Below are 57,671 nucleotides of genomic sequence, written 5' to 3'. Positions count from 1 at the left end.
GCCCCCGACGGGATCCACCCCGAGCTGGCCACCCTCGAAATGCTCGTGCACCCGACCACCGCCCAGCTGCGCGAAGCGAGCCGGCTCGCCAAGAAGGGGACCATCGAGATCAGCCCGATCGAGATGCCGCTCACCCTCTTCACCTGGGGAAGCAAGCGCGTCATGCCCGTGCGGCTCACCGAACTGTCCATCAACGAGTCGGCGTTCGACGTGAACCTGAATCCGATCCGGGCGAGCCTCAGCATCGGCATGAAGGTGCTCAGCGTCAGCGACCTGCCCGCCGGGCACCGCGGGGCCGATCTGTACATGGCGCATCTCGCGCAGAAGGAGCAGCTCGCCAGGGCCGCGCGCGGCGGCGGGCTCGGTTCGCTGGGGCTGGCCGGGGGCAACACCGTCATGGGGAGGGGCTGAAGGACATGGCCGAGATCGAACCGTACGAGAACGCGCTGGACGCCATACCCGGCGCCCACCCCTACCCCCGCTCCAGCCGGTACCACGACGCCGAGATCGGCGTGCACCGGATGGCCGACGGCACCGAAGTGCGGTACGCGAAACGGCGCTTGCTGCCGCCGCTGAACGAAACGGCACAGGAGAGCGCCCCGCACACCGTCAGCAGCGGCGACCGGCCGGACCTGCTCGCGCAGCGGTACTTCGGTGACCCCGGGCAGTGGTGGCAGATCGCCGACGCCAATCCGGTGCTGGACCCGCACGAGCTGACCGAGGAGGCGGGCCGCACCATCGCCGTCCCGCATGCCGGGGGCTTCCCGGGGACGGGAGCTCGGTATGTCTGACCAGCCCGTGGGGAGCGGGCCCATCCACATCACCCTGCAGACGGGACCCCGGCTGACCCGGCCGGTACCGCCCGAGGTCACCGAGGCGCTGCTGTCCGCCCAGATCACCGCCACCGCAGGTGAACGCAGCGGGTTCCAGATGGCGTTCGACCTCACCAAGCAGGGGGCGCTGTCCCGGCGGCTGCTGCCCGAAGGGTTCTTCGACCCGAAGACCCGGGTGATCCTCTCCGTGAGCGTGAAGGGCACGGCATGGGTGCTGCTCGACGGGCTGATCGTGCGCCAGGAGGTGGGCGCGAGCAACCAGCCGGGCCACTCCACCCTCACGGTGACCGGGGAGGACCTGACGCTCCTCATGGACCTGGAGGAGCGCACCGACCGGTACCCGAACCTGCGGCCCTCCGGACGCGTCGCCCGCATCCTCGCCAAGTACGCCGACTACGGCATCGAGGCCCGCGTCTTCCAGGAACAGATCGAGCAGCCGCCGCGCGAACAGCTCAGGGTCGACTACCAGTCGGGCACCGACCTGAGCTACGTGAACGACCTGGCCCGCGCCAACGGCTACACGTTCTACCTCGAACCCGGACCCCGACCCGGTCATTCCACCGCCGTCTGGGGCCCGGAGGCCCGCATCGGGCAGCGGCAGCACGCGCTCAACGTGAACATGGACGTCAACTCGACCGTGGACCAGCTGACGTTCGCGTACGACGGGACGGCCAGGGAGGAGCCGCAGGCCCGGGTGCAGGACCCGGCCACCCGGGACAGCCGGCTCCTGCCGCAGCCCGACATCGGGCCGCTGCGCCCCCCGCTCGGCCGCCGCGCCACCCCCGCGCTCAAGCGGCGCACGCTGTCCGGCACGGCGAAGAAGGAGTCGGCGCAGGCGCAGGCGGAGCTGCTGGCACGGGCCGCGCTGTCCGCCGACGCCATCTCGGGGTCCGGGTCGCTGGACGTGAACCGGCACGGGTACATCCTGCGGCCGCGCGAGCTGGTCGGGGTCCGTGGCGCCGGGGTGACGTACGACGGCGACTACTTCGTCAAGTCCGTCACCCACACCCTCAGGCCCGGCTCGTACCAGCAGAACTTCACGCTCTCGCGCGAGGGCCTCATCGCCCGGAGCGGCACCGTACGACCGTGACGGCCGCGGAAGCGGAAGCGGAAGCGGAAAAGCAAGAGGACCAGGAGAACTTCGCATGGCTGCAGGACCGAACAACCGGTTTCTCGGCAAGTTCCGGGGGCGGGTGGTGGGCAACGACGACCCGCTGAAGATCGGGCGGGTCACGGTCAAGGTGCCGGACGTCCTGGGCGACGAGACGTCCACCTGGGCCATGCCCTGCCTGCCGTTCACGGGGCCGCAGTCGGGGCAGTACGTGGTACCCGCCGAAGGGGCCGGCGTGTGGGTGGAGTTCGAGCAGGGGGACGTCAGCTTCCCCATCTGGACGGGCTGTTGGTACGGCGACGCCTCCGAGCTCCCGCCCGACGCCCTGACCGGAACACACGCGCACCAGAACGTGGTGATCCAGACCTCCGACCGGCACAAGTTCGTCATGGGCGACGTGCCGGACGGCGGCAGCGGCATCCGCCTCCAGGCCGCGACCGGGGCGTACATCCAGGTCGACGAGAAGGGCGTGACGATCGCCAACGGCCAAGGCGCCTCGATCGTGCTGACCGGGGGCGAGGTCGACATCAACGACGGCCGGCTGATCGTGGCCAAGAAGCAGTAACAGACAACGGGGAGAGAACTCTTGTCCACCAGCTCAGGGACCATCGTCAACGCCGCCGCGACACTCACCTGCCCGCACGGCGGCCGGGCCTCCGCCGCCTCCGCGCACGCGGCCGTGCGCCTGGACGGGCTGCCCGTGCACACCGCCTCCGACGCCTTCGTGGTGACCGGGTGCCCGCACACCGTCGACGGGGTGCCGCATCCGTGCACCACCGTCCGGTGGAGCCCGCAGAGAGGCGGCGTGCTCGTCGACGGCGTACCCGTCCTGCTGCACACGAGTGCGGCGCAGTGCTTCAGCGCGGCGCTCGTGCCGCAGGGGCCACCGGTCGTCGACGCGGCCCGGCGGGGGGCGACGTGCCGATGAGGACCCCACGCAGCGACCTCGCGTTCCCGTTCCGCAGCGACCGGCGCGGCAGGACGGCGCACGCCCGGTACGACGAGCACGTGCGGGACCTGGTGGAGCAGCTGTTGTTCACCAGCCCCGGCGAACGGCTGATGCGCCCCGACTTCGGCTGCGGACTGCTGGATCTGGTGTTCACGCCGAACAGCCCCGAGCTGGCCTCGGCGATGGAACTGTCCGTGCAGGCCTCGCTGCAGCGCTGGCTGGGCGAGCTGATCGATGTGGAATCCCTGGACGTGGTGAGCGAGGAGAACGTCGTCCGGGTGTATCTGCGCTACGTGGTGCGCTCCACCGGGAGCCGGCGCGACGAGGTCTTCGAAGGGAGCGGGCCCGCATGAGCGGCAGGGGCAGGGAGGTGGCCTGCCGGACCGACGGCAGGCGTGGCAAGGTACGCGCGGCGCGGCTCCACGGCGTGGACGCGGTGGAGGCCGGTGACGACGGGCTGACCCTCACGGTCACGTTCCTCGGCAAGGCCCCGCACGGGCTGTGCCCGGAGAACATCCGCATCGACGGCGGCCGCCGCGTCACGGGTGTCGAGGCGGTCGGGGTGACCGTGGAGCGGGAGGAGGACCCGGAGCTCGACGACCGGCTGCTGGTGACCGTCGACCGTACCGGGGACACCTCGCGCTACCGGCTGTCGGTGGTGGAGGCCGACCCGTACGGGAGGCCGGGCACCGAGCCGTTCCCCGGTTTCGACCAGCGGTACTTCCGGGCGGATTTCGAGTTCCGCACGGACTGCCCCACCCCCTTCGACTGCGCGGACGACCCGGCGGGCAGCGATCCCGGCCCCCGGGCCGAGGCACCCGTCATCGACTACACGGCGCGCGACTACGACTCCGTACGCCGCCTCGTCCTCGACCGGCTCGCGCTGACCACACCCGACTGGGTCGAGCGCAACCCCGCCGACCTCGGCGTGACACTCGTCGAGCTGCTGGCCCACACGGCCGACCGGATCAGCTACCACCAGGACGCGGTCGCGACGGAGGCCTACCTCGACACCGCCCGCAGGCGGGTGTCGGTGCGCCGGCACGTCCGGCTGATCGACTATCCGATGCACGACGGCTGCAACGCCCGGGCCCTGGTCACCGTCGAGGTGACGAAGCGGCTGACACTGCTGCCGGGTACGTTCCGCTTCGCCGCCGTCGACGTCCGCACGCCGGGACTCCGCGACCGGCCCGAGACCGGCACCGTGGTCGAGGACCGCGAGCTGGCGGTGCTGGCCGAGCGCGGTGCGGTGGAGGTGTTCGAGCCGGTGGTGGACGCCGAGCCGGCCCAACTGCGCCCGGCGCACAACACCATCCGCTTCTGGACCTGGGGTGACGAGGTGTGCGCCCTGCCGAAGGGCGCGGTGTCCGCGACACTGCGGGACGGGTGGACCGACAAGAAGCGCACGGGGCGCTCACTGGCCCTGGCCCCCGGCGATCTGCTGGTGTTCGAGGAAGTACGCGGGTCACGTTCGGGTACGCCGGGCGACGCGGATCCCGCGCACCGGCAGGCGGTACGGCTGACCTCGGTCACCCCGGGCGTGGACGAGCTGGCCGGCCAGCCGGTGCTGGAGGTCACCTGGGCCCGCCAGGACGCGCTGGCCTTCCCCGTGTGCCTGTCGACGCGCGGCGGGCCACCGGACTGCGCGCCGGTGGCGGACGTGAGCGTCGCCCGCGGCAATGTGGTCCTCGTCGATCACGGCAGGTCACTGACGTTCGGCGGAGCCCCGCCGGAGACGGTGCGCGTGCCCCCGGAGCCCGCGGTGCCCGGCTCCTGCGAGCCGTCCGCCTTCGGCTGCGGGGACGCCGACGGCGGCAACGCGACGGCCCGGCTCCTCGGCGAACGACTGGAACAGACACGGTGCGGCCGGCTCCTCACCGCCGCACAGGTGAGGGAACTGTCCGAACAGGTCGGCGACGATCAGGTGACGCGCGCCGGAATCGGCCTGGAGCTCGCGGGGCGGCGGCGCGAGAAGGTCGTACCGGGTACGGCGTACGAACAGGCCGAGGCACTGGAGACGCTCCTCGCGCAGGTGGTCTATCCGGGCATCAGGCCCCGGTTCCGCCCCGTACTCCCACGCTCACCCGTGGTCCAGGCGGCGCCGTTCCCGCTGCCCGAGCACGTCTCGGCCGGGCAGGCCGACCGCCTGGCCGCCGTGCCCGGACGGGTCCGGGAACGGCTGGTGGAGCTGTGGCGCAGCGCCCGGGACCGCGACGGGCTGACCGAGGCGGAGATCGACGAGCTGACCGTGCTCTTCGGACTGCGGGCGCTGGAACACCTGGAGCTGCACCTCCACCCGGTGCGCGCGCTGCGCGAACTGCTGCACCGCGGCGATCGGCTGCTGGCACCGAAGCTGCGCAGGCTCCAGGTGCTGACGGCCAGGGCCCGGGCGGGTGCGGTGCTCGACGCGGGCATCGCCTGGGAGATCGCGCAGACCTGGGGCCCCGGCCACGCCGCCGGGCTGCATCCGGACGAGCCGGTGCTCCGAGGTCCGGCCGCGGCCCTGATCCAGGATCCCCGGGCCGCGCTGCCCGCGGTGACGGTCCTGGACGGTGACGAGGAGTGGACCGCGCGGCGGGACCTGCTCACCGCCGGTCACCGGGACCGGGACTTCGTCGGTGAGCTGGAGGACGACGGGCGGATCGCCCTGCGCTTCGGCGACGGACGGCACGGGGCGCGGCCCCGGCCGGGCGCCAGGCTGGAGCTGCACTACCGGCTCGGCGGCGGCACGGCGGGCAACGTCGGTGCGGAGGCCGTCAACCATCTGGTGCTGCACCGCGATCCGGAGAGCGAGGACGCCGGGGAGCCGCTGCCCGTCGCAGGAGTACGCAACCCGCTCCCGGCGGTCGGCGGCACGGAACCCGAACCGCTCGAACAGGTGCGGCAGTTGGCTCCGCTCGACCTGAAGCGCACCATCGAACGCGCGGTGACCGCCGAGGACTACGCGGCACTGGCCTCCGCGCTTCCCGGGGTGCAGCGGGCGGCGGCGGAGATCCGCTGGACGGGCAGCGTGCAGGAGGCCCATGTCGCCGTCGACGCGCTGGGGGCCGGGGACCCGGAGCCCGAGCTGCTCGACTCGGTGGCGTACGCACTGGAACGCTACCGGCGGATAGGACACGACCTGGTGGTCGGCCCCGCGAGCCACGTACCGCTGGACATCGCGCTGTCCGTGTGTGCGGCCCCCGGACATCAGCACGGGCAGATCCTGGCCGAGCTGTACCGGCTGCTGGGCCGCGGGCGGCTGTACGACGGGCGGCTCGGCTTCTTCCACCCCGACGCCCTGGTGTTCGGCGAACCGGTGCGGCTCAGCCGGCTGGTGGCCGCAGCGGCCGCCGTGCAGGGGGTGGAGAGAGTGACGGTGACCCGGCTGCGCCGGTTCTTCGGCGACGCCGACGGGGACGGCACAGCTCTGGAGACCGGAGTGCTGCGGCTCGGCGCCCTGGAGATCGCGCGCTGCGACAACGACCCGGACCGCCCCGACAACGGGCGGCTGACCATCGAACTCGCCGGAGGTACCCGATGAGCGGCGCGGGCAACTGCGGCTGCGGCTGCGGTGGACACGACGAACGCCGGGCCCCCGAGGCCCTGTACAACCCGCCGGGGCGCACCGCCCTCGACTACCGGGTCGGGGACTACGGATCCTTCCTGGCGGCCATGGTGGACCGGCTCGCCTCCCCGGCCTATCCGGCGCTGCGGGGACTGACGGTCCGCACCCCGGACGATCCGGCGATCGGTCTGCTGGACTCCTGGGCCGTCGTCGGCGACCTGCTGACGTTCCACTCCGAGCGGATCATGGACGAGGCGTACGTCCGCACCGCGAACGAGCACCGCTCGCTGGCGCTGCTCGGACGCCTGGTGGGGCACCGCCCGAGGCCGGGCATCGCCGCCGACACCCATCTCGCGTACACCCTGGACAGGGATCCGCGGGGCGTGGACGTGGAGGTGATCGTCCCGCGTGGGGCGCGCAGCAACAGCGTTCCGCTCACCTCCGAGGAGGAGTCGCAGGTCTTCGAGACGGAGGCCGATCTCGTGGCGCGCGCCTCGTGGAACGAACTGGCGGTGCGCCGGCGCAGGCCCGCGCTGCTCACCGAGGAGGATCTGGCCCGGCGCTCCGAGATCCTGGTGTCGGGCACCACGACCGCTCTGCAGACCGGGGACCGGCTGCTGTTCGTCCTCAAGGGACAGGACGGTGGCGGCACTCCGGGACAGCGGCTGCTCCGCACCGTGGCCCGGCTCCGTGTCGACCGTGAGGACGACGTGACGGGGATCGGGCTCCAGCAGTCCGCCCCGCAGTCGCTGGGCGAACTGGTGGAGCTGCTCCGCGAGTGGATCACCGAGGACGAGCGGGCGGTCGAGGACGGCGAACCCACGCCCGACAACCCCAATCCACGGCCGGTCAGCCGCTTCATCGCCGATTTCGACGCCCAGGTGCTCGCCCCGCTACGGGCCGACCTGGACTCCGTCACCTCACCGGCCGCCCTCGCGGCACGGCTTGCGGAGCCCCACGAGCGGCTGGCCGAGGCGCAGGCCGTCTCACGGGCGCACGCCGATGTCGCCGCCTGGTTCGAACAGCTGGAGGCGATGGTCGGCGAAGTGATCGCGCAGGCGGCGGACCTGGAGCCCTCCCGGCCGGCGCCCGACGCGCTGCGCGCCGCCGCACCGGCGTCCGCGGCGCTGAAGGCACTCGGCGCGGTGCTCCCCGCCCTGCGCAGCGAGGTCGTCCGGCACTCCCGCAGCGGGGCGGGCCCGCTGTCCGCGGGTGGGCCGGCTCCGGGGTCCGATCTGGGCGCCCGGCTGCTGGCTGCGCTGGACCCGCGGATCGCCGACGGGATGTACCCGGCGTGGCGGCGGTCCGCGCCCACCGCGGCGCCACTCCTGCACGAGGTGCAGGCGATGCGGGTGACAACTGCACCGTTCGGGGCGATGGCCCCGCTGAGGCCGGTGCAGGACGAACGGGGGCGGGTGATCAGGCAGGCGGACTGGCCGCTGACCGGGTCGTCCCTCACGACGGTGCGGGTGGTGTTCGACACGGCGGGCAAGGTCCCGGTGCGCGCCGAGTTCCAGCACACCGAGACGGGATCGTCCGTCCAGCACTCGGAGAACCTGCCGTCGGAGGCGACGTTCGACCTCGGGCCCGGCCGGGTCGTCGTCATGACCAGGACCGCGCAGGACCACGACCTGAGCTGGCTGAGCAGGCGCCCCGCCGACTCGCAGGAGCCCGGTGTCACCGCCCAGTTGCTCGAAGGGCTGCCCGAGCGGACGCTGTTCGTGTCCCGGCCCGCGGACGACGGCCGTGTCCACGTCGCCGTGCACAACGGTGAGCCGCTGAGCTGGCGTCTGGCGCCCGGCGACCACCAGCAGATCAGGCACGAGGGCTACGAGCTGACCGTGCGCTACACGGTCGGCAGCGAACCGGCGAACGTGGTCATCGGCATCGCCACGGTGCCGGAGCCGGCCAACCGGCACGTGATCGCCCTGGACTCGGTCCAGGACTCGATCACGGCCGGCAGCTGGGTCGTCGTCGAGCGCCCCCGCAAGGGCGCCGGAGGACCGGACGGCATCCCTGGCGACCCGGCGCTCAGCTTCGTCACCACCAGGGTCACCTCCCTGCGCACCGCCGTGTACACCGACTTCGGCATCACCGGCCGCGGTACGGAACTGACGCTGGCCGACCCCTGGCTCGACGAGCACGACGTACTGCTCTCCACCATCCGCGACGCCACCGTGCACGCGGGCGGACAGGCGCTGAGGCTCGCCGACGAGCCGCTCGGCGAGGACGTCCACGGCAACGAGCTGGAACTGGCCGAGCTGCACGACGGGCTGCGCCCGGGACGGCGGCTGATCGTGTCCGGGGAGCGCACCGACGTCGCCGCCGCGCCCGCCACCGAGCTGGTGACGATCGCCGGCGTCGAGCAGGTGCTCGACCCGCTGCTGCCCGGCGACCACGTGCACACGCGGCTGACCCTGACGACGGACCTCGTCCACCGCTACCGGCGCGCCACCGTGCGCGTACGGGGCAACGTCGTGGCAGCCGGTCACGGCGAGAGCCGGGACGAACCGATCGGCAACGGCGACGCGGACCTCGCCAACCAGACGTTCGCGCTCTGGCAGGCGCCGCTGACCTGGCTGCCCGCCGACAACCCGCTGGGCGCGACCCCGGCCCTCGAGGTACGCGTCGACGGACTGCTCTGGCACAGGGTGGACAGCCTCGCCGGGCGCGGCCCGCGCGAGCGGGTCTACGTCTGCGGTGACGCGGGCGGCCGGACCACGGTCACCTTCGGCGACGGCGTGCACGGCGCCCGGCTGCCCACCGGGCACGAGAACGTCCGGGCGCGCTACCGCTTCGGCACCGGCCGGGCCGCCAACGTCCGGGCCGACCGCGTCACCCAGGCGGTCACCCGGCCGCTGGGTGTCACCGGGGTCACCAATCCCCAGCCCGCGACGGGCGGCGCGGACGCGGACGGCCCCGGCCGGACCCGCACCGCGATCCCGCTCGCCGTGTCCGCCCTCGACCGGCTGGTGTCGGTCGCCGACTACGAGGACTTCGCCCGCTCCCGGGCCGGGATCGGCCGGGCGGCGGCGCGCGAACTCTTCGACGGCAGGCGGCGGATGCTGCACGTCACCGTCACCGGGGTCCAGGACATCCCGATCGCCGAGGACTCCGATGTGCTCACCGCACTGCGCTCCTCACTCGCCCGGTACGGCGACTCCCGGCTGCCCGTACGGGTACAGGTACGCGAACTGCTGCTGCTCCTCCTCGCGGCGAAGGTGAAGGTGGCCCGCGACCACAGCTGGCAGAGCGTCGAACCGAGACTGCGCCAGGCCCTGCTGACCCGGTTCGGCAGCTCCCGGCGCGAGCTGGGCAGCCCCGCACACCTGTCGGACGTGCTGGCGACGGCCCACTCCGTGCCCGGGGTCGACCACGTGGACGTGGACGTCTTCGGCGGAGTGCCGGCATCCCTCACCCCCGACGGTCTGCCCGCCTTCGCGGACACGCTCGCCGAGCCGCGGACCACGGTCCCGGCACGGCTCGCCACGTACGACGAGGACACGCACCGGGTGACCGCGCCGGAGGGCGAGACACTCACCTCGGTCGCCGCCCGGTACGGCATCGCACTCGCCGAACTGCTGCGGCTCAACCCGGACATCACCGACACCCGGCGCCTGGGCGAGGGCCGCGCGGTGTGCGTCTTCCGCGGGATCCGGCCCGCACAGCTCGTCCTGCTGTCACCGGACGTCCCGGACACGCTGATTCTCACGGAGGTCACCGCATGAGCACCCAGGAACGGAGCGTCGCATGAGCAGGGAACCGGACGGGCTCACGGAACTGCTCCCGCAGTGGCACCGGCTACGGGACGCGGAGGGCGGGGAGCCGCTGCGGGCCCTGCTCGCGGTGATCGCCGAGCAGGTCGACCGGGTACGTGACGGCGTCGACCAGAGCTACGAGGACCTCTTCGTGGAGACGGCCGCGCCCTGGGTGCTGCCGTACCTCGGCGACCTGGTCGGCTACCGGCCGCTGCCCGGGTACGAGCGGGTCCGGACGGCCGGACTGGGCGACACCGCCGACGGGGAGGCCCGCTCCCGGCTGGCCGAGGCACTCGCCCCGCGCCGCGACGTCGCGGCCACGGTGGCCAACCGCCGCCGCAAGGGCACCCTCGCCCTGCTGGAGGAACTGGCCCAGGAGGTCGCCGGATGGCCGGCCAGAGCCGTGGAGTTCTCCCGGCTGGTCTCCCACCAGCAGCCGGTCGGGCTGTACGGGACGGGGGCGGCGGCCGACGACGTACGCAGGTCGGGACGCGGTCGGCTGGCCGACGTCCGGGACGGTGCGCAACTCGACCTGGCGGGAGGGCCGTTCGACTCGCTGGCCCGGTCCGTCGACGTTCGCCGGGCCGCCTCGCCGCGGCGTCGGGGCGGCCATTCCCCCGCCGGGGTGGGGCTGTTCGTGTGGCGGCTGAAGCCCTACCGGGTGAGCCGTGCACCGGCGTACTGCATCGACCGCGCCCGTAGCCTGTACACGTTCTCGATCCTGGGCAACGACACGGCCCTGGTGACCCGCCCGGTGCCGGAACCCTCCGCCACGCACATCGCGACCGTCGACAACGTGCCCGCGTCGATCAGCAGGCGGCAGCTCGCGGACCGGCTCGCCGACCACTACGGGCCGGGCAAGAGCTTCACCGTCTGGCGCGACGGGCAGGACGAGCCCGTGCCGATGTCGGACATCGTCGTGGCGGACCTGACCGGCTGGCGCTACCGCCCCAAGCTCGGCCAGGTGGCCGTCGACCCGGTGCTCGGCCGGATCGCCTTCGGATCCCGCTCGGCACCCCGGCAAGGGGTCTGGGTCACCTACCACTACGCCTTCGGCGACGACACCGGCGGCGGTGAGTACCCGCGCGAGCGTGTCACCTCGCCCGCCGCCCGCGTCTACCGGGTGGGCCCCCGCCAGGCCCACCAGCGGATCATGGACGCGTACGAGCAGTGGCGCACCGACCGGCGGTCCGGGCACTGCGGTGCCGAGGGAATCATCGAGATCACGCACAGCGGGGCCTACCAGGAACAGCTCGACTTCGACCTCGGCCGCGGCGACCGGCTGGAACTGCGGGCCGCCGAGGGCTGCCGCCCCGTGATCCGGCTGCTCGACTGGTACAGCAACCGCCCCGACGCGCTCAACATCCGGGCGCAGGAGGGCGGACGGGAGGACGAGGGGAACGCCGACGCTCCCCGGATCGTCCTGGACGGCCTGCTGGTCACCGGACGCGGGCTCCATGTCAGCGGCCCCGTAGGCGCGGTCGAGCTGCGGCACTGCACCCTGGTGCCGGGCTGGTCGCTGGAGACGGACTGCGACCCGCACTCGCCCGAGGAGCCGAGCCTGGTCCTGGACCGGACCACCGCCTGCGTGTCCATCGACCGCAGCATCCTCGGCACCATCGAGGTGATCGGCGAGGAGGTGAGCACGGACCCCCTGCCGATCCACATCCGCGACAGCGTCCTGGACGCCACCGGCCACGACCTCCCGGCCCTGTCCGCCCCGGACTGCCGTCACGCGCACGCCGTGCTGCACGCGCACCGCACCACGGTCATCGGAGAGGTCCACACCCACGCGGTGCGGATCGCCGAGAACAGCATCTTCACCGGGCAGCTTCGGGTGGCCCGGCGCGGCATCGGCTGCCTGCGGTACTGCTACGTGCCGCCCGGCTCCCGCACCCCGCGGCGCCACCGCTGCCAGCCGGACCTCGTGGGCGCCGGACCGGCCGGGCAGGTGCGCCCGCAGCTGGCCAGTGAGCGGTACGGCACCCCGGCCTACGGGCGGCTCGCCGACGACGGGCCGTGGCAGATCCGGCGGGGCGCCGACGACGGCTCCGAGATGGGGGTCTTCCACCAGCTCTACGAACCGCAGCGCGAGGACAGCCTGCGGGCCAGGCTCGCCGAGTACACCCCGGCCGGCACGGACGCCGGGATCTTCCCCGTGACCTGACCTGACCTGACCTGACCGCCTCGACCCGGCCCTGACCGCCCGCCCCGAACTCTTCCGAACCGACGTACCTCCGAGGGGGACCCCTTCCCATGCACGCAGATCTCTCCCGCGACACCTTCCGGCCCGACCGGCACTACGCGGCGGTCCTCACCCAGCAGGGCCGCGTCCAGCTGGACGCCGACGCCAACGAGCAGGCCGCGATCCAGCTGCACCTGGCCCGGACCACCACCGCCGACCTGGTCGGGCAGCACGGCGGCCCGCGCGGCGCGACCGGATTCGAGGTGGGCTTCCTGGGCGGCAGCCGGGAGCTCGACGACCTCTCGCTCGGCGGCGGGCGTTACTACGTCGACGGGATCCTGCTGGACGCGACCCGCCCGGAACCCGGCGTACCGGCCGAGGAGGACGCCGCCGCCGACGAGGAGGCCCCGGCGACCTGGACCTACTGGGACCAGCCGGACGGATACCGGGACCCGGAGCGCCCGGGGGACCGGCTGCCCACCCAGTTCCCCTACCTCGTCTGCCTCAAGGTGTGGGAGCGCTCGGTGACCGCGGCCGAGGACCCGCTGCTGCGCGAGGTGGCGCTCGGGTCGGCGATGCCCGACACGGCGGCCAGGATCAAGACCGTCTGGCAGGTGCTGCCGCTGCCCGGTGCGCGGCTGGAGCTGGAGGACGGGGCGACCAAGGACCAGGTACGCGAGGCGTTCGCCCGCTGGTCGGCGGCGCAGGCACCGACGGCGCGGATGGCGGCGCGCAGCGAGCGCCCCGACCACGCGGACGACGACCCCTGCCTGGTGGAGCCGGACGCCCGGTACCGGGGCCCGGAGAACCAGATGTACCGCGTGGAGATCCACGAGGGCGGCGCCGCGGAGGACGCCACCTTCAAGTGGTCGCGGGAGAACGGCTCCGTGACGCTCCCGGTCGACGGGATCGACGGGACCTGGGTGGAGCTGGCCTCGCTCGGCAACGACGACAAGCTCGGCCTGAACGTCGGCGACCAGGTGGAGTTCGTGGACACCGGCCACACCAGCCGGGGCGAGCCGCTGCCGCTGCTGCGGGTCGAGGAGATCGACCTGCCGGGACGGCGGGTACGGCTCTCCGAGGAGCCGCACCCGTCGGTCGGCCGGCGCCCCGAACTCCACCCGTACCTGCGGCGCTGGGACCAGCGGGCCGGCTCCCGGCACGGGGGCGGCCCGAACCGTACGAAGCAGACCGCGGCGAAGCTGCGGGGCGGGGCGGTCCGGATCGAGGAGGGCGGCTGGCTGCCGCTGGAGGACGGTGTGTTCGTGTACTTCGAGCCGGGCCGGACGTACCGGTCCGGTGACTTCTGGACCGTTCCGGCCCGGACCGTGACGGGCGGGGTCGAGTGGCCGACGGACGCGGCCCGCCGCCCGCTGCTGCAGTCCCCGAAGGGGATCCGCGTCCACTACGCCCCGCTGGCCTGGGTGCTGGGGGAGGGGTCGGTCGCGGACCTGCGCATGACGTTCGCGCCCCTGGCCGCCGTCATTCCCGCGGCCGACGACCAGGCGCTGGCCGCGGAGGCGGAGGCCGAAGCGGAGGCCAGGGCCACGGAGAACGCCGCCGCCGGTTCGGACGGCCGGACGGCGGGGCAGGACGACGAGGGACAGCCCGAGAACTGACGCACCACCTGGGTAAAGGAGCACCACGATGGCAACGCCTCTGTCCGCCGACAGACTGCTCAAGGCCCTGCGGGACGAGGGCCTGCACGTCGTCGAGCACCGTAGCTGGCGCACGCACAACCGCAATCACAAGGGCTCGTGGGGGCCCGTGCACGGGGTGATGATCCATCACACCGTGACGTCGGGCACCCAGAGCTCCGTGGACCTCTGCTACGACGGTCATTCCAGCCTCCCGGGCCCGCTGTGCCACGGGGTGATAGCCAAGGACGGCTCGGTCCACCTGGTCGGTCACGGCCGCGCCAACCACGCCGGACTCGGCGACGACGACGTCCTGCGCGCGGTGATCAACGAAACGTCCCTGCCCGCCGACAACGAGGCCAACACCGACGGCAACCGTTCCTTCTACGGCTTCGAGTGCGTCAACCTCGGCAACGGCAAGGACCCCTGGCCCGCCGCCCAGTTGGAGGCCATCGAGAAGGCGGCTGCCGCGATCTGCCGGGCACACGGCTGGAACCAGCGCTCGGTGATCGGCCACAAGGAGTGGCAGCCGGGGAAGATCGACCCGCGCGGGTTCACGATGGACTCGATGCGCGGCAGGGTCAAGACCCGCCTCGGAGGAAAGCCGGACGGCCCGTCGAAGCCGCCCGCCCCCAAGCCCCCGGCGAAGTACGAGCCGTTCCCCGGAGCGGCGTACTTCCGGGTCGGCCGCCGCAGCGCCGTCATCACGGCGATGGGGAAGAGACTGGTGGCCGAGGGCTGCGGACGGTACGAGGTCGGCCCAGGACCGGACTGGTCCGAGGCGGACCGCACGTCGTACGCCGCGTGGCAGCGCAAGCTGGGCTACTCGGGCAGCGGCGCGGACGGCATCCCGGGCAAGGCCAGTTGGGACAAGCTCAAGGTGCCCAACGTCTGAGCCCGCGAGGTGACGCCGGTGCGGCGGCCCTCCTCGACGAGAGGGAGGACCGCCGCACCAGCCCCGGGGTCACCCCCGGCGCACCCGCCCCACGATCCTCTTGCCGAGGCGCCCGATCGAGCGCGTCGGCCGGTTCCAGGCGCGGAACGCGTCGAGGGTGCGACTGTTCCCCTCACGTTCCACGGCCTGCTCCGCCGCGGCCAGCCCCTCCGGGGACAGGGCACGCACCGCAGGGCGCAGCACCTCCTCCAGCAGCGCGGTCCGGGTCCGGGTCCAGTCGCCGCCCGCGTGCGGGTGGGCGTTCCACACGGTGAAGCAGTCCGCCACGTACGCGGGATCCGCCCGCAGCAGGGCCAGGACCGCGTCGCGGCGGGCGGCCGTGCCGTACGCCGCGATCAGGTCCTCGTCCCCGCTGTGCACGAACGCGTACAGCTCCTCCCCGGGGCGGCCGGGAGCGAGCAGCCGGTCGGCCAGCGCGCCGAAGGCGTGTTCCAGGGCCGGGGGTTCAGCCGGTTCGGCGCGGCTGCGCAGTGTCCGGGCACGGTCCGCCCAGCCGGGTTCCGCCGTCCCCGAGCGCAGGTCGCGCGCGAAGTCCAGCAGCAGCAGGCAGGCGCGTACCCGGGCGCCGATCTCCTGCGGGAAGCCGCGCAGCAGGTCGTGGGCCAGCTCGGGAGCGTCCTCGTCGCCGGCGGGGGCGCCGAGCGCGGCGTCGACCAGGTGCTGCCAGGTGCCCGCCGTCCGGTGGGCGTCGGACGTGGTCTCGCCCAGCAGCGACCGGGCCTCGCCCGCCGTCGGGGTGTGCTCGCCCCACACCAGGCCGACAGCGGTCCGCAGCACCAGCGGCTCGGTGAACGGGGACATGCCCGCCGCGCGGAGCACCGTGTGGAGGATCTCCACCCGGTCCGTGCCCCGCGCCTTCGCACCGGGCGCCTCGGCGCACATCCGCAGATGCGGCAGGGTCTGCGTCCCGGTGAACGGCAGGGCGACCCGGATCAGCAGCCGTTCCGCGTCCGCGGGGTGGTCCGGGGCGAGCCGGTCCAGCTCGCCCAGGAGCGCCGTACGCACGTCGAACTGCTCGTCCAGCAGGTCCGGCAGCGTGCGGCACGCGCCCGCCTCGGGGTCGTCCAGCAGCGCGCGGGCGAGCCGGCCCACGACGCCGGGGAGCAGCTCGGCGCAGTCGACGCCGAGCAGCCGGGCGATCCGCAGCAGTTGCACGGTCCGGGCGACGCCCCGGGGCACCCCGGCGGCGAGTTCGGCCAGCAGCTCGTCGCCGAGCTCCTCGACCAGCGCGGCCAGCGCGCGCTCCCCGGCGGGCTCCTCGAACGCCGAACGCGCGGGCGGCTCCAGGGTCACATCGCGGCCCCGCACCGCCTCCGTCACCAGCAGGGCGGCGAGCGGTGCGGTGACGGCGGCGGGGCAGCGGCCGTCGAGCGCCGTCAGCAGCCGGAGGGCCGCGGCGCACTCCTCGGACGTACGGTCGTCGGCGGGCGCGGTCAGCGCGTCGGTCAGCTGCCGGATGCCCTTCTCGTCCAGCGCGTAGGGCCGTACGGCCGCCCAGTCGGCCGCCGCGGCCCGCTCGCCGGACCCGAGCGCGATGCCCGCGCCGAGCGCCGTGACGGCGAGTGGCCCGGCGGCGAAGGGCTCGCCCGGCAGTTCGGCCGCCGCACGGAAGAGCTCGGGGGACCGGCTGCGCCAGATCCGGGCCGCGGTTCCCGCCCAGACGTCGTCCACCGTCCCGGAGGGGCGCGGGCCGGAGGCGGTGTGTACACGGAAGCGGGGATCGCGGACGTCGGGCGCGTCCTCGGGAAGCACCCCGATGACCTGGTGCGAGGTGTGTCCGGGGTGCCGGGTGTACGTGGTGAAGGTGAGCCGCTCGGCGTGTTCCCGGGGCAGTACGGCGCCGGCGAGCGTGACCCAGCGGGCCACGTCCGCGCTCTGCCGCTCCACCAGCACGACCGGTGGCGCGGACGGGTCCTCGCTCACGCGGCGCAGATCGCTGAGTACGGCGGCGAGCCACGGGCCGCGGGACACGGCGAAGTCGCCGAGGCCCTCCCGGGTGAGCCCCCGTGAGGGACCGGGCGTGGTGGACATCGCGGTCAGGGGATCGGGCAGCATGCGGTCCGGCGTCGTGGAGAGCCACCCCACGGCTCCCCACGCGGCGACCGGGAGCACCCGGCCGGGTATCGGCGTACCGGGCAGGAGATGCACGGCGTGCGCGTGGAATCCGCCCGTGCCCGTGGCGACCGTACGGCTCAGCAGATGGCTGCCGTCGGAGAGCGTGACGTAGCCGAACGCGACCGGCAGCGCCCGGAGCCGGCCGTCGGTGAGCCGCTCGGGGGTGTCCGCCGGAGCGTCGTACGCCAGGAGCGGCGCGGCCTCCGCGCGCACCGGCCCGGGTATCGCGGGGTCCACGGCGGTGAACCGGCCGGCGGACACCCCGTCCCCGGACCCCACGGAGGTGTAGTGCAACTGCGGGAGGCTCATGCGTAGGCCCTCATCGTCCCTGCCACGTGCGTCCCCGTCACGCGCACCGACCGCCGCTCGCCGCCCTGTCGGTGCGGCCCGGCCCGGCGGAGCGACGACCCCGGCGGGGAGCTTTCCGTAGTCGTGCGGGCGACGCTATCAAGCCCTGACGCCCTGTTGGGCCGCACGCGGCACGCGAAGGCCCAAAGGGCTGTCCCGCAATTCCTGGCGGGTGCGCAACGACAGCTACGGCACCTCGCCGCGTTGTCGGAACGTCCGCATACATCCAGTATTCGGACGCCCCTCCGCCTTGCGATGCACCGCATCTGACGCCGCGCACTGATCCACCACGAATTGCGGGACAGCCCTTTAGGCTGGCCGTATGACCGAGGTGACGCTTTCCGCGGGAGTGGTGGAGTACGAGGACACGGGCGGCGACGGGCCGGTGCTGGTCCTGCTCCACGGGGTGGCGATGGACGGTTCGCTCTGGCGCCACGTGGTCGCCGGGCTGCGCCCCGGTTACCGATGCGTCGTGCCCACGCTGCCGCTGGGATCCCACCGCAGGCCGATGCGCCCGGACGCCGATCTGACGGTCCTCGGGGTCGCCCACCTGGTGGCGGAGTTCCTGGAGGCGCTGGACCTCCGGGACGTCACCCTGGTGATGAGCGACTGGGGCGGGGCGCAGGCCCTCGTCGCCGAGGGCCGGGACCAGCGGATCGGCAGGCTGGTGATCACGTCCTGCGAGGCCTTCGACAACTTTCCGCCCGGCCTGCCCGGCCGCAATCTGTACGCCGCGGCCAAGCTGCCCGGCGGGCTGCGGCTCGCCTTCGCCCTGCTGAAGCTGAAGCCGATGCGCCGACTTCCCCTGACCTGGGGGTGGATGAGCAGACGGCCGGTCCCGCACGACGTGATGGACGCGTGGTTCCGGCCGCTGTGGACCTCCGCCGCGATCCGGCGGGACCTGCGGGCGTACGTGCTGGGGGTGCCGCCCAGGGACGAGCTCCTGGCGTGGGCGGAAGCGCTGCGTACGTTCGACCGCCCCGCGCTCGTCGTCTGGGCGTCCGAGGACAAGGTCATGCCGCTCGCCCACGGCCGGCGGCTCGCGGACATGCTGCCCCAGGGCGAACTCGTCGAGATCGCCGACAGTTTCACCCTCATCCCCGAGGACCAGCCGCAGCGGCTGTGCGAGGCCGTCAGGTCGTTCGTACCGCTGTCCTGAACGCAGCCGGGCCGGGTGCGGGTGGCGCGCTTTCACGCACGCACGCGCCCGGCCGGGCGATCAGCGGGTCCTCAGTCCTTCACGACCTCCGGCCGGGTGCGACCGCGCATGCCGAACCCGGCCAGCAGCGCACCGAGGCCGCAGAGGACCGCGGTGACGACCACGGCGGTGTGCACACCGTTCATGAACGCGTTTCCGGCGCCCTCGATCACGGCGGCCTTCAGCTGCGCCGGCATGTCGGCCGAAACCGGTGAAACACCCATGGCCACCGCGTCCTTGGCCTCTTCGAAGCCGGCCGCCGCGTTCGCCGGGACACCGGCGGAGGTCAGCTCACCGGTGAGGGTGGAGCCCACCTTGCCGCTGATCAGGGAGACCAGCACGGACGTGCCGAGCGCACCGCCGATCTGCAGGGAGGTGGCCTGCAGCCCGCCCGCGACGCCGCCGTCCTTCCTCGGCGCGTTGCCGACGATGGCGTCGGAGGACGCGGACATCACCATGCCGACGCCCAGACCGATGGCGAGGAACGGCGGCCACATCGCGGAGAACGCGGAATCGGCGTCCCAGGTCAGCATCCACAGGGAGGCCGCCGCCTGGAGGACCATGCCGACGGGCATGGTGACCCGCGGGCCGAAGCGCTGGGTCAGGGCGGCGCCGAGCGGTGCCGCCACCACGGTGGCCAGGCTGAACGGCAGGGTGCGGACACCGGCCTCGACCGGGGTGAAGCCACGCACGTTCTGCAGGTACAGCATCACGAAGAAGATGACACCGAGCATCACGAAGAAGTTGATCGCGGTGACGAGCGTGCCGATGGTCAGCGAGCGGTTACGGAAGAGGCGCATCGGCAGCAGCGGGTGCTCCTGGCGCGTCTCGTACCAGCAGAAGACGGCCAGCACGGCCAGGCCCGCGACGATCGATCCCAGCGTCCCGCCGGAGGTCCAGCCCCAGGTCTCCCCCTTGACCACGCCGAAGATCAGGGCGACCAGGCCGATGGAGAGCAGGAGCACACCCGGGACGTCGAAGCGGTGGTTCCCCGTGGAGTCCTTGCTCTTCGGAAGGACGAACAGGCTGAAGACCAGCGCGAAGACGCCGATGGGGGCGTTGATGTAGAAGACGGACTCCCAGTTGACGTGCTCGATGAGCAGACCGCCGACGATCGGGCCGAGGGCGGTGGAGCAGGACGCCACCATGGCCCACAGGCCCACGGCCATGCCGAACTTCTGGGGCGGGAACACCGCACGCAGGAGGCCGAGGGTGTTGGGGATCAACAGTGCGCCGAAGAGGCCCTGCACGGCACGGAAGGCGATGACGCCCTCGATGGAACCGGAGAGGGCGATCGCGACCGAGGCCAGCGTGAAGCCGACGGTGCCGACCATGTAGACGGTGTGCCGCCCGAGACGGTCGCCGAGCTTGCCGCCGAGGATGAGCAGGGCGGCCATGGCGATCAGATAGGCGTTGGTGACCCACTGCAGGTCGGCGGTGGACGCGTCGAGGTCCCGGCCGATCTCCGGGTTGGCGATCGCGACGACCGAACCGTCGAGGTTGACCATGAACAGGCCGATGGCGACGGCGATCAGCGTCAGCCAGGGATTGGTACGCCTGCTCCTGGGCGCGTCGGATGGACTGCTTTCGGGCAGGGAGGAGGTGTCCACGGTGGTGGAGGACATGCAGAAGCCTTGTCTGTGGAACGGGGGGTTACGTGCCTCGGCTACGACAACGGCGGCGCAGGCGCGGGCACATGGCGGCATCCGGCCGCTGCCGCGCCCGGAGAACCGGTAGCGGCCGTGCTCGGTGGCGGAGTCAGCCGATGGGGGAGTGCAGGTGCCGGTTCAACGAGGTCAGTGCGCCCAGGGCCGCACCGAGAGCGTCGAGCTCTCCCTCGGTGAGGAAGTGCAGCGAGCCCGCCAGGTGGGCTTCCTTGAGAGCCCGCGCCGCGGCGAGCCGCTCCCGGGCCGTGGCCGTCGGGTACAGATGGGCGACCCGCTTGTCGGCCGGGTCCTGCCTGCGCTCCAGCAGCCCACGGTCGGTGAGCTGTGAGACGAGGGCGCTGACGTTGTTCGGCTTCATCAGCAGGGCTTCGGCCGTCTCCCGGACGGTGATCCCTTCGCGCTCCTCGACGAGGAACAGCAGCGCCATCTGACCGTCAGGAAGCCGGGGATGCGGAAACTCCTGTGCGACCTTCCGCTCCAGACCCCGGTGCAGCGCAGGCAGGACCGCCACGAGCGCGGAGGCTACGCGGTCGATGTCCTGGCCGGGCGCGGTGGGGTCGGGCATGCCCCCAGCATAAGTACGGAGTGATACCTATGTCAACATACTTAAATGTGGTGTGAGCCCGACAGGGCGGCCGGGTGGTATATGTGCCCTGAAGAACCCCGAGATGCCGCGCAGGCGGTCGAGAGAAGGACCGTGGACAAGCCGACGCACCTGATCGAGTTCGAGACGATGCTGCTCGGGCGGCACCTCCATCTGAACGTGCCCCGGCGGGGCGGCGGGCACCTCGACCGCAGCGCGTACACCCTGCTGAGCCGCATCCGCATGGAAGGGCCGATGTCCATCGGCCGGCTCAGCGAGGCCTTCGGACTCGACGCCTCCACCCTGAACCGGCAGACCGCCGCCATGCTGCGCGCCGGCCTCGTCGAGCGGATCCCGGATCCGGACGGAGGCATCGCCCGCAAGTTCCGCATCACCGATGCGGGTGAACGCAGCCTCGAAGCGGAACGTACGGACAACATCAGCGGTCTGGATCGGGTCATGGCCGACTGGTCGCCCGAGGAGGTCGGCGTGTTCGCCGCCTGCCTCAGGCGCTTCAACAGCGACATCGAGAACCTCGACGGGCGTCCCTGGCCCCGGCCCTGAGCGCGGGGCGCCCGTTCGGTCACACGCGTGTCCCGCTTGTCGCACGGGTGCAACAGTTCGCCGTGTACCCGTGCCGGGCGGGCCGCTGCTCCTATGATCGAGCGGGCGTCCGGAGACTGGGGGAACAGGGACTCGTGAGACACCTATCGTCGTTGCACAGGCACGGCATTCCGGTACTGGCCCCGCTGGTGCTCCTGGTGGCCTGTTCGAGCGGGGGCGCCGGCACACCGTCCGCCGGGACCCCGGACGCTTCGGCGGCGGCAGGACCGAGCGCGGACACCGCGTCCCCGTCCCGGGTCCTCGACGCCGATCCCGCCCGGCTCCCCAGGGACCGCGAGGCCGCGCTCGACCTCATCGGCCGGGTCATCGCGGACCCCGACAGCTTCGGTCCGGGCGTGGTGAGGCGCAGCCCGTACGAAAGCGGTCCGGCCACCTGGCCGGTGCTCGGCGCCGACTGCGCCTGGCACCAGGAGAAGCCCGCGGGCAACGTCCTCGCCACGCTCACCCGGTCCTTCGAAGTGCCCGCCGCGCAGGGGAAGGGCCCCGTGCGGCTCTCCGCGGTCGTCACCGTCCACCGCACCCGCGAGGACGCGCGGTGGGAGATGGCGGAGTCGATCGAGGAGACGATGCGTTGTCCCACCCAGCAGTTGCAGGAGGGTGAGCGGATCGGCTCGATGGTCTCGGCCGCACTGCTGGGCGGGGAGAGCGGACAGACCACGTCGGAGGACGCGCTGAGCGAGTCCGGGCAGTACTCCAGCACCGCACTCGGCGGCCCGCACGCGTACGTCTGGCAGCAGGCGCAGAGCCTGCGGTTCACGGTCGCCGCGACGGGCAAGGGAGCCGAGGGGCGTACCGAGGAGGAGATCTCCGACCTGGTGGTCCAGGGGATGGCCACGATGCTGGTGCGGATCGAGTCCGCCGTCGAGAAGCAGAGCTGAGGACCCCTGATGGACGTGCTTCGGCCCACGGACCCCGCACGCATCGGCGCGCACCGGCTGCTCGGACGCCTCGGCGCGGGCGGCATGGGGGTGGTCTACCTCGGCCGGACGGACGCGGGAGCGACCGCCGCCATCAAGGTGATCCTCCCGGAGTACGCCGGGGACGAGGAGTTCCGGACCCGGTTCCGCCGCGAGGTCGAGGCCGCCCGCAAGGTGCGCAGCCCCTGGGCCGTCGCGGTCATCGACGCCGAGACCGAGGGCGAACGCCCCTGGCTGGCCACCGCGTTCGTACCGGGCCCCTCGCTCGCCGAGGCGGTCGCACGCTGCGGCCCGCTGCCTGCCCGCAGCGTGCGGGTGCTCGGGCGGCTGCTCTCCCGGGCCCTGAGTGCCGTGCACACGGTCGGACTTGTCCACCGCGACGTCAAACCCGGCAACGTCCTGCTCACCGTCGACGGGCCACGGCTCATCGACTTCGGCATCGCGCGCACCGACGACGCCACCGCGCTCACCGCCACCGGCCTCGTCGTCGGCACCCCCGGATTCCTGTCACCGGAGCAGGCCTCCGGGGACGGTACGCCGCCGGGGCCCGCGAGCGACGTGTTCTCCCTCGGGTGCCTCCTGGCCTACGCCGCGACCGGCAGGCCGCCCTTCGGCAGCGGGGCCGTGGACGCCCTGCTGTACCGCACCGTGCACGACGAACCCGACCTCGCCGGGATCGACGACACCGAGCTGCGTGCCCTGGTCGCGGGCTGCCTGGCCAAGAACCCCGCGGACCGGCCGACGGCGCGGCAGCTGGACGAGCGCATCGTCGAGGACGCCCAGCGGGGCTCGATCGACTGGCTGCCCGAGGACGTCGTACAGCTGATCGCGGACCGGTCCGCCGCGATGCTCGCCCTGCCCGACATCGAGCCCACGGTCACCGAGGAGGCCGTGTCCGCACCGTCGGGCAGACGCCGGTTCCTCGCACTGGCAGCAGGTGGCGCGGTCGTCGCTGCGGGCGGCGGCGCCTTCGCCTCATGGCGGTGGCTGCGCGACGATCCGGCCGGCAGCACCGCGGCGAAGTCCGGTGAACGGGCCTGGACCATCGGGGTGCAGGCCGATCTGTCGGGGACGCGGAGGGCGGCGGGCCGGGCCCAGGAACGCGGGGTGCGCATCGCGGTCGAGCGCTTCAACTCCCGTAAGGAAAAGCCCTTCACGCTCCAGGTCAAGGCACTCGACGACGCGGGCGATCCCGGGCGGGCGGTGAAGGCGGCCGAGGAGTTCGCCCGTGACCGCGACGTGCTCGCCGTCATCGGTCCGACCGGCGACGCGGAGGCCACTGCCGTCCTCAGTGTCTACGACGAGGCGATGCTGCCGCTGATCACGGTGTCGTCGCTGGCGATCGCCTACGCGCCCCGGTCCAAGAAGTCCTTCTTCCAGGCGGCCCCGTCGTACGCCGTCCTGTCACAGCCGATCATCAACAGGCTCGTGCTGCGGCCCGACGTCGAACGGCTCGGCGTGCTGCTCGACCGCGCCGGGGGCCAGGCGGCCTACATGAGCGGCTACGCCGTCAACCTGTTCACCGGGGACCTCACCACAGGGACCACCTGTCCGAGGGTCGTGCCGGCCGGTACACGGGATCTGGGCCCGGTCATCGCGGACATGCTCGCGCACAGGAGCGACGCCTTCTACTACGCCGGCGACGAGGCCGGAGCCGCACGTACCGCACGGGCACTCGCGGCCACCCCGTTCAAGGGACCCCGGATGGCCATGCACACGGTCATGGGCCCGGGGTTCATCAAGAACGCGGGCGACGCCGCCACAGGGTGGGAGTTCACCGCCCCGTACATCGACGCGACCGCCCCCGCCGCCAAGGTGTTCGCCACCGCGCACCGCAGGCGCTTCGGCTCCGCCCCCGCGCACTGGGCGGCCGAGGGACACGACGCGGCCGGCCTCGTCATCGCCGCCCTCACCGCCTTCCCGAAGCGTCCCGCGCGCACCGCACTCGTGGCCCGGATCGCCAGGTCGACGTACAAGGGGATCTCCCGGACGTACGCGTTCGACGAGAAGCAGAACCTGGTCGGCGGCGACGCCTATCTGTACCGGGTCGAGAACGGCCGCTACCGCTTCGTCGGGCCGGCGCCGAAGGCCGGCACCTGACATGCGGCCGCTCACCTCCGACGACCCCCGGACCATCGGCGAGTACCGCACGCTCGTCCGGCTCGGGGCGGGTGGCATGGGCGTCGTGTACCTGGCGCGTTCGCCCGGCGGCGGTCTGGCCGCCGTGAAGGTGATCCGCGCCGAACACGCCGCCGACCCACGTTTCCGCGCCCGCTTCCGGCGCGAGGCCGAAGCGGCCCGGCGGATCACCGGACCGTGGGTCGTCCCCGTGACCGGCGCGGACACCGAGGCCCGCGAACCCTGGCTGGCCACCGGGTTCGTACCGGGTCCCTCGCTCGCCGAAGCGGTCGACGCGCAGGGGCCGTTGCCGGCCGGCACCGTGCGGGCACTCGGCGTCCGGCTGGCCGGAGCGCTCGTGGCGGTGCACGCGGCAGGTCTCGTCCACCGCGACGTCAAACCGGGCAACGTGCTCCTGGCGCTCGACGGGCCGCGGCTCATCGACTTCGGCATCGCACGCCACGACGGCGCCACCGCCCTCACGGCGACCGGCGCGGTGATCGGCACCCCCGGCTATCTGGCACCCGAACAGGCGTCGGCAGGGGAGTCAGGACCGGCCGGGGACGTCTTCTCGCTCGGCTGTGTCCTCGTGTACGCGGCGACCGGGCGGCGCCCTTTCGGCCAGGGAGCGCCGGCGGGCGTACTCTTCCGGACCGTTCACGAGGACCCGGACCTGGAGGGCCTGCCGGCCGAGCTGCTGACCACGGTCACCGCCTGCCTGGCCAAATCCCCTGCGGACCGGCCCACCGCCGCACAGGCCGCGGAGCTGCTGGCAGCCCGGGGAGAGGCGGCGCTGTGGTCGGTGCCCGGGCTGTCCGCGCTGATCGCCGAACGCTCGTCCGCGGCGCTCGCCCTGCCCGGCCCCCTTCCCACGGTGCCGGACCCGGTCCCCGCCGACAAGCCGTCCCGCCGCCGTGTGCTCGTCGCCGGAGCCGCCGGGGCGGTCCTCCTGACCGGCGGCGGCACCGCCGCGTGGCTGACGGGCCGGCGCACAGGCGACTCCGGAGGCCGGTCACCGAGCTCCCGTCCCACGTACACCATCGGTCTGCACGCCGACATGAGCGGGCCCGGCAGAGCCGTCGGGCTGGCCCATCAGCGGGGCGCCCTGCTCGCCGTCGCGGCCCACAACGCCCGTACCGGCGTGGCCTTCAGGCTGGCCCTGCGCACCGAGGACGACACGGGATCCGCCGACGGTGCGCTCAGGGTCGCCGACCGGCTGTCCGAGAGGCCGGAGGTACTGGCCGTCGTCGGCCCGACCACGGACAGCACGCCCGAGGCGGTCGTCGCCCGCTACGGGGAGAGCCGCCTCGCCGCGGTCGTCGTCGCGGCCCGCTCCTCGGCCGGCGTGGGCACCTCCACCTCCCTGTGCGCGATCCGGCCGCCCGACCGTGTGCTGCCCGCCGGTCTGATCCACTACGTGGTCCACGCCAGACCCGCCGAGCGGATCCACGTCATCGAGGACGGATCCGACCCGGCGAGCAGCTGGCCGATCACGAACACGTTCCGCGAGGCCGCCCTGACCGGAACCACACTCACCGTGCACACCGTGAAGGCGGCCGGCGGCTTCGGCCCCGCCGCCCGGTCGGCCGTCTCCGCCCGCGCGGACGCGGTCGTCTTCGCGGGCGGGTCACCCGTCCGGGGCGCCCGCTGCGCCAGGGCGCTGGCCGACGCCGGATTCATTGGGACACGGCTCTCCACCGGGCCCGTCCTCGCCCCGGTCTTCCTCCGGGACGCCGGGGACGCCGGGGAGGGGTGGGTGTTCTCGGAGGCCTGGACCGACCCCACCGCCGCCCCCGCCGCCAAGGCGTTCACCACGGCCCACCGCGCCCGGTTCGACGCCCCGCCCGGCCGCTGGTCCGCCGAGGCGTACGACGCGGTCGGTCTGATCGCCCGCGCCGCCGGCACGACCAGTGCGACGGACGCGGAGCGGGGCGGGGTGGCCCAGCGGCTGTTCCTGCTGGACCACCGGGGCATCAGCCGGCGCGTGTCGTTCCACGGCACCCGCCAGGTGCGGAGCGACACGGGGATGTTCCTGTACCGGATCGAGGGCGGCCGGCCCCGCTGGCTGGGGCCGTACGCGACGGTGTGAAGCGGAGCTGCGGCGGCGCTTAAGAAAACCTCGATGGACCTGGGGTCCGGCGTGCGGCAAGGTCTCTGTGACGGCAGCGAGCGGCGGACGACGTGTTCACCCGCTCCGTCGCCCGTCACCCCCAGCCACCCCGGGCCGCAGGCCGACTTCGGCATGCCCCGGGCCGGGTCATTCGCACGTACCAGGTACAGGGAGCCGCAGCCGTGAAGGCACTCGTGAAGCACAAGGCCGAGCCGGGACTGTGGCTGATGGACGTACCGGAGCCGGAGACCGGCCCCGGGGACGTGCTGATCAAGGTGCTGCGCACCGGGATCTGCGGCACCGACCTGCACATCCGCGACTACGACGGCTGGGCGCAGCAGGCCGTGCGGACCCCGCTCGTCCTGGGTCACGAGTTCGTCGGCGAGGTCGCCGGGACCGGCGCGGACGTCGTCGACATCAAGATCGGCGACCTGGTCAGCGGCGAGGGTCACCTGGTCTGCGGGAAGTGCCGCAACTGTCTCGCCGGGCGCCGGCACCTGTGCCGCTCCACCCTGGGGCTCGGGGTCGGCCGGGACGGGGCGTTCGCCGAGTACCTGGCGCTGCCCGCGTCGAACGTCTGGGTGCACCGGGACGAGGTCGACCTCGATGTCGCCGCGATCTTCGACCCGTTCGGCAACGCCGTGCACACGGCGCTGTCCTTCCCGCTGGTCGGTGAGGACGTGCTGATCACCGGCGCGGGCCCGATCGGCATCATGGCCGCCGCCGTCGCCCGCCACGCGGGTGCCCGCAACGTCGTCATCACCGACGTCAGCGAGGCCCGGCTCGAGCTGGCCAGGAAGGTCGGGGTGAACCTCGCCCTGAACGTCGGCACGGAGACCATCGCCGACGGCCAGCGCCGGCTCGGACTGCGCGAGGGCTTCGACATCGGCCTGGAGATGTCCGGACGCCCCGAGGCCATGCGGGACATGATCGCGAACATGACGCACGGCGGCCGGATCGCGATGCTCGGACTGCCGTCCGCCGAGTTCCCCGTCGACTGGTCCCGGATCGTCACCTCGATGCTCACCGTCAAGGGCATCTACGGCCGCGAGATGTACGAGACGTGGTATGCCATGTCCGTACTCCTGGAGGGCGGGCTCGACCTCGCCCCCGTGATCACCGGCCGGTACGGCTACCGCGACTTCGAAGCCGCCTTCGACGACGCCGCGAGCGGTCTCGGCGGCAAGGTCCTGCTCGACTGGGCCGCCTGAAGCTCCTCGTACGCACCCGTATACACCTGGGAGACACCCCTCATGTTCGATTCCGTACGCGACGACCTGCGCACCACCCTCGACGAGATCCGCGACGCCGGACTCCAGAAGCCCGAGCGGGTCATCGGCACCCCGCAGTCCGCCACCGTCGCCGTCACCTCCGGAGGCCGCGCGGGTGAGGTGCTCAACTTCTGCGCCAACAACTACCTGGGCCTCGCCGACCACCCCGAGGTCGTCGCCGCCGCCCACGAGGCACTGGACCGCTGGGGCTACGGCCTGGCGTCCGTCCGCTTCATCTGCGGCACCCAGGAGGTCCACAAGGAGCTGGAGCAGCGGCTCTCCACCTTCCTCGGGCAGGAGGACACGATCCTCTACTCCTCCTGCTTCGACGCCAACGGCGGAGTCTTCGAGACGCTGCTCGGCCCCGAGGACGCGGTGATCTCCGACGCCCTCAACCATGCCTCGATCATCGACGGCATCCGCCTCTCCAAGGCGAAGCGGTACCGCTACGCCAACCGCGACATGGCCGACCTGGAACAGCAGCTCAAGGAGGCCTCCGGGGCGCGGCGCCGCCTCGTCGTCACCGACGGCGTCTTCTCCATGGACGGCTACGTCGCCCCGCTCGCCGAGATCTGCGACCTCGCCGACCGCTACGACGCCATGGTCATGGTCGACGACTCGCACGCCGTCGGCTTCGTCGGCCCCGGCGGCCGGGGCACCCCCGAGCTGCACGGCGTCATGGACCGGGTCGACATCCTCACCGGCACGCTGGGCAAGGCCCTGGGCGGCGCGTCCGGAGGTTACGTCGCCGCGCGCGCCGAGATCGTCGCGCTGCTGCGCCAGCGCTCGCGCCCGTACCTCTTCTCCAACTCGCTCGCCCCGGTCATCGCCGCCGCCTCGCTCAAGGTCGTCGACCTGCTGGAGTCCGCGGGCGACCTGCGCGAGCAGCTGAATGCCAACACCGCGCTCTTCCGCTCCCGGATGACGGAGGAGGGCTTCGACATCCTGCCCGGCGACCACGCCATCGCCCCCGTCATGATCGGGGACGCGGCGAAGGCAGGCCGGATGGCGGAGCTGCTCCTCGAGCGCGGTGTGTACGTGATCGGGTTCTCCTACCCCGTCGTCCCGCAGGGCGCCGCGCGCATCCGCGTCCAGCTCTCCGCCGCGCACTCCAGCGACGACGTCGACCGTGCCGTGGACGCGTTCGTCGACGCACGGGCCGCGCTGGAGGCGTAGGACCGGACCGGCCAGGAGGCGGGGAACCCTCTCACGACCTGGGACAATGGGCGCATGATCGATGCTCGACGGCTGCGTGTCCTGCGTGCGGTGGCCGACCACCGCACGGTGACCGCCGCGGCCGCCGCGCTGTATCTGACCCCCTCGGCGGTCTCCCAGCAGCTCGCCGCGCTGGAGCAGGAGACCGGCCACCGGCTGGTCGAGCGCGGGGCGCGGGGCGCCCGGATGACCGCAGCCGGGGAGATCCTGCTGACCCACGCCAACGCGGTCCTCGCTCAGCTGGAACGGGCGGAGGCGGAACTCGCCGACTACAGCGCGGGCGTCGCGGGGACGGTCACCGTCGCCGCGTTCGCCACGGGCATCGGACTCGTCCTCGCACCCGCGATCGCCGAGCTCCACCGCACCGCGCCGGGCATCCGGGTCCGGGTGCAGGACGCCGAGGGCGACGCGAGTGTGCCGATGGTGCTGGACCGCCAGGTCGACGTGGCGGTCGCCGTCGAATACCGGGGCGCGCCCGGCGCCGACGACCGGCGCCTGACCCGGGTGCCGCTGTACTCCGAGCCCTTCGACGCGGTGCTGCCGGTCGGTCACCGTCTCGCGGGCCAGGACCAGGTGGCCGTCGCCGATCTCGCCAAGGACACGTGGATCGGCCCGTACCCCGGCAACCCGTGCCACGACGTGGTGGTCCTGGCCTGCGAGTACGCCGGCTTCGAGCCCCTGCTGGAGCACTCGTCGGACGACTTCCACGCCGTGGTCGCCCTGGCCGGGGCGGGCGCCGGGGTGGCGCTGGTGCCCCGCTCGGCGCTGCGTGGCACGGAGCTCGGCCGGGTCGTCGTCCGGCCGGTGGAGGGCGCCGCTCCCACCCGGCGGGTCTTCGCCGCGGTACGGCAGGGCGCCGAGGGGCACCCGCTGATCAAGCCGGTCCTGGAAGCGCTGCGTGCGGCGGCCGGGCCCGTGTGACGTCCTGGGCCCGGGGTCACGCGGGCTGCAGCAGGTCCCACCGGTTGCCGTAGAGGTCCTCGAACACCGCGACGGAGCCGTACGTCTCGTGCCTCGGCTCCTCCAGGAAGCGGACCCCGGCGGCCAGCATCCGCTCGTGGTCACCCGCGAAGTCCTCCGTGTGCAGGAAGAAGCCGACCCGGCCGCCCGTCTGCGCCCCGACACTCGCGTGCTGGACGTCGTCCTTGGCGCGTGCCAGCAGCAGGCCGGTGCCCGTGGTGCCGCGCGGCCGCACGACGACCCAGCGGGAGCCGTCGTCCCGGTCCGTGTCCTCGACCAGTTCGAAGCCGAGGGCGCCGGTGTAGAAGGAGAGGGCCTCGTCGTAGTCGCGGACGACCAGCGTGACCAGGGCGATGTGGGACATGGGGATCCTCGTCCTCGGGAATGCGGCTAGTTATACGTAACACTAACGTGGGTGTGGCCGGTCCGGGGACAATGCCCGTCATGGACACGAGCGACCTCGCCGCGCTGACCGACCGCGCCCGCCGACTCGCCGGCGGCCACCGACGGATCCTCGGCATCGCGGGAGCGCCCGGCGCCGGGAAATCCACGCTGGCCGCCCGGATCGTCGCAGGGCTCGAAGGGCGCGCGGTCCTCGTCCCGATGGACGGCTTCCACCTGGCCGGGGCGGAGCTCGAACGCCTCGGCCGGGCGGGCCGCAAGGGCGCTCCCGACACCTTCGACGCCGCCGGATACGCCGCCCTGCTCCGACGCCTGCGGAACCCGGGGGAGACCTGCCCGGTGTACGCGCCCGCCTTCGACCGGGCGCTGGAGGAGCCGGTCGCCGGATCCGTGTGCGTTCCCCCGGACACGCCGCTCGTCGTGACCGAGGGCAACTACCTGCTGCTGGACGAGGGGCCCTGGGCGCCGGTGCGCGGGCTGCTGGACGAGGTGTGGTTCCTGGACGCCGATCCGGCGGCCCGGGTCAGCGGGCTCGTGGAGCGGCACGTGCGCTTCGGGAAGCCCCGCCCGCACGCCGAGCGCTGGGTCGCCGAGTCCGACGAACGCAACGCCCTGCTGGTCGAGCGGCACCGCGACCGTGCCGACCTCGTCGTACGGCGCCGCTGAGCCCGCCCGGGAACGTCCCGTATCCCGCTCGCGTCCGCCGGGGCGGGCGGGCAGGATGCTGAGTGCCGCGTCGCCCGCCCAGGAGGTCTCCCATGCCCAGCACCGATCAGCCCGTGCCCTTCACCGCCGACGACTACCGGGCCAGGATGACCCGCGCCGCCGAGTCGGCCGACGCCGCGGGCCTGGCCGGTGTCCTCGTGGCGCCGGGTCCCGACATGGTCCACCTCACCGGCTACCGGCCGACCGCGGACACCGAGCGCCTCACGCTGCTCGTCCTGCGGGCGGGCCACGACCCCGTCCTCGTCGTCCCCGCCCTGGAGGCGGCGGACGCCGAACGCGCGGCCGGTTCCCCCGCGCTCACCCTGCGGGACTGGACCGACGCCGCGAACCCGTACACCCTGACCGCCGGACTCCTCGACGCCAAGGGCCGGTTCGGGATCAGCGACAACGCCTGGGCCCTGCACCTGCTGGCCCTGCACAAGCTCCTCCCCGACACCTCCTACGCCTCGCTCACCGAGGCGCTGCCGATGCTGCGCGCCGTCAAGGACGCGGCCGAACTGGAGCGGCTCGCCGCGGCCGGGGCCGCTGCCGACGCGACGTACGAGCAGATTCTGAAGGTCCGCTTCTCCGGCCGCCGGGAGAGCGACGTGGCCGCCGATCTGGCCGCACTCCTCACGGAACACGGACACTCCCGGGTCGACTTCACGGTGGTCGGCTCCGGACCGAACGGCGCGAACCCGCACCACGAGGCGGGCGACCGCACCATCGAGCAGGGCGACATGGTGGTCCTGGACTTCGGCGGGCTGATGCACGGCTACGGGTCCGACACCTCCCGCACGGTCCACGTCGGCGAACCCACCGCCGAGGAGCAGCGGGTCCACGACGTCGTACGGGAGGCGCAGGAGGCCGGCTGCCGTGCCGTGCGGCCCGGGGCGGCCTGCCAGGAGATCGACCGGGCGGCCCGCGCCGTCATCACCGAGTTCGGCTACGGCGAACGGTTCATCCACCGCACGGGCCACGGCATCGGCGTCACCACCCATGAACCGCCCTACATGATCGAGGGCGAGGAGCAGCCGCTCGTGCCCGGGATGTGCTTCTCCGTGGAGCCGGGCATCTATCTCCCCGGCCGCTTCGGCGTCCGCATCGAGGACATCGTCACGGTCACGGAGAGCGGGGGCAGGCGGCTGAACACCACCGCCCGCGCCCTGGCGGTCGTCGAGTAGGGCCCGGCCTCAGTCCTGCGGCTGGCGGTCGCGGAACCGGTGCAGCACGTCGTAGGGATACGGCAGGACGCGGTGTGCGTCGGCCTCGTCGGTGTCCTGGCCGAACGTCATGGTGCCGAGGCACAGTTCGCTGACGCGCAGCCCCGAACGTCCCAGGAAACGCTGCTTCATGGATCCCCCTCCGTCTGTTCTCCGGCAGTCGCCGAGACCATATGAGTTGAAGTGCACACGAAGACAAGGGCGTTGTTCAGTCGTCGGCGAGCACGACGCACGATTCCGGCGGCAGGTGCAGTACTCCGTCGGCGCCGGGGGTCCCGGCCGGCTCCCACGCGGCCAGCACCCTCCCGCCACCGGCCCGGTGACGGCCGGCACCCAGCGGGATGGCGGCGGGCTTGCCGGAGAGGTTCACCGCGACCCGCAGATCGCCGCGCCGGTAGGCGATCCAGCGGGCTTCCTCGTCGTACGCCGTCCGCACCGAGGCAAGGTCCGGGTCGGAGAGGTCCGGCAGGGCGCGGCGCAGGGCGATCAGCCGGCCGTGCCAGGCGCGCAGCCTGTCGTGCGGCTCACGTTCCGGCTCGCTCCAGTCGAGGCAGGAGCGGGCCCGGGTGGCCGGGTCCTGCGGATCGGGGACGTCCTCCTCGGCCCAGCCGTGTGCGGCGAACTCCCTCCGCCTGCCGTCGCGCACGGCGCGGGCCAGTTCGGGATCGGTGTGGTCGGTGAAGAACTGCCAAGGGGTGCGGGCGCCCCACTCCTCGCCCATGAAGAGCATCGGGGTGAACGGCCCGGTGAGTACGAGCGCCGCCGCGCACGCCTGGAGTCCGGGGGAGAGCCCGGCGGCGAGCCGGTCGCCGAGGGCACGGTTCCCGATTTGGTCGTGGGTCTGGGCGTATCCGACGAAACGGTGGGCGGGCGTGCGGGTGGCGTCCACGGGACGGCCGTGCGCGCGGCCGCGGAAGCCGGAGTACGTACCGTCGTGGAAGAACGCCTTGGTCACGGTCTTGGCGAGGGCGGACAGCGGGGCGGCCGCGAAGTCGGCGTAGTAGCCCTGGGACTCGCCCGTGAGTGCGGTGTGCAGGGCGTGGTGGAAGTCGTCGTTCCACTGGGCGTGCAGCCCGATGCCGCCCTCCGTGCGGGGGGTGGTCGTACGAGGATCGCAGAGGTCGGACTCCGCGATCAGTGCGAGCGGCCGGCCGAGCTCGGAGGCGAGCGCGTCGACGGCGGTGGAGAGCTCCTCCAGGAAGGTGAGTGCCCGCCCGTCGGCCAGAGCGTGTACGGCGTCCAGTCGCAGGCCGTCCAGGCGGTAGTCCCGCAGCCAGGCGAGCGCACTGCCCAGCAGGTAGGCGCGCACCTCGTCCGAGCCGGGGGCGTCGAGGTTGACGGCCGAGCCCCAGGGGGTGTGGTGGGTGTCCGTGAAGTACGGGCCGAAGGCCGGGAGGTGGTTGCCCGAGGGCCCCAGGTGGTTGTGGACCACGTCCAAGACGACGGCGAGACCCAGCCCGTGCGCCGTGTCGACAAAGCGCTTCAACCCGTCCGGGCCGCCGTACGGCTCGTGCACCGCCCAGAGCGAGACTCCTTCGTACCCCCACCCGTGGGTTCCCGGGAAGGGGCAGACGGGCATCAGCTCCACATGGGTGATGCCGAGGTCCACGAGGTGGCCGAGCCGCGCGGCTGCGGCGTCGAAGGTGCCCGCCTCCGTGAACGTGCCGACGTGCAGCTCGTACAGCACGGCCCCGGGCAGCCCGTGGCCCGCCCAGGTGGTGTTCCAGGCGTACGCGCCGTGGTCGACGACCGCGCTCTCGCCGTCGGGCCCGTCGGGCTGGCGGCGGGAGCGCGGATCGGGCAGCACCGGGCCGTCGTCGAGGGAGAAGCCGTAGCGGTCGCCGTCCACCGCTTCGGCCTCCGCGGTCCACCAGCCCGCGCGCAGCGGGTCGCGTGCCATCGGCAGGCGCCCGCCCGCCGTGCACAGCGCGACGGACCCGGCCTCAGGGGCCCACACCTCGAACTGCATCCATCACTCCTCGTCCATGAACCGGATGCCTCGCCGGAGGCCCCATGATCGGCGGAATTCGCACGCACGGCCCCGGGACACTGGAGCGAGCCCGTAACTGGCGATTAAGGTCTGGTCCTGATCATTGCCCTACCGGGTTCTGCTCATTCGCATGGAGCCCGGGCAGTAATGCGAGGTCCCTCTTACGGCTGCTGGAGGCCGAGATGACCGTGCCGACCTTCCCACCCGGATTCCTGTGGGGCGCCTCCGCCTCCGCTTTCCAGACGGAGGGCGCCTGCGACGCCGACGGTAAAGGGCCCTCCGGCTGGGACGCCTTCGCCGCCCAGCCCGGCCGGATCAAGGACGGCACCGACACCACCCGGGGCACCGGCTTCCACGAGCACTACCGCGAGGACGTCGCCCTGCTCGCCGGACTCGGCGTGGACGCATTCCGCTTCTCCATCAGCTGGCCCCGCGTCGTGCCCGGCGGCAGCGGCTCGCTCAACCCCGCCGGACTGGACTTCTACGACCGGCTCGTCGACGAACTCTGCGCCAACGGCATCACCCCGGCTCCGACCCTCTACCACTGGGACACCCCGCTCCCGCTGGACGAGGCGGGCGGCTGGCTCAACCGGGACACCGCCTACCGCTTCGCCGAGTACGCGGGCATCGTCGCGGAACGCCTCGCCGACCGGGTGCCCATGTGGATCACCATCAACGAACCGGCCGAGGTGACGATGCTCGGCTACGCGCTCGGCGAGCACGCCCCCGGCCGCACGCTCCTCTTCGACGCGCTGCCGGCCGCCCACCACCAGCTGCTCGCCCACGGTCTGGCCGTACGGGCGCTGCGCGCCGCCGGTGCCGGCAACATCGGCATCGCGCTCTCGCACACCCCCGTCTGGACGGCGGGTGACTCCGACGAGGACCGCATGGGAGCGGAGATCTACGACACCCTGACCAACTGGCTGTTCGCCGACCCGGTCCTCACCGGCCGCTACCCCGACGAGGGCTTCGCCGCACTGATGCCCGGGCCGGTCGATGACGATCTCAAGGTCATCTCCACGCCACTCGACTGGTACGGCGTCAACTACTACAACCCGACCCTCGTCGGCGCCCCCAGGCCCGAGGCGCTCGACTCCTTCTCCGGCTACTCGATGCCCGCCGGGCTCCCCTTCGGAATCAGGGAGATCGAGGGGTACGACACCACCGACTTCGGCTGGCCCGTCGTCCCCCAGGGGCTCGCCGAGACGCTCGGTCAGCTGAGGGACCGCTTCGGCGACCGGCTGCCGCCCGTCTACATCACGGAGAACGGCTGCGCGGTCGACGAGCCCGTCGCCGACGGCCGCCGCATCGCCTTCCTGGAAGCACACCTGGAGGCGCTGCGTGCGGCGATCGACGCGGGCGTCGACGTGCGCGGCTACTTCACCTGGTCGCTGACCGACAACGTCGAATGGACCGAGGGCGCCAGCAAACGGTTCGGCCTGGTCCACATCGACTACGAGACCCTGCGGCGCACCCCCAAGGACTCCTACACCTGGTACCGCGACGTGATCCGCGCGCAGCGCACGGGCGTCGGTGCGCCCCGCCCGGAACTCACCCGAGGTGAACACGCTCCTGGGTGATGCGGTGCCCGGCCCGGGCGAGCGCGGCGGGCGGGTTCGGACTCAGCGGTCCACTGCCGTCTCCCGGTCGACGCGTGACAGCTTCTCGGGGTTGCGGACGGCATAGAGCGCGGTGATGAGGCCGCCCTCGTGGCGTATCGCCAGGACGGTGTCGATCTCGCCGCCCGTACGCACGATCAGGGCGGGGTGGCCGTTGATCTGTGCCGACTCCAAGGTCGCCGAGGTGAGCCTGCTCAGCACGGCGGCCACCGTTTCGGCACCCACGACGGGCTCCAGCGCGGCCTGCACGATCCCACCCCCGTCGGTCAGCAGCACCACGTCCGGGGCGATCATGTCGAGCAGGCGCCGCAAGTCGCCCGTTGCGACCGCCTGCTGGAACGCCACGAGCACCATGCGCGACCGAGCGGGGGAGATGACCTCGCGCGGTCGGCGCGCCGCGACGTGCGCCCGTGCGCGGTGGGCGATCTGCCGGACCGCGGTGGGGGTCTTGTCGACGGCCTGCGCGATCTCGTCGTACCCGAGATCGAAGACCTCGCGCAACACGAACACGGCCCGCTCGGTCGGTGCGAGCGTCTCCAGCACGAGCAGCATCGCCATGGAGACGCTGTCGGCGAGCTCGATGTCCTCGGCGACATCGGGCGCGGTGAGCAGGGGCTCGGGCAGCCAGGGGCCGACGTAGGTCTCCTTGCGCCGACGGAGCGTACGCAGCCGGGTCAGCGCCTGGCGCGTGGTGATGCGGACCAGGAAGGCACGCGGGTCCCGAACCGTGTCGTGGTCGATGTCCGCCCAGCGCAGCCACGTCTCCTGGAGGACGTCCTCGGCGTCCGCGGCGGACCCGAGTATCTCGTAGGCAACGGTGAACAGCAGGTTGCGATGGGCGAGGAACGCCTCGGTGGCGGGGTCCGTACCCCGGGCGTGCGGACGGTGCCCGGTCACGTCGGCCGCTTGTTCGGTGCGCTCATCCATCGTCGGCTCCTGTCCGTCACTTCTCTTGTCCGTGTCGCGCACAAGTCGCCGCTCGGCGCTGCCCCGTGACACGCGAGCTCGGTGGCCTTCGTCACAGCGCCGTGCTGTCACAGGGCCGGGCCGGACGGCGCCTCATGGGCATCAGGACGCTGCGGGAACGTTTCGCGCGGCACACGATTCCACGAGTGAGGACGTTGTGATGGAACCCCGGATGAACCTGTTCTTGAACGAGACCGGCGCGAAGATCGGCAAGCGGATCTTCGCCGTGAGCCAGTTGATCCGCGAGTCGCCGCTGCCCGAGCCCACCCAGGAGCTGGTGCAGCTGCGTGCCAGCCAGATCAACGGCTGCGGCTTCTGCGTCGACATCCACGGCAAGGACGCCGCAGCAGCCGGCGAGACCGCGGCCCGGCTGAACCTGGTCGCCACCTGGCGTCACTCCACCGTGTTCACCGAGGCTGAACGGGCCGCGCTGGCCCTCACCGAGGAGGGCACCCGCATCATCGACAGCCACGAGGGCGTCTCCGACGAGACCTGGGCCCAGGTCCGCAAGCACTACGACGACGACCAGACCATCGCACTGGTCTCCCTGATCGCCATGATCAACGCGACCAACCGGCTCGGCGTCATCCTCAACAACCAGGGCGGCGCCTACGAGCCCGGCAATCTCGCCACCATCGCAGGCTGATCACCCTGGTTGCCGGCGGGCCGGCCCTCGATCGTTCGATTCGGGCCGGCTCGCCGGCGAGGCCGCCTCACTCGTGTTCCCTCCCGGGCACGTGGTCGCGCGCACCGTCGCCGATGTGGTGATCGACGGGGGCGGCGGCCCGGATCCCGCCGGGCGCTCGACGCCACACGTCCTCCGCTCCACGGACGGCACACTCTCGTGTACGGGGCGAGTGAGGCCGACCACCGCAAGGACGTCGAGAACTCCGACGCCGAGGGTCACAGCCCGTCAGGACCGGTCACCGGGGGACGCGGTGGCTTGCCGGGCGCCGATGGACGGGACTGGGGGCCTGGTGTCCGAGCCGGAACCGCCGGGCCGTTCACGGCTGGTCCCACACCATGTCGAACGCGCGCTCGAAGTTGACGTAACCCAGGCGCGCGAACGCCTCGGCCATCGGCACGTTGCCGAGATCCGTCGCGGCCCGGACGCGGTCCACGCCCTGAGCCGCCAGCACCCGGGTGCCCTCCGCGAGGATGTCGTCGATGTAGCCGTTGCCGCGGTGCTCGGGCAGCACGCCGATGTACGCGATCACAGGGTGGTAGTTGTTGCGGGCCGGAATGACGAACCCCACCGGCTCACCGCCGGGAAGCTGCGCGATGCGCCACCACTCCTGAGGGGTCTTCAGGTGCGCGAACTCCTCGTCGTAGTGCTTCTCCGCCGCCTCACGGGCGCTCAGGCCGCTCGCCAGATGCGCCTGGCCGTGTGCGTCGAGGGTGCCCTCCAGCACCGGGGCCATCAGCGCCACGAGGTCCTCGCGCCCGGTGACCTGGCGGAACACCAGCCGGCCGGTGTCCTCGGGCACGGCTGTGCCCGCACGCCACTCGAGGCGCAGCCGTTCGACCAGCATCCGGGCGCCGCTCGCCTCCATGACCCGTATCCGCGCCTCGACGACATCGCGCGCCGCCGGGTCCTCACGCCAGTCGGGCGGGATGTACCGCCCGTACTCGGGTCGGGCGGAACCGGCCGGGACGACGGCGGCCGTCGCGGTCTCGAGCAGGCGCAGCCCGGTCTCGCCGCGTTCCGGCTCCGGCAGGGTGTCGTCCAGGTCGAAGAAGTCCAGGAACTGGGGGGCGCCTCCGTCCTGACCGGTCCACCAGGAGAGCCGGCCCACCACCCGGTCGCCGCGCAGGGCCACCCACATCCACTCGGGGCGGCGGCGGCCGGTGGCGAGGTCGTCGGCCAGCTCGTGGTCCAGGACGTAGGAAAGACGGCAGAAGAGACCGAGCTCGTCCGCTCCGCTGAGCGGGCGGATGGTCGGTTCCGATGGTGCAGGGGTCACATAGTCTCCTCGGGAGGGTGCCGCGGCCGGTGGGCGGCGGCGTGCGACCCTAACAACCTCCGCCCCCGGCCGTACGGTGATTACCCGCTGCGGCCCAGGTCGGAGCACCCGGAATCGGGCATCGTCTGGACACCCCGGGCGTCTCGGACCGACAATCGGTTCTGTGACGTCCTCCTTCGAGTTCCACACGTATCCCGCGCGGCTGTCGGACGCCGAGCGCGACCGTGTCCTCGGTGTGCTCAGAGACGGCGCAGCGCAGGGGCAGCTCTCCCACGACACCTTCCTGCGACGCATGGAAGTGGCCCTGACCGCCCGGCGTTCCGAGGAACTGAAAGCGCTCACCTCGGACCTGGAGTCGGGCGGGCGCTGGTCCCGTGGCCTGTTCCGCGCGGTGGGCGGGGTCTCCGCCTTTCCGGCCCGGCTGCGCAGGGCCTGGCAGTCCGAGCGGCTGCCCAGACTCCTGCTGCCGATGCCCGGCCCGCACCCGCTGCGCATCGGCCGCGACCCGGGGAACGGACTCCGGCTCAGCCACGAGACGGTGTCGCGGCTGCACGCCGAACTGACCGCGCACGGCAGCCGATGGATCCTGCGCGACCTGGGCTCGACGAACGGCACGTGCGTCAACGGGCAGCGGGTCGTCGGCTCGGTCGTGGTGCGCGACGGCGACCAGGTGAGCTTCGGCCGGACGACCTTCCGGCTCGCCGCGTCCCTCCCCGTCCCTCCGGCCTGAGAACCGGGCACCTCCCGCACCCACCCGGGTACGCCGTACGGGGCCGGTCCGGTGGACCGGGCCCGACGAGCACGCCGCCGAGCCCCAGCGTCCCGGCCAGGTACTCGGCGAGGTAGGGCAGGGCGGCGAAGACGCCCACGTGACGGCGAACCGGGTGGTGATTCACCCACCGGGTGAAGTTTGGCAAGGCTGCCCTTATAGGCTCGTGCCGCCAGGTCCGCCGCGTGGCGACCCAGGAATCTCCCATGCACCTCTGAAGGACACCTCATGCGCCCGACCACCCGCCGTCTCCTCGCGGCACTCGCCCTCACCCCCCTGCTGGCCGGCTGCTTCGCGCCGAGCCGGAGCGAGGGCGGAGCAGCCGGGGACGGAACAGCCGACTCCGGTGGCCGGCTTCGGGTGGCTCTCGCGGTGCCGCCGGTGAAGGCGCTCTCGCCGTACAGCAACGACGCCACCGTGCTCAGCAAGCTGGCGGTCGCCGAGGGCCTCACCGCTCTCGACGACAAGGGCGTGCCGGCGCCCGCGCTCGCGACCTCCTGGAAGCGTGACTCCGCCACCGCCTGGACCTTCGAACTGCGCAAGGCCACCTTCCAGGACGGCACCCCGGTCACCGCCCAGGCCGTCGTCACCGCCCTCGCGCACGCGAACCGGGCGACCCCCAGGCCCCGCGTCCTCAGCGACGTCGACCTCACCGCGCGTGCCGTCGACACCGACACCGTCACTCTGACCACGAAGAGCGCCGACCCCGTCCTGCCGCTCCGGCTCGCCAGCCCCGCCCTCGCCGTCCTCTCCGCGAAGGCGTATGCGGAGGACGGCACCGCCAGCCCGGTCGGCACCGGCACCGGTCCGTTCCGTATCACCCGCCTCACCGGTAAGACGAAGGCGACCCTCGACCGGTACGACGGCTACTGGGGCGGCGAGGCCACGTCCGCCGGCATCGACGTGACGTGGATCGCCGACGGCACCACCCGCGCCAACGCGCTGCGCGCCGGAGACGTCGACATCGCCGAGTGGATACCCACCGCGCAGGCGAAGCTCCTGGACGAGGGGACCCGGTACGAGGTGCCCTCCGTGCGCACCGACAGCCTGGTCCTGAACTCCGGGAGCGGCCTGTTCACCGACCCCGCGCTGCGCGCGGCGGCCCGCGGAGCCGTGAACGGCTCCGCCCTCGTCGATTCCGTATTCGGCGGTTACGCGGACCCGGCCCAGGGCCTGTTCGGGCCCGCCGTCCCCTGGGCCGCCGACCAGCGCGTCGCGGTGACCGGCCGCGCCGAGGCCGCGGCGCCCGCACAGGTGAAGGCGGAGACCGCGGGCCGGACGCTGCGCCTGGCCACGTACACCAACCGCGCCGAACTGCCCGAGGCGGCGACCGTCCTCCAGCAGCAACTGGAGAAGGCCGGGTTCACGGTGAAGCAGGACATCCGCGAGTACACGCAGATGGAGGCCGACCTGCTCGCCGGGAAGTACGACGCCCTCGTCTTCTCCCGGGTGACGCTCCTGGACACCGGTGACGCCGTCGCGTACCTCGCCAGCGACTTCACCGGCAACGGCGTCTACAACATCGCCGGCCTCAAGGACCCGGCTGTCGACCGGGCCGTCCGGGCCGCCGCCGAGGAGAGCGACCCGACGAAGCGCCGGCAGAAGATCATGCGGGCGGAGGCCGAGATCCTGCGCACCGACGCGGTGGTCCCGCTCGTCCACGAGAAGGCCGTCCAGGGCATCGCCGCCGGCGTGGAGGGCGTGACCCTCGACCCGCGCGAGCGCGCCCTGATCACCCTCGACACCCACCGCGCGTAGTCGGGATGAGCACCGCTCGAAGCACCGTGGCCGCCCGCACCCTCTGGTGGGCGGGCGTGGGCCGTGTGACGGCCGGCCTCGCGCTGCTGACCGTCGTGGCCCTGCTGCCCTGGCTGTCCCGGACCGACCCCGCGCGGACCGTGCTGCGCGCCCGGTCCGCCGACCAGGACCCCACCCCAGCCGCACTGGCCGCCGTACGGGCCGAACTCGGCCTGGAGCAGGGGCCCTTCCCTCACCTCGTGGACTGGCTGGGCGGCCTGCCGCGCGGTGACGCCGGCACCTCCTGGGTGTCGGGCGAACCCGTCCTGCCCCAGGTCACGGCCGCGTTCGGGGTCTCCGTCACGCTCATGGCGGGGGCACTCCTCGTCACCTTCCTGGTGGCCGCAGCGATCTGCGCCCGCACCGTCCACCGCGGAGCGCGGCAACGGCTGCGGCGGGACAGCGCGGGTACCGGGGCCGCGGTGCTGGCCGCGCTGCCCAAGTTCCTGCTCGCCTCCCTGCTCGCCCTGACGGGCGGGGTCTGGCTGGGCTGGTTCCCGTCGGGCGGCTGGGACGGCCCGGCTTCGATGGTGCTGCCCGCCCTCGCGCTCGGCGTGCCGTCCGGCGCGATGATCGGCGGGCTGCTCGACCAGGCGTTGCCCGCCGCCTTCCACGAACCGTGGACCCGCACCTGGAAGGCCGTCGGCTTCCCGCCGGGCCACACCGCCCGGCACGCGCTGCGCCGCGCCCTGCCCGGTGTCCTGCCGCAGCTCCTGCCGACCGTGGTCGCCCTCGTCGGTGGCGCGGTCGCCGTGGAGCGGATCTTCAACATCCCCGGGCTGGGCCGGCTCGCCCTCGACGCCGCCGTCGCCCAGGACCTGCCGCTGCTCCAGACCGCGACGCTCGCGCTCGTCCTGCTCGGCACGACCGCCGGCCTCCTCGTGCAGGCCGTGCGCCGCGCGCTCCTCGGCCGTCCCCTGCGCGACGGCGCCCTTCCGGCCCTCGCGCGCCCCAGCCTGCCGACCGGGCGCGCCCGCCATCTCGTGGCCGCCGGCTGCGCCTTCGCCCTCCTCGCCCTCGTCGTGGCCGGGCTGCTGCGCGACCCCCTGTACGTCGACACGGCGGCCCGCCTGCACCCTCCCTCGCCGGCCTACCCCCTGGGCACCGACTCGCTGGGCCGAGACCTGTTGGCTCGCCTGGGCCACGGCGCCCTGCGGACGGCGGGCGTGGCGTTCGCCGTGACGGCGGTCAGCGCCCTGACGGGCTTCCTCCTCGGCCTCCTGCCCCGCCTCAGCGTGGGTCTGACCGACATCGTCGCGACGATGCCCGCAGTCCTCGCGGGGCTTCTGGTGACGGCGGCGACCGGGCCCTCGGTGTGGGGCGCCGCCTGCGCGGTGTGCGTGGTCGGCTGGACCCCGTACGCAGCCCAGACCGCCGCCCTGCTCGAACAGGAACGGGCGAGCGGCCACATCGCCGCCGCGGTCTCCCTCGGCGCGGGACGGCTCCACCTCCTGCGCCGTCATCTGCTGCCCGCACTCGCCGGCCCTCTCGTACGCAACGCGCTGTTGCGCCTGCCCACCACCGTGCTCGTCCTGGCCTCACTTGGATTCCTCGGCCTCGGGGAGCAGCCGCCCACCCCGGAGTGGGGCCGTCTGCTGTCCGAGAACCAGCTGTACGCCGAACTCGCCCCCTGGGTCGTCCTGGCGCCGGCCGGTGCGCTGATCCTGCTCTCCGTGCTCGCGGTCACCGCTCCGGCGGGAGTACGCAATCGCACCGGTCCGTGACGCCGGGCGGGCCGTCCCCGGGTTCGGTGTCGACGCGCTCGTCGTTCACACGAGGCGCCTCAGCCCGCCGTCGACCGCCCGCGTGAGCAGCGCCACCGGCCGGTCGGCGAAGAGCCGCGCCACGCTGACCACGGGTCCCGTGAACTCCCGTCCAGGCGTCAGGAGATCGGTCCACGGGCCCTCGTCCGGCAGCGTCAGCGACGTAGCGCGCCAGCCGCCCTCCTCGTCGAGCCGCAGTGCCAGCCGGGTCACCGCCGTGACCACCTCGCCGGACCGGCAGAACGCCAGGCAGTGCGTGGCCGCGGGGCCCCGGGCCGCCAGCGGGGCGTAGGTGCCCGACTCGTCGAAGAGCTCCGGGCGCTCCCGGCGCAGGCGCAGCGTGGCCGTGGTCAGCGCGGTCTTCTCGTCGCCCCCGGCGGGCCGGGTGAACGGACGCCGGTTGTCCGGGTCGACCAGCGCGATGTACTCCCGCTCGGTGCCCTGATACAGATCGGGCACGCCCGGCATCGTCAGGTGCACGAGCGCGGCACCCAGCACATTGGCCCGTACGAAGGGGGCGAGCGTGTCCGCGAACCGGTTCATCATCTCCCGTGCCTCACCCGTCTCGCTGCCCGGGCCCGCCGCCACGAAGTCGGTCACGGCCCGCTCGTACGCCGGGTCCGGCTCGGTCCAGCTGGTGAACAGGCCCGCCTCGCGCACGGACTTCAGCAGTGCCGGCTCCAGCCTGCCCGCCATCTCACCGGCGGGCAGGCCCGCGCAGCCGTACGCCGACTGCCAGGCCTGCCAGGCCAGCTGAGGGTCCGGGGCCGGTACGGACGCCGCCCTGGAGAGCCGCGCCACCAGCGAGGACCACCGCTCGGGGCACTCGGACAGGACCGCGATCCGGGCCCGGACGTCCCCGCTGCGCTTGGTGTCGTGGGTGGTCAGCACCGTGCCGGTCGCCGGCCAGTCCCGAGCGATCCGGGCGCAGAACGCGTGGAACTCCTCGGGGCTCACCGCCGGCCGGCCCGGGTCTCCACCCACCTCGGTCGCCGAGATCAGCGGGACGTAGCGGTAGAACGCCGTGTCCTCGACCGACTTGGCGTGCAGAGCGGACGCCGTCTGCGCGAACCGGGCGCAGAAGGCGGCGTGTTCGGGTCCGTCGCCGAGGCGGCCCAGTGCCAGATCCCGTACGACGTCGACGGCCTCGGCCTCCTGGGGGACCGAGAACACCGCTTTGGCGTCCCGCACCGCCTCGGCCGGCAGCGCCGACCCGGCGATCTCCGTGAGCGGGCCGCCCGCCGTCACGTACGGCCGGTAGACGGGCACCCGCACCAGCAACTCGCGCACCGCCGTGTGGAGGGCCCACGGCGCGTGGTCGTGCAGTGCGGCGTCCCCCGCACACGCCTCGACGGCGAGGCGCGTCAGCCACTCCGTCTCGGCGGCCAGCTCATGGGTGACCACGCGGTACGCCGCACGCCGCACGGTCGCCGTCCAGTAGCCCCCGCGGTCCCCGGGAGGCCCCGCGAAGTCCCGGTAACGGCCGAGCAGGTCCGCCGCGCCCATCGGATCGGTGAACAGGCCGTCGATCCGGTGCAGCGCGTCGTACCCGGTCGTCCCGGCGACCGCCCAGCCGGCCGGCAGGGACTCGGAACCGGTGAGGATCTTCTCCACCACCGTCCACCGCCCGCCGGCCGCGTCGCCGAGCCGTCCGAGATACGCGGCCGGGTCGGCCAGCCCGTCGGGGTGGTCGACGCGCAGCCCGTCGACGACTCCGTCGCGGACCAGTTCGAGAATCTTGCCGTGGGTGTCCGCGAAGACCTCGGGGTGTTCCACCCGGACACCGATCAGGTCGGAGATGGTGAAGAACCGCCGGTAGTTCAGCTCCGTCCTGGCCAGCCGCCACCAGGCGAGGCGGTAGTGCTGGGCGGCCAGCAGCTCCGGCAGCGGGAGGTCCGCCGTGCCCTCGCGCAGGGGGAACTCCAGATCGCCGTAGCGGAGCACGGGTGTGCCGTCCTCCCTGGTGCCCGGCTCGAAGCTGCCGCTCTCCTCGCCGGCCCGGCCCGCCAGCACGGGCAGCAGCACCTTCCCGCCGCCCGCCGACCAGTCGATGTCGAACCAGCGGGCGTACGGGGAGTCCGGGCCCTCGCGCAGCACCTCCCACAGGGGCAGGTTGTGCCGGGGCGCGGCGGCCATGTGGTTCGGCACGATGTCCAGGACGATCCTGAGGCCGTGGGCGCGTGCCGTACCGGACAGCGCCCTCAGGCCCTCCTCGCCTCCGAACTCGGCCCGCACCGTGTGGTGGTCGACGACGTCGTAGCCGTGCCCCGAACCGGGCACCGCCTCCAGGACGGGCGACAGATGCAGATGGGAGACGCCGAGCTCGGCGAGATACGGCACGGCGTCCGCGGCCGCGGCGAACGGGAAGTCCGGCTGGAGCTGAAGCCGGTACGTGGCGGTGGGCGTCATGGAACCGTACGTACCCAGCCGGGCGGCTCTCTCCCACCTTCTCCGCCACCGGGCACCGACCGGGCGGCGCCCGCCCGGTGCCCGTCACCCCATCGGCCCAAGACCGGTCCGGCACATGGTGGGCGGTCTAGACCGGACGCTTGAGCACCGTCAGACTCCGCCCGACCAGGGTCACCCGCTCGCCCGCCGACACCCTGGGTCCCGCACCCGGCGGCACCCCGTCCGGGATCGCGGTGTCCACGATGACCTGCCACCGCTTGCCGTGGTTCATCGGGACGGCGAATTCCAGGGTCTCGGCGCCCGCGTTGAACATCAGCAGGAACGAGTCGTCGGAGATCCGCTCCCCGCGCGGCCCCGGCTCGGAGATCGCGTGGCCGTTCAGGAAGACCGTCATGGCCTTGGCGTGCGCCGCCTGCCAGTCCCGCTGGGTCATCTCGTCCCCGCGCGGGGTGAACCACGCGATGTCGGACAGCTCGTCGTGCGTGCCCTCGACCGGGCGCCCGTGGAAGAAGCGCCGGCGTCGGAAGACCGGGTGGTCCCGGCGCAGCCAGACCATGGCCCGGGTGAACTCCAGCAGGCCGGCGTCCGTGCCGCCGCCGTCCTCGGCGGCTGCCGGGTCGGGCCAGTGGACCCAGGAGAGCTCGTTGTCCTGGCAGTAGCCGTTGTTGTTGCCCCGCTGGGTCCGCGCGAACTCGTCGCCGTGACTCAGCATGGGCACGCCCTGGGAGAGCATCAGCGTGGCGATGAAGTTGCGCATCTGACGACTGCGCAGCTCCAGGACCTCCTTGTCCTCGGTGTCGCCCTCCGCCCCGCAGTTCCAGGAGCGGTTGTGGCTCTCGCCGTCCCGGTTGCCCTCCCCGTTGGCGTCGTTGCGCTTGTCGTTGTACGAGACCAGGTCGTGCAGCGTGAAACCGTCGTGGCAGGTGGTGAAGTTGATCGAGGCCAACGGGCGCCTGCCGTCGTCCTGGTAGAGGTCCGATGAGCCGGTGAGCCGTCCGGCGAACTCCGCGAGCGTCCGGGGCTCGCCCCGCCACAGGTCCCGCACCGTGTCCCGGTACTTGCCGTTCCACTCGGTCCACAGCGGCGGGAAGTTCCCCACCTGGTAGCCGCCCTCGCCCACGTCCCACGGCTCGGCGATCAGCTTCACCTGGCTGACGACCGGGTCCTGCTGCACCAGGTCGAAGAACGACGACAGCCGGTCCACCTCGTGGAACTGGCGTGCGAGCGTCGCCGCGAGGTCGAAGCGGAAACCGTCCACGTGCATCTCGGTCACCCAGTACCGCAGCGAGTCCATGATCAGCTGCAGGACGTGCGGGGACCGCATCAGCAGCGAGTTCCCGGTGCCCGTGGTGTCCATGTAGTACTTCTGGTCGTCGGCCAGGCGGTAGTACGAAGCGTTGTCCAGGCCCCGGAACGAGAGCGTCGGACCGAGGTGGTTGCCCTCCGCCGTGTGGTTGTAGACCACGTCGAGGATCACCTCGATGCCCGCCTGGTGCAGTGCCTTCACCGCCTGCTTGAACTCCAGCACCTGCTCGCCGCGGTCACCCCAGGAGGCATAGGCGTTGTGCGGGGCGAAGAAGCCGATGGTGTTGTAGCCCCAGTAGTTGGCGAGCCCCGCGTCGGCGAGGCGGTGGTCCTGGACGAACTGGTGCACCGGCATCAGCTCGATCGCCGTGACACCCAGCTCCGTCAGATGGGCGATGATCGCGGGGTGTGCGAGTCCCGCGTAGGTGCCGCGCAGCTCTTCCGGCAGACCCGGGTGAAGCATGGTCAGGCCCTTCACATGGGCCTCGTAGATCACCGTGCGGTGGTAATCGGTCCGCGGGCGGCGGTCGTCCCCCCAGTCGAAGTACGGGTTGACCACGACCGAGCTCATCGTGTGCGGCGCCGAGTCGAGGTCGTTGCGCTCGTCCGGCTTGCCGAACGGATAGCCGTACACCGCCTCGCCCCACTGGATCTTCCCCGAGATCGCACGTGCGTACGGATCGAGGAGCAGCTTCGCCGAATTGCAGCGCTGCCCGCGCTGTGGTTCGTAGGGCCCGTGCACCCGGAAGCCGTAGCGCTGCCCCGGCATCACCCCGGGCAGATAGGCGTGACGGACGAAGGCGTCGGTCTCGCGGAGCTCCACCGCCGTTTCTGAACCGTCGTCGTGCAGCAGGCACAACTCGATTCGGTCGGCGGCCTCCGAGAAGACCGCGAAGTTGGTTCCGGCGCCGTCGTACGTGGCGCCCAGGGGATACGCGTGTCCCGGCCAGACCTGCATAGATAGGACTCTTCCACTTCTGATCCGGGTGCTGGGGGTTTTCGCCCCGATACTCCCCGAAAGGCGGCCCTGTACCTAGTAGGTCGGCCGGTGCGGCCGGGTTCCGTCGCGGGATCCCGCCGGGCCGGTCAACCCGGTACACCTCGGTGTCGCCCGGACAGGGGGTGCGGACCGCCGTTCAGCTCCTCCGTCCGGTATGCGGCGTGCGAGAGGGGCGCAATCACTATGAACCATCTCACTCCGCCTGATCTCGCCGCAAGGAACAGGCGCACTGCGCAGGGGAGTTGAGTGAGGAGCCTGTGCATCCTGCTGCATCGGCTCCCGCTACCGGAGTACCCTTCCTTGATCGTTGGTGGGGGAGTGGAAGGCGGTACACGGGTGAGCTCGGGAGGGTTCGAGCTGCCCCCAGGTGACACGGGTCACGAGGGGGAATCGACCGATGCCCCGCCAGGCGCTGTCTCCCTCGCACAGCCCATGGAGATCGGTGCTGAGCTGGACTGGGGAGCGGACGCCTGGAACGAGGTGCGCACACGCGCCCAGCGGGCCGGGCGGGCGTACATCTGGCTGAATCTGGTGGAGCAGCGGCTGCGCGCCGTGGTCTCCGCCGTGATCCGGCCGATCTACGAGCCGGTGCACGGCGAGGACTGGGTGGTGGCCGCCGCGGGACCCGCGGGGCAGGAGTGGGTGCAGCGCGCCGTGGCGGTCCGGGAGGTCTCGCGCCGCAAGGGCTATCTGCTCGATCCGGCCGACGACAACGTCCTGAGCTTCCTCACGCTGCCGCAGCTGCGTGAACTGATGGTCCAGCACTGGCCTTGTTTCGAGCCGTACTTCGACGACCGCCGTGAGGTGGAGCTCGCGCTGGACGAGCTGGAGGTGGCGCGCAACGTCGTCTCCCGCAACCGTGCGCTGAACGAGGCGGTCCTGGCGCAGGCCGAACGCGCCTCGGCGCGGCTCCTGGAGATCCTCGGCAGCGGTGCCGCGGTCCCCTCCGCGGACCGCCTGCCCGTCGACGCCGTGGAGGAACTGGTCGGCGACCGCTACGCCGACGTGGTCTCCGTCCACCCGGACCGGGTGCGGCTGCAGCGCCAGCTGCCCGCCGAGAACCTGTTCGGCAGCGCCCGCCGGCTGGACGCGATCGGTATAGGGCTCAATCTCCTCACGCAGAACTTCTCGGGACGCAGGCTGGTCCGCCTCGCCGAGTCGGGCTGCCGGGTCAGGCTGCTGTTCATCAACCCGGCGAGCAGTGCGGTGAAGCGCCGGGAGCGCGAACTGGGCCTCAAGAAGGGCGAACTGAGCCGTTCCGTCGAGATGAACATCCTCCATATGCGCCGGGTCCGCTCCAAGCTCCGCGACCCGGACGCCTTCCAGATCCATGTCTTCGACGAGACGCCGCGCTTCACCGCCTATCTGGTGGACGGCGACGGGCCCGACGCCGTCGGGGTCGTCCAGCCGTATCTGCGGCGCGCACGTGGCATGGAGGCGCCCGTACTGGTGCTGCGCGGCGGGGGGCGTGCGGTGGTCAGGGCGGGGCAGGACAGTGAGCACGGCCTCTTCGAGACGTACCGCGAGGAGTTCGAGTCGGTGTGGACGGACTCCAGACCCGTCTCCTGACGCCCCTGCGGGCGTTGTCAGTGGTGCGTGCGAGGGTGGTCATCACTGGGGGGAAAGCACCACAGAAGGAGGTACGGGGATGAGCTGGATCAGCGGGCCGTTGCTGGCGTTCGATCTGGAGACCACGGGCACGGATGTCGAGACCGACCGCGTCGTGACTGCGGCGGTCGTCCGGCTGGAAGCGGACGGATCCGTGTCGCAGGAGCGGACCTGGCTGCTGGATCCCGGGGTGGCCATACCCGAACAGGCGTCGGCGATCCATGGAATCTCCACGGAACGCGCCCGCGAGCACGGGGAGCCGGCCGCGTCCGCGATCGAGGAGATCACCCGGACCGTCGCCGACGGGCTGCGGTCGGGGACGCCTCTGGTGGTGATGAACGCACGCTACGACCTGTCGCTGCTCGACCGTGAGTGCCGTCGGTACGGGGTCGAGTCGGTCAGCGAGCGGCTGGGCGGCACGCCTTCACCCGTCATCGACCCGCTGGTGATCGACAAGCACGTCGACAAGTACCGGAAGGGGAAGCGGGCCCTTCACGCGCTGTGCGCCCACTACGGGGTGTCGCTCGACGACGCGCACGACGCGAGGGCGGACGCCGTGGCCGCTGCCCGGGTGGTGCGGCGTATGGGGGAGAAGCACCAGCTCGTCGGCGTGATGCCGTTGGAGGATTTGCACGGTCTTCAGGTGCACGCGGCGGCCGAACAGTCGCTCTCCCTGCAGGCCTATCTGCGGCGCACCGCGGATCCGGCGGCCGTCGTCGAACCGGCCTGGCCGCTCATCCCCCGGAAGCGGGAGCCGCAGGCGGGAGAAAACGCTCCGGGGCTGTCAGTTCGGAGCCGGTGAAACCGTCTCGTCGGCCTCGATGTCGAAGTCGATCTGCTCTCCGTCGACCGAGGTGACGACGACCGACACGCCCAGGGTGCTGCCGTCCTCGGCCGTGAGCGTGCAACGGGTGGTGCCGACCTTCCCGACGAGGTCAGGGGGCCTGTGGCCATGGGACCACGGCAGTACGGCGCCGTCCGTTCCTCCGGATGATCAGGACATGCGCCGGAAGCATACGCGGCACAGCGGCGGGAGACGGTCCTGCCCGCGCCGTGCGAGTACTCCGACGTTCAGAACGGGTACCAGCGCACCTCGGGGTCGTCCTCGCGCAGTGATGCCACCCTGCGCCGGAACTCCGCCAGCGCCTGGGGGTTGGCCGGAGCGTGCTGGGAGACCCAGGCGCAGCTCGCCGTCTCGCGGGCGCCGCGCAGCACCGCGCACCCTGCCCAGGCGCGTACGTCCCATCCGTACGCTTCCGTGAACGCGTCGTAGGCCTGGGCGGACAGGCCGTACCGGTCGCGGGAGAGGGCGAGGACCACGAGGTCGTGCTCACGCAGGTCGGCGGAGAAGGTCTCCAGATCGACCAGCACCGGCCCGTCCGGGCCGACGTGGACATTACGGGGGAGCGCGTCGCCGTGGAGGGGCCCCGGGGGCAGATGCGGGGCGAGGGCCGCCGCGGCCTTCGCGAAGCCGTCGCGCCGGCCGCGCAGATAGTCGGCGTCGGCCGGATCGATCGCCTCGCCCGCGAGCCGCAGCCAGCGCTCGACGCCGCCGAGCAGCTCACGGCGCGGCAGCGTGAAGCTCTCCGGGGCGGGCAGCGCGTGCACCTGGGTGAGCAGCGGGGCCAGATCGCGCGGTTCGGACGGGCGCACGGCGTCGGGCAGCCGGTGCCACACGGTCACCGGGTGGCCCCTCACCAGGCGGGCCGTGGGCTCGGCGGCCCGCACGGCGGGTACGCCCGAGTCGGCGAGCCACAGGGCGACGGCCACCTCGCGCTCGGCCCGCTCCCGGAGCTCCGGGTGGTGCGTGGCGTCCCGGCCGACCTTGACCACCAGGTCGCCCAGGGCGAACACCGCGTTCTCACCCAGTGCGAGGAGCTCCGCGCCGGCGGGCAGTCCGGCGGCAGTCAGTACCTCGCGCGCACGCATGTCGTCCATGGCTTGATTTTCTCATCCTCGCAGGCCACCTTGACGAACGGGCGGCCCGTCAGCACGATGACGGAGGCCGCTCGGGCGGCTATACGGGGATGAAACCGATCCAAAGAAGTAAAGGGGTCGAATTCGTGACACTGGCGACCGCAATGACGCGGTCCGGGCGTAAGGCACCCCAGGGTGGACGGAGCGAGGGCCGCCGTCGGGACGGGGCCACCTGGTTCCTGGTGCTGCCCGCGCTGATCCCGATCCTGATCCTGAGCGTCGGCCCGCTGGTGTACGGCATCCTGCTGGCCTTCACCGACGCGCAGTCGGGCCGCACCCGCTCCACCCAGTGGATCGGCGTCCTGAATTTCCAGGACCTGTTGCACGACACACTGTTCTGGGACTCCTTCCGGATCGGCCTGCTGTGGGCGGTCGGGGTCACGGTCCCGCAGTTCGTGCTCGCCCTCGGTCTCGCCCTGCTGCTCAACGCGAACCTGCGGATGCGCTGGCTCGCGAGGGCGCTGGCGATCGTTCCCTGGGCGATGCCCGAGGTCGTCGTCGGCATCATGTGGCGCCTGGTCTACAACCCCGATGCCGGCATCCTCAACGAGACCGTCCGCGATCTCGGGCTCGGCGACGGCCGGGACTGGCTGACCGGCCTCGCCACCGCGCTGCCCGCAGTGATAGTCGTCGGTATCTGGGCCGGAATGCCCCAGACCACCGTGGCACTGCTGGCCGGACTGCAGAACACCCCGCACGAACTCCATGAGGCGGCCGCCCTCGACGGGGCCGGGGCCTGGCGCCGCTTCCGCGCCGTCACCTGGCCCGCCATCAGGCCCGTGGCACTCGCCATCAGCGCGCTCAACTTCATCTGGAACTTCAACTCCTTCGCCCTGGTCTACGTCCTGACCAGCGGAGGACCCGGGGGCCGCACCCGGCTCCCCATGCTCTTCGCCTACGAAGAGGCGTTCCGCTACGGACAGTTCGGCTACGCCGCCGCGATGGGGTGCGTGATGGTCGCCGTCATCTCGGTGCTTCTCGCCGTCTACCTCGTCGGACGGCTCAGGGGAGGCGAGGACGCATGAGCCTCCGTACGGGCGGAACCGCGCGCGCCGGGCAGTACGCAGCGCTTCTGTGCTACCTCGTCTTCCTGGCGTTCCCCTTCCTCTGGCTGATCTCCACCGCCTTCAAGCCGGCCCGCGAACTCGGCTCGCTGCACCCCACCTGGATTCCCGAGAACCCGACGCTGGACAACTTCCGGCAGGCCTTCGACGAGCAGCCGCTGCTCAGCGCTGCGGCCAACTCGCTCACCGCCGCGGTCTGCGCCGCGCTCATCGCCGTCGTCATCGCCACGCCCATGGCCTATGTGATGGCCCGTCACCGAGGACGGCTGTCCACGGCCGCCACCGGATGGGTCGTGGTCAGCCAGGCGTTCCCCTTCGTCCTGGTGATCATTCCGCTGTTCCTGGTCCTCAAGTACCTGCACCTGATCAACTCGCTGTGGGGGCTGATCCTGGTGTACGTCGTCTGGTCGCTGCCCTTCGCGCTCTGGATGCTGGCCGGATACGTACGGGCCGTGCCGCCCGAACTGGAGGAGGCCGCCGCTGTCGACGGGGCAGGGAAGGCGCGGATCCTCCTGTCGGTCACCGCGCCACTGCTGGCTCCCGGGATCGTCGCCACCGCGCTCTTCGCGTTCATCACCGCGTGGAACGAGTTCTTCTTCGCGCTCGTCCTGCTCAAGACACCGGAGAAGCAGACCTTGCCGGTCGTACTCACCCACTTCCTCGGCGCGGAGGGCGTGGCCGACCTCGGGCCGCTCGCCGCCGCCGCGTTCCTCGCCACCCTTCCCTCGCTCGTGCTCTTCGCGGTCATCCAGAAGCGCATCACGGGCGGTCTGACGGCCGGGGCGGTGAAGCACTGATGCGCCGCCGCCTGCCCGCGCTCACCGTCGCGGTGACCACCGTGCTCGCCCTCCTGCTGACCGGCTGCTCGGGAGAGGGCGGTACGGACGCGGACGGCGCGATCCGGCTCTCCTTCCAGTCGCTGGCCTGGCAGAAGGAGTCCGTCGACGCCAACGAGCAGCTCGTACGCGAGTGGAACGCCGCCCACCCGGACATCCAGGTGGACTACGTCCAGGGCAGCTGGGACAACGTCCACGACCAACTGCTCACCTCCTTCGAGGGCGGTGAGGCACCCGACATCATCCATGACGCCTCCGACGACCTCGCGGACTTCGCGTACGGCGGCTACCTCGCCGATCTGAGGACCCTGCTGCCCGACCGGCTGACCGGCGACATCCCGCAGCAGTCCTGGGCGACCACCACCTTCGGCGACGGGGTCTACGGAGTCCCCTTCCTCCAGGAACCCAAGGTCCTGATCGCCAACACGAAGATCCTCGAGTCCTCGGGCGTCCGGATCCCGACCCCTGAGAAGCCCTGGAGCTGGCCGGAGTTCCGGCAGGTCACCGAGAAGCTGACGAAGAAGGGGACGTACGGCGTCGCCTGGCCGCTCAAGGAACCGGTCTCCGTCACCCTCAATCTGGGCCTCTCCACCGGCGGGACGCTCTTCCACCGAGGCGCGGACGGCAAAGTGACCATCCGGTTCGACGAAGGCGACCGGGTCATGCCCGACACGGTCCGGGACCAGGTCAACGCCGACGGAAGTGCGGCGCGTTCGGCGCTCGGAATGGGAGGTTCGGACACGCTCCCCGGCTTCTTCGGCGGCAAGTACGCCATGGTCCCGCTCGGCTTCTCCTACCGCCAGCAGGTCGTCGAGCAGGCCCCCGAGGGCTTCGAGTGGGCGGTGCTCCCCGCGCCGGCCGGCAGCGCCGGGCCGGCCCAGGGGGTCAGTCCGCAGACCCTCTCGGTCGCCGAGGAGAGCCCGCACAAGAAGGAGGCCGTGCGGTTCATCGACTTCCTGCTGCGCCCCGCCAACATGGTGCGGCTGGCCAGGGGCGACTGGATGCTGCCGACCGGTACCGAGGCGCTGGCGGACCCCGCGCTGCACACCGAGGAGAACGGCTGGGCGACGGGCACCGCTCTCGCCCGGGGGCTGCGCCCCGCTCCCGCGCAGTCGGTGCGCGGGTACCCCGAGTGGAAGGACAAGGTCGCCACGCCCGCGCTCCAGGAGTACTACAGCGGGGCCATCGGTACCGAGGAGCTGAAGAAACGCCTGGTCGACGACGGGAACCGGGTGCTGGCCCGCTATCAGCGCTGATCCGGCCGGGGCGCGGGCCGGAAAACGGTTGGACGAGACGTATCGTCTCGCTTAATGTGAGGGAATGACATCGCCCTCGCGTGCCCATATCGCCATGTTCTCCATCGCCGCCCACGGGCACGTGAACCCGAGCCTCGAAGTGATCCGGGAGCTCGTCGCCCGTGGGTACCGCGTCAGTTACGCCATCCCCGCCTCCTTCGCCGAGAGGGTCGCGGCCACCGGAGCCGAGCCGGTGATCTACACCTCGGTCCTGCCGACGGAGGACAATCCGGAGGACTGGGGGACCGAACTCATCGACAACCTCGAACCGTTCCTCGAGGACGCGGTCCAGGCCCTCCCCCAGCTCGCCGGTGCTTTCGAGGGCGACGAGCCGGACCTCGTCCTGCATGACATCACCTCCTACCCGGCCCGCCTCCTTGCCCACCGCTGGGGTGTGCCGGCCGTGCAGCTCTGGCCCAACCTGGTCCCCTGGGGGGGGTACGCGGAGGAAGTGGGGGAGCCCGCGACCGCCGAGCTGAGGCGGACCGCGAGAGGGCAGGCGTACTACGCGCGCTTCGCGGCCTGGCTCGCCGGGAACGGTCTGGGTGACCTCTCCCCCGACGACTTCGTGGCCCGGCCGCGCCGCGGCCTGGTGTTGATCCCCGAGGCGCTCCAGCCGAACGCCGGCCGGGTGGACCGTGCCAGGTTCACCTTCGTCGGCGCCTGTCAGGGTGAGCGGGCCGACCAGGGGGAGTGGGAGCGGCCGGCCGGTCCGGGAAGGTCCTGCTGGTCTCCCTCGGCTCGTCGTACACCAATGAGCCGGCGTTCTACCGTGAGTGCGTCAAGGCCTTCGGTGAACTGTCCGACTGGCACGTGGTGCTGCAGATCGGCGCCCACGTCGATCCGGCGGAACTCGGAGACGTGCCGGACAGCGTTGAGGTCCACTCCTGGGTGCCGCAGCTGTCCGTGCTGAAGCAGGCGGACGCCTTCATCACCCACGCGGGCGCGGGCGGCAGTCAGGAGGGGCTCGCCACCGGCACGCCGATGGTCGCGGTCCCGCAGGCCGTCGACCAGTTCGGCAACGCGGACATGCTCCAGGCCCTGGGTGTCGCCCGGCACCTGCCGAAGGGGGAGGCCGACGCCGCGTCCCTGCGCGCCGCCGTCCTCGCACTGGTGGACGATCCGGAGGTGGCCGCGAGGCTGGCGGCGCTCCGGGAGCGGATGGCGGAGGAGGGGGGTACGAAGCGGGCGGCCGACCTCATCGAGGCCGAACTGTCCGCCTGAAACGCCCGATCGGTACTCCGGACCTGCTCAGCTCCGTGTCGGCCTGGGCGGGCGGGTGCAACCGAAACGTGGCATGGCCTGCGGGGCTCCGGCGGCTTGCCCGACATGGAGGGGAGTGCGCCCTTTTTCTGTGACGAAAGCTTGCCGAGTGCGTGACGGCTACATGAAGGTCTTGATCTGGGCGCGTCAATCGAGCAGGGTTTCGAGGCAGCCCCCGGAGATTTTCCGGCCGAGGGCCAATCCCCCCACAAAGAATGACGAGGAGCCCCCTCTTCATGGCAATTCACAAGCGCGCACGCTCGATCAAGCTCACCGCCGCAATCACCGCTGTGGCGGCGGCCGCAGGCGTCACCCTGCTCGCCACTCCGTTCGCCGGGGCCGCTCCGGCGCCCGCGATGGGCACCGTATACGGCGCGGACGCGGCGACAGCCGTCTCCGGCAGCTACATCGTGATGCTGGACGAGAAGGCCGACAAGGCCGACCTGGCCAAGCAGTACGGCGGCACGCTCCAGCGGAACTACAAGTCGGCCATCAACGGCTTCTCCGCCAACGGGCTTTCGGAGACCGAGGCCAAGCGGCTCGCCGCCGACCCGGCCGTCTCCAAGGTCGTCCAGAACAAGAAGTTCCACATCAACGCCACCCAGGACAACCCGCCGTCCTGGGGGCTGGACCGGATCGACCAGGCCGAGGCCGCCGGTGACGACGCGTACACCTATCCGGACGCCGCGGGTGGGGACGTCACGGCGTACGTCATCGACACCGGTGTCCGCGTCACGCACAACGACTTCGAGGGCCGCGCCACTTCGGGCTTCGACGCCGTGGACAACGACGACGACGCCGACGACGGCAACGGGCACGGTACCCACGTGGCCGGGACCATAGCGGGCGCGTCCCACGGTGTGGCCAAGAAGGCGAAGATCGTGGCCGTCCGCGTCCTGGACGACGCGGGCTCGGGCACCACCGAGCAGGTCGTCGCGGGGATCGACTGGGTCACCGCGAACCACGAGGGTCCGTCCGTCGCCAACATGAGCCTCGGCGGATCCGCGGACCCGGCCCTCGACGCCGCGGTGCAGAAGGCCATCGCCTCCGGTGTCACCTTCGCGGTCGCCGCGGGCAACGAGTCGAGCGACGCGGGCGAGGGCTCCCCCTCCCGCGTTCCCGAGGCCATCACGGTCGCCTCGTCCACGGTGGACGACGAGCAGTCGTCGTTCTCCAACTTCGGTTCGGTCGTGGACATCTACGCCCCGGGCTCGGACATCACGTCGACGTGGAACGACAGCGACGACGGCACGAACACCATCTCCGGCACGTCCATGGCGACCCCGCACGTCGTCGGTGCCGCCGCCGTCTACCTCGGCGGACACCCGGACGCCACGCCCGAGGAGGTCGCCACGGCGCTCACCGACGGTGCCACCCCCGACGCCATCACCAACGCGACCGAGGGCACGGCGAACAAGCTCCTGAAGGTCGTGGAGTAGGCCGGACAGGCCGGATAGAACAGGCGAGAGGCCGCCGCGCCCTCCCCCACGGGGTGCGGCGGCCGTCGCCGGTGGAGAAGATCTAGGCCCGGACTTCGCGGGTCGTTGATTCGTATGATGTGACCGGTCCGGGCGTGTCCCGGACCGGTGGTGTGGCGTTGGGTGGGGTGTGTCGA

Annotated in this window: 42 protein-coding genes and 3 pseudogenes (1 of these 45 running past the window's edge); 33 read left to right on the top strand and 12 right to left on the bottom strand. The window is 72.4% G+C overall.

Annotated elements, in window-relative coordinates; genetic code table 11:
* From ACFYQ5_RS30815 to ACFYQ5_RS30765, 11 genes are all read left to right on the top strand, one after another.
* A protein-coding gene (locus ACFYQ5_RS30815; protein WP_389202298.1) for a hypothetical protein crosses the window boundary here: on the top strand, positions 1 to 411 show its 3' portion. Its footprint begins 276 nt before the window's first position; only the last 411 of its 687 coding nucleotides appear in the window; the start codon falls outside the window, past its left edge; its stop codon occupies positions 409 to 411.
* A 5-nt stretch (positions 412 to 416) separates the two neighbouring features.
* Positions 417 to 791: a hypothetical protein gene (locus ACFYQ5_RS30810; protein ID WP_389202296.1), complete on the top strand. Its 375-nt coding sequence runs from the start codon at positions 417 to 419 to the stop codon at positions 789 to 791.
* Complete coding sequence (locus ACFYQ5_RS30805) at positions 784 to 1,923, top strand: hypothetical protein (protein WP_389202294.1); 1,140 nt, start codon at positions 784 to 786, stop codon at positions 1,921 to 1,923. Before ACFYQ5_RS30810 ends, ACFYQ5_RS30805 begins: the two co-directional genes overlap by 8 nt.
* 55 nt (positions 1,924 to 1,978) lie before the next feature.
* Positions 1,979 to 2,509, top strand: coding sequence for a phage baseplate assembly protein V (locus tag ACFYQ5_RS30800; RefSeq protein ID WP_389202292.1), 531 nt, complete (start codon positions 1,979 to 1,981; stop codon positions 2,507 to 2,509).
* Between the two features lie 21 nt (positions 2,510 to 2,530).
* Complete coding sequence (locus ACFYQ5_RS30795; protein WP_389202291.1) at positions 2,531 to 2,872, top strand: hypothetical protein; 342 nt, start codon at positions 2,531 to 2,533, stop codon at positions 2,870 to 2,872.
* Complete coding sequence (locus ACFYQ5_RS30790) at positions 2,869 to 3,246, top strand: GPW/gp25 family protein (protein WP_389202289.1); 378 nt, start codon at positions 2,869 to 2,871, stop codon at positions 3,244 to 3,246. Before ACFYQ5_RS30795 ends, ACFYQ5_RS30790 begins: the two co-directional genes overlap by 4 nt.
* Complete coding sequence (locus tag ACFYQ5_RS30785; RefSeq protein WP_389202287.1) at positions 3,243 to 6,416, top strand: putative baseplate assembly protein; 3,174 nt, start codon at positions 3,243 to 3,245, stop codon at positions 6,414 to 6,416. The genes ACFYQ5_RS30790 and ACFYQ5_RS30785 overlap by 4 nt, the downstream gene beginning before the upstream one ends.
* Complete coding sequence (locus tag ACFYQ5_RS30780; RefSeq protein WP_389202286.1) at positions 6,413 to 10,168, top strand: putative baseplate assembly protein; 3,756 nt, start codon at positions 6,413 to 6,415, stop codon at positions 10,166 to 10,168. The genes ACFYQ5_RS30785 and ACFYQ5_RS30780 overlap by 4 nt, the downstream gene beginning before the upstream one ends.
* A gap of 22 nt (positions 10,169 to 10,190) precedes the next feature.
* Positions 10,191 to 12,365 carry a hypothetical protein gene (locus ACFYQ5_RS30775; protein WP_389202285.1) on the top strand — a complete coding sequence of 725 codons (2,175 nt, stop codon included), beginning with the start codon at positions 10,191 to 10,193 and terminating at the stop codon, positions 12,363 to 12,365.
* An 89-nt stretch (positions 12,366 to 12,454) separates the two neighbouring features.
* A complete protein-coding gene (locus ACFYQ5_RS30770; RefSeq protein ID WP_389202283.1) occupies positions 12,455 to 14,002 on the top strand; it encodes a DUF6519 domain-containing protein in 1,548 nt (515 codons plus the stop codon).
* Between the two features lie 28 nt (positions 14,003 to 14,030).
* A complete protein-coding gene (locus ACFYQ5_RS30765; RefSeq protein WP_389202281.1) occupies positions 14,031 to 14,915 on the top strand; it encodes a peptidoglycan-binding protein in 885 nt (294 codons plus the stop codon).
* Positions 14,916 to 14,984: 69 nt separating this feature from the next.
* Here ACFYQ5_RS30765 and ACFYQ5_RS30760 read toward each other — a convergent pair whose 3' ends face one another.
* On the bottom strand, positions 14,985 to 17,399 hold the full coding sequence (locus ACFYQ5_RS30760; protein WP_389202279.1) for a GTPase-associated protein 1-related protein: 2,415 nt from the start codon (positions 17,397 to 17,399) through the stop codon (positions 14,985 to 14,987).
* A 361-nt stretch (positions 17,400 to 17,760) separates the two neighbouring features.
* Between ACFYQ5_RS30760 and ACFYQ5_RS30755 the strand changes: the two genes are divergently transcribed.
* Positions 17,761 to 18,597 (top strand): alpha/beta fold hydrolase, encoded by an 837-nt coding sequence (locus tag ACFYQ5_RS30755; protein WP_389202277.1) that lies wholly within the window; start codon positions 17,761 to 17,763, stop codon positions 18,595 to 18,597.
* 71 nt (positions 18,598 to 18,668) lie between these two features.
* Here ACFYQ5_RS30755 and ACFYQ5_RS30750 read toward each other — a convergent pair whose 3' ends face one another.
* Together ACFYQ5_RS30750 and ACFYQ5_RS30745 are read right to left on the bottom strand one after the other, a co-directional pair.
* Complete coding sequence (locus tag ACFYQ5_RS30750; protein ID WP_389202275.1) at positions 18,669 to 20,261, bottom strand: MFS transporter; 1,593 nt, start codon at positions 20,259 to 20,261, stop codon at positions 18,669 to 18,671.
* Positions 20,262 to 20,394: 133 nt separating this feature from the next.
* Positions 20,395 to 20,868 (bottom strand): MarR family winged helix-turn-helix transcriptional regulator, encoded by a 474-nt coding sequence (locus ACFYQ5_RS30745; RefSeq protein ID WP_389202273.1) that lies wholly within the window; start codon positions 20,866 to 20,868, stop codon positions 20,395 to 20,397.
* An 81-nt stretch (positions 20,869 to 20,949) separates the two neighbouring features.
* On the opposite strand from ACFYQ5_RS30745, the gene ACFYQ5_RS30740 reads away from it, so the two are divergent.
* The 7 genes from ACFYQ5_RS30740 to ACFYQ5_RS30710 all read left to right on the top strand — a co-directional run bounded on the left by ACFYQ5_RS30740 (position 20,950) and on the right by ACFYQ5_RS30710 (position 30,062).
* On the top strand, positions 20,950 to 21,450 hold the full coding sequence (locus ACFYQ5_RS30740; RefSeq protein WP_389202270.1) for a MarR family winged helix-turn-helix transcriptional regulator: 501 nt from the start codon (positions 20,950 to 20,952) through the stop codon (positions 21,448 to 21,450).
* Between the two features lie 134 nt (positions 21,451 to 21,584).
* Positions 21,585 to 22,388 carry a hypothetical protein gene (locus tag ACFYQ5_RS30735; protein ID WP_389202269.1) on the top strand — a complete coding sequence of 268 codons (804 nt, stop codon included), beginning with the start codon at positions 21,585 to 21,587 and terminating at the stop codon, positions 22,386 to 22,388.
* A 9-nt stretch (positions 22,389 to 22,397) separates the two neighbouring features.
* A complete protein-coding gene (locus tag ACFYQ5_RS30730; protein ID WP_389202267.1) occupies positions 22,398 to 24,527 on the top strand; it encodes a bifunctional serine/threonine-protein kinase/ABC transporter substrate-binding protein in 2,130 nt (709 codons plus the stop codon).
* A 1-nt stretch (position 24,528) separates the two neighbouring features.
* Positions 24,529 to 26,634 (top strand): bifunctional serine/threonine-protein kinase/ABC transporter substrate-binding protein, encoded by a 2,106-nt coding sequence (locus ACFYQ5_RS30725; RefSeq protein WP_389202265.1) that lies wholly within the window; start codon positions 24,529 to 24,531, stop codon positions 26,632 to 26,634.
* Between the two features lie 203 nt (positions 26,635 to 26,837).
* Positions 26,838 to 27,866, top strand: a complete 1,029-nt coding sequence (tdh, locus tag ACFYQ5_RS30720; protein WP_389202263.1) for an L-threonine 3-dehydrogenase — start codon at positions 26,838 to 26,840, stop codon at positions 27,864 to 27,866.
* 42 nt (positions 27,867 to 27,908) lie between these two features.
* Positions 27,909 to 29,102 carry a glycine C-acetyltransferase gene (locus ACFYQ5_RS30715; protein WP_389202261.1) on the top strand — a complete coding sequence of 398 codons (1,194 nt, stop codon included), beginning with the start codon at positions 27,909 to 27,911 and terminating at the stop codon, positions 29,100 to 29,102.
* Between the two features lie 54 nt (positions 29,103 to 29,156).
* Positions 29,157 to 30,062 (top strand): LysR family transcriptional regulator, encoded by a 906-nt coding sequence (locus ACFYQ5_RS30710; protein WP_389202260.1) that lies wholly within the window; start codon positions 29,157 to 29,159, stop codon positions 30,060 to 30,062.
* A gap of 16 nt (positions 30,063 to 30,078) precedes the next feature.
* On the opposite strand, the gene ACFYQ5_RS30705 is transcribed toward ACFYQ5_RS30710, so the two are convergent.
* Positions 30,079 to 30,465, bottom strand: a complete 387-nt coding sequence (locus ACFYQ5_RS30705; protein ID WP_389202259.1) for a VOC family protein — start codon at positions 30,463 to 30,465, stop codon at positions 30,079 to 30,081.
* An 80-nt stretch (positions 30,466 to 30,545) separates the two neighbouring features.
* Between ACFYQ5_RS30705 and ACFYQ5_RS30700 the strand changes: the two genes are divergently transcribed.
* Together ACFYQ5_RS30700 and ACFYQ5_RS30695 are read left to right on the top strand one after the other, a co-directional pair.
* Positions 30,546 to 31,169, top strand: coding sequence for a nucleoside/nucleotide kinase family protein (locus ACFYQ5_RS30700; RefSeq protein ID WP_389202258.1), 624 nt, complete (start codon positions 30,546 to 30,548; stop codon positions 31,167 to 31,169).
* Between the two features lie 92 nt (positions 31,170 to 31,261).
* The gene (locus ACFYQ5_RS30695; RefSeq protein ID WP_389202256.1) at positions 31,262 to 32,392 is read left to right on the top strand and encodes a M24 family metallopeptidase; all 1,131 of its coding nucleotides are present in this window, start codon (positions 31,262 to 31,264) and stop codon (positions 32,390 to 32,392) included.
* Between the two features lie 63 nt (positions 32,393 to 32,455).
* Here the strand turns inward: ACFYQ5_RS30695 and ACFYQ5_RS30690 are convergent.
* Positions 32,456 to 32,563: pseudogene (locus ACFYQ5_RS30690) on the bottom strand (aldo/keto reductase); the annotation flags it as partial.
* Between the two features lie 76 nt (positions 32,564 to 32,639).
* Positions 32,640 to 34,400 carry a malto-oligosyltrehalose trehalohydrolase gene (gene treZ / locus ACFYQ5_RS30685; RefSeq protein ID WP_389202255.1) on the bottom strand — a complete coding sequence of 587 codons (1,761 nt, stop codon included), beginning with the start codon at positions 34,398 to 34,400 and terminating at the stop codon, positions 32,640 to 32,642.
* A gap of 203 nt (positions 34,401 to 34,603) precedes the next feature.
* On the opposite strand from treZ, the gene ACFYQ5_RS30680 reads away from it, so the two are divergent.
* Positions 34,604 to 36,001 carry a GH1 family beta-glucosidase gene (locus tag ACFYQ5_RS30680; RefSeq protein ID WP_359468236.1) on the top strand — a complete coding sequence of 466 codons (1,398 nt, stop codon included), beginning with the start codon at positions 34,604 to 34,606 and terminating at the stop codon, positions 35,999 to 36,001.
* Between the two features lie 42 nt (positions 36,002 to 36,043).
* Here the strand turns inward: ACFYQ5_RS30680 and ACFYQ5_RS30675 are convergent, their stop codons facing one another.
* Positions 36,044 to 36,967, bottom strand: a complete 924-nt coding sequence (locus tag ACFYQ5_RS30675; RefSeq protein ID WP_359468234.1) for an RNA polymerase sigma-70 factor — start codon at positions 36,965 to 36,967, stop codon at positions 36,044 to 36,046.
* Positions 36,968 to 37,166: 199 nt separating this feature from the next.
* Between ACFYQ5_RS30675 and ACFYQ5_RS30670 the strand changes: the two genes are divergently transcribed.
* On the top strand, positions 37,167 to 37,652 hold the full coding sequence (locus ACFYQ5_RS30670) for a carboxymuconolactone decarboxylase family protein (RefSeq protein ID WP_389202254.1): 486 nt from the start codon (positions 37,167 to 37,169) through the stop codon (positions 37,650 to 37,652).
* A 358-nt stretch (positions 37,653 to 38,010) separates the two neighbouring features.
* Here the strand turns inward: ACFYQ5_RS30670 and ACFYQ5_RS30665 are convergent, their stop codons facing one another.
* Positions 38,011 to 38,970 (bottom strand): GNAT family N-acetyltransferase, encoded by a 960-nt coding sequence (locus tag ACFYQ5_RS30665; protein ID WP_389202252.1) that lies wholly within the window; start codon positions 38,968 to 38,970, stop codon positions 38,011 to 38,013.
* Between the two features lie 163 nt (positions 38,971 to 39,133).
* On the opposite strand from ACFYQ5_RS30665, the gene ACFYQ5_RS30660 reads away from it, so the two are divergent.
* The 3 genes from ACFYQ5_RS30660 (at position 39,134) to ACFYQ5_RS30650 (ending at position 43,260) form a co-directional block, all read left to right on the top strand.
* Positions 39,134 to 39,700, top strand: coding sequence for an FHA domain-containing protein (locus ACFYQ5_RS30660; RefSeq protein ID WP_389202251.1), 567 nt, complete (start codon positions 39,134 to 39,136; stop codon positions 39,698 to 39,700).
* A gap of 267 nt (positions 39,701 to 39,967) precedes the next feature.
* Positions 39,968 to 41,497, top strand: a complete 1,530-nt coding sequence (locus ACFYQ5_RS30655) for an ABC transporter substrate-binding protein (protein ID WP_389202249.1) — start codon at positions 39,968 to 39,970, stop codon at positions 41,495 to 41,497.
* 5 nt (positions 41,498 to 41,502) lie between these two features.
* Positions 41,503 to 43,260: an ABC transporter permease subunit gene (locus ACFYQ5_RS30650; protein ID WP_389202248.1), complete on the top strand. Its 1,758-nt coding sequence runs from the start codon at positions 41,503 to 41,505 to the stop codon at positions 43,258 to 43,260.
* A gap of 45 nt (positions 43,261 to 43,305) precedes the next feature.
* Here ACFYQ5_RS30650 and treY read toward each other — a convergent pair whose 3' ends face one another.
* Both treY and glgX read right to left on the bottom strand, forming a co-directional pair.
* Entirely contained in the window at positions 43,306 to 45,708 is a 2,403-nt protein-coding gene (gene treY / locus ACFYQ5_RS30645) for a malto-oligosyltrehalose synthase (protein WP_389202247.1), read from the bottom strand.
* A gap of 127 nt (positions 45,709 to 45,835) precedes the next feature.
* Positions 45,836 to 47,971 carry a glycogen debranching protein GlgX gene (gene glgX, locus ACFYQ5_RS30640; protein WP_389202245.1) on the bottom strand — a complete coding sequence of 712 codons (2,136 nt, stop codon included), beginning with the start codon at positions 47,969 to 47,971 and terminating at the stop codon, positions 45,836 to 45,838.
* Positions 47,972 to 48,349: 378 nt separating this feature from the next.
* On the opposite strand from glgX, the gene ACFYQ5_RS30635 reads away from it, so the two are divergent.
* Both ACFYQ5_RS30635 and ACFYQ5_RS30630 read left to right on the top strand, forming a co-directional pair.
* Positions 48,350 to 49,582, top strand: a complete 1,233-nt coding sequence (locus tag ACFYQ5_RS30635; protein WP_389202243.1) for an SAV2148 family HEPN domain-containing protein — start codon at positions 48,350 to 48,352, stop codon at positions 49,580 to 49,582.
* 79 nt (positions 49,583 to 49,661) lie between these two features.
* Entirely contained in the window at positions 49,662 to 50,423 is a 762-nt protein-coding gene (locus ACFYQ5_RS30630; RefSeq protein ID WP_389202241.1) for a 3'-5' exonuclease, read from the top strand.
* On the opposite strand, the pseudogene ACFYQ5_RS30625 reads toward ACFYQ5_RS30630, so the two are convergent.
* Together ACFYQ5_RS30625 and ACFYQ5_RS30620 are read right to left on the bottom strand one after the other, a co-directional pair.
* Positions 50,406 to 50,564, bottom strand: a pseudogene (locus ACFYQ5_RS30625) (DUF4333 domain-containing protein); the annotation flags it as partial. The gene ACFYQ5_RS30630 and the pseudogene ACFYQ5_RS30625 overlap by 18 nt on opposite strands.
* Positions 50,565 to 50,692: 128 nt before the next feature.
* Positions 50,693 to 51,559: a phosphotransferase gene (locus tag ACFYQ5_RS30620; protein WP_389202239.1), complete on the bottom strand. Its 867-nt coding sequence runs from the start codon at positions 51,557 to 51,559 to the stop codon at positions 50,693 to 50,695.
* Between the two features lie 143 nt (positions 51,560 to 51,702).
* Here ACFYQ5_RS30620 and ACFYQ5_RS30615 point away from each other — a divergent pair, with 143 nt between their 5' ends.
* From ACFYQ5_RS30615 to ACFYQ5_RS30595, 5 genes and pseudogenes are all read left to right on the top strand, one after another.
* The gene (locus ACFYQ5_RS30615; RefSeq protein ID WP_389202381.1) at positions 51,703 to 52,623 is read left to right on the top strand and encodes a carbohydrate ABC transporter permease; all 921 of its coding nucleotides are present in this window, start codon (positions 51,703 to 51,705) and stop codon (positions 52,621 to 52,623) included.
* Positions 52,620 to 53,459, top strand: a complete 840-nt coding sequence (locus ACFYQ5_RS30610; RefSeq protein ID WP_389202238.1) for a carbohydrate ABC transporter permease — start codon at positions 52,620 to 52,622, stop codon at positions 53,457 to 53,459. The genes ACFYQ5_RS30615 and ACFYQ5_RS30610 overlap by 4 nt, the downstream gene beginning before the upstream one ends.
* A complete protein-coding gene (locus ACFYQ5_RS30605; RefSeq protein WP_389202236.1) occupies positions 53,459 to 54,754 on the top strand; it encodes an ABC transporter substrate-binding protein in 1,296 nt (431 codons plus the stop codon). The genes ACFYQ5_RS30610 and ACFYQ5_RS30605 overlap by 1 nt, the downstream gene beginning before the upstream one ends.
* A 64-nt stretch (positions 54,755 to 54,818) precedes the next feature.
* A pseudogene (gene mgt, locus ACFYQ5_RS30600) lies at positions 54,819 to 56,017 on the top strand (macrolide-inactivating glycosyltransferase).
* Between the two features lie 275 nt (positions 56,018 to 56,292).
* Positions 56,293 to 57,495: a S8 family peptidase gene (locus tag ACFYQ5_RS30595; RefSeq protein ID WP_389202234.1), complete on the top strand. Its 1,203-nt coding sequence runs from the start codon at positions 56,293 to 56,295 to the stop codon at positions 57,493 to 57,495.
* Positions 57,496 to 57,671: the final 176 nt, after the last annotated feature.

Source organism: Streptomyces sp. NPDC005794 (genome assembly GCF_042871445.1).
Taxonomy (GTDB): domain Bacteria; phylum Actinomycetota; class Actinomycetes; order Streptomycetales; family Streptomycetaceae; genus Streptomyces.
This window is presented reverse-complemented; position numbering and strand designations above follow the sequence as displayed.

Coding starts and splice junctions, on each gene's coding strand:
- ACFYQ5_RS30675 (WP_359468234.1), bottom strand. CDS start 36,967: ATGGATGAGCGCACCGAACAAGCGGCCGACGTGACCGGGCACCGTCCG.
- ACFYQ5_RS30800 (WP_389202292.1), top strand. CDS start 1,979: ATGGCTGCAGGACCGAACAACCGGTTTCTCGGCAAGTTCCGGGGGCGG.
- ACFYQ5_RS30605 (WP_389202236.1), top strand. CDS start 53,459: ATGCGCCGCCGCCTGCCCGCGCTCACCGTCGCGGTGACCACCGTGCTC.
- ACFYQ5_RS30755 (WP_389202277.1), top strand. CDS start 17,761: ATGACCGAGGTGACGCTTTCCGCGGGAGTGGTGGAGTACGAGGACACG.
- ACFYQ5_RS30620 (WP_389202239.1), bottom strand. CDS start 51,559: ATGGACGACATGCGTGCGCGCGAGGTACTGACTGCCGCCGGACTGCCC.
- ACFYQ5_RS30615 (WP_389202381.1), top strand. CDS start 51,703: ATGACGCGGTCCGGGCGTAAGGCACCCCAGGGTGGACGGAGCGAGGGC.
- ACFYQ5_RS30725 (WP_389202265.1), top strand. CDS start 24,529: ATGCGGCCGCTCACCTCCGACGACCCCCGGACCATCGGCGAGTACCGC.
- ACFYQ5_RS30740 (WP_389202270.1), top strand. CDS start 20,950: ATGTGCCCTGAAGAACCCCGAGATGCCGCGCAGGCGGTCGAGAGAAGG.
- treY (WP_389202247.1), bottom strand. CDS start 45,708: ATGACGCCCACCGCCACGTACCGGCTTCAGCTCCAGCCGGACTTCCCG.
- ACFYQ5_RS30770 (WP_389202283.1), top strand. CDS start 12,455: ATGCACGCAGATCTCTCCCGCGACACCTTCCGGCCCGACCGGCACTAC.
- ACFYQ5_RS30745 (WP_389202273.1), bottom strand. CDS start 20,868: ATGCCCGACCCCACCGCGCCCGGCCAGGACATCGACCGCGTAGCCTCC.
- ACFYQ5_RS30630 (WP_389202241.1), top strand. CDS start 49,662: ATGAGCTGGATCAGCGGGCCGTTGCTGGCGTTCGATCTGGAGACCACG.
- ACFYQ5_RS30810 (WP_389202296.1), top strand. CDS start 417: ATGGCCGAGATCGAACCGTACGAGAACGCGCTGGACGCCATACCCGGC.
- ACFYQ5_RS30715 (WP_389202261.1), top strand. CDS start 27,909: ATGTTCGATTCCGTACGCGACGACCTGCGCACCACCCTCGACGAGATC.
- ACFYQ5_RS30670 (WP_389202254.1), top strand. CDS start 37,167: ATGGAACCCCGGATGAACCTGTTCTTGAACGAGACCGGCGCGAAGATC.
- ACFYQ5_RS30705 (WP_389202259.1), bottom strand. CDS start 30,465: ATGTCCCACATCGCCCTGGTCACGCTGGTCGTCCGCGACTACGACGAG.
- ACFYQ5_RS30765 (WP_389202281.1), top strand. CDS start 14,031: ATGGCAACGCCTCTGTCCGCCGACAGACTGCTCAAGGCCCTGCGGGAC.
- ACFYQ5_RS30650 (WP_389202248.1), top strand. CDS start 41,503: ATGAGCACCGCTCGAAGCACCGTGGCCGCCCGCACCCTCTGGTGGGCG.
- ACFYQ5_RS30730 (WP_389202267.1), top strand. CDS start 22,398: ATGGACGTGCTTCGGCCCACGGACCCCGCACGCATCGGCGCGCACCGG.
- ACFYQ5_RS30750 (WP_389202275.1), bottom strand. CDS start 20,261: ATGTCCTCCACCACCGTGGACACCTCCTCCCTGCCCGAAAGCAGTCCA.
- ACFYQ5_RS30700 (WP_389202258.1), top strand. CDS start 30,546: ATGGACACGAGCGACCTCGCCGCGCTGACCGACCGCGCCCGCCGACTC.
- ACFYQ5_RS30785 (WP_389202287.1), top strand. CDS start 3,243: ATGAGCGGCAGGGGCAGGGAGGTGGCCTGCCGGACCGACGGCAGGCGT.
- ACFYQ5_RS30695 (WP_389202256.1), top strand. CDS start 31,262: ATGCCCAGCACCGATCAGCCCGTGCCCTTCACCGCCGACGACTACCGG.
- ACFYQ5_RS30680 (WP_359468236.1), top strand. CDS start 34,604: ATGACCGTGCCGACCTTCCCACCCGGATTCCTGTGGGGCGCCTCCGCC.
- ACFYQ5_RS30595 (WP_389202234.1), top strand. CDS start 56,293: ATGGCAATTCACAAGCGCGCACGCTCGATCAAGCTCACCGCCGCAATC.
- ACFYQ5_RS30760 (WP_389202279.1), bottom strand. CDS start 17,399: ATGAGCCTCCCGCAGTTGCACTACACCTCCGTGGGGTCCGGGGACGGG.
- ACFYQ5_RS30780 (WP_389202286.1), top strand. CDS start 6,413: ATGAGCGGCGCGGGCAACTGCGGCTGCGGCTGCGGTGGACACGACGAA.
- ACFYQ5_RS30775 (WP_389202285.1), top strand. CDS start 10,191: ATGAGCAGGGAACCGGACGGGCTCACGGAACTGCTCCCGCAGTGGCAC.
- ACFYQ5_RS30790 (WP_389202289.1), top strand. CDS start 2,869: ATGAGGACCCCACGCAGCGACCTCGCGTTCCCGTTCCGCAGCGACCGG.
- treZ (WP_389202255.1), bottom strand. CDS start 34,400: ATGCAGTTCGAGGTGTGGGCCCCTGAGGCCGGGTCCGTCGCGCTGTGC.
- ACFYQ5_RS30805 (WP_389202294.1), top strand. CDS start 784: ATGTCTGACCAGCCCGTGGGGAGCGGGCCCATCCACATCACCCTGCAG.
- ACFYQ5_RS30710 (WP_389202260.1), top strand. CDS start 29,157: ATGATCGATGCTCGACGGCTGCGTGTCCTGCGTGCGGTGGCCGACCAC.
- ACFYQ5_RS30655 (WP_389202249.1), top strand. CDS start 39,968: ATGCGCCCGACCACCCGCCGTCTCCTCGCGGCACTCGCCCTCACCCCC.
- ACFYQ5_RS30610 (WP_389202238.1), top strand. CDS start 52,620: ATGAGCCTCCGTACGGGCGGAACCGCGCGCGCCGGGCAGTACGCAGCG.
- glgX (WP_389202245.1), bottom strand. CDS start 47,971: ATGCAGGTCTGGCCGGGACACGCGTATCCCCTGGGCGCCACGTACGAC.